58 protein-coding genes and 2 pseudogenes (1 of these 60 cut by a window edge) are annotated in these 57,104 nt (G+C 52.9%); 48 read left to right on the plus strand and 12 right to left on the minus strand.

The window, feature by feature from the left end; translation table 11 throughout:
• The 8 genes from dinG to KNP67_RS03045 all read left to right on the plus strand — a co-directional run.
• Nucleotides 1–2,533 carry the 3' portion of an ATP-dependent DNA helicase DinG gene (gene dinG / locus KNP67_RS03010; protein WP_214755839.1) on the plus strand. The gene continues 278 nt to the left of window position 1, outside the view, so the window shows 2,533 of its 2,811 coding nt (coding positions 279–2,811); the start codon falls outside the window, past its left edge; its stop codon occupies nt 2,531–2,533.
• A 66-nt stretch (nt 2,534–2,599) separates the two neighbouring features.
• Nucleotides 2,600–2,785 carry a YpmA family protein gene (locus KNP67_RS03015; protein ID WP_021067223.1) on the plus strand — a complete coding sequence of 62 codons (186 nt, stop codon included), beginning with the start codon at nt 2,600–2,602 and terminating at the stop codon, nt 2,783–2,785.
• A 29-nt stretch (nt 2,786–2,814) separates the two neighbouring features.
• Complete coding sequence (locus KNP67_RS03020) at nt 2,815–3,258, plus strand: hypothetical protein (RefSeq protein ID WP_236355676.1); 444 nt, start codon at nt 2,815–2,817, stop codon at nt 3,256–3,258.
• A gap of 21 nt (nt 3,259–3,279) precedes the next feature.
• Nucleotides 3,280–4,467, plus strand: a complete 1,188-nt coding sequence (locus tag KNP67_RS03025) for a pyridoxal phosphate-dependent aminotransferase (RefSeq protein ID WP_214755844.1) — start codon at nt 3,280–3,282, stop codon at nt 4,465–4,467.
• A gap of 20 nt (nt 4,468–4,487) precedes the next feature.
• The gene (gene asnS / locus KNP67_RS03030; protein ID WP_021067226.1) at nt 4,488–5,789 is read left to right on the plus strand and encodes an asparagine--tRNA ligase; all 1,302 of its coding nucleotides are present in this window, start codon (nt 4,488–4,490) and stop codon (nt 5,787–5,789) included.
• A 59-nt stretch (nt 5,790–5,848) separates the two neighbouring features.
• Nucleotides 5,849–6,436 carry a DnaD domain-containing protein gene (locus tag KNP67_RS03035; protein ID WP_021067227.1) on the plus strand — a complete coding sequence of 196 codons (588 nt, stop codon included), beginning with the start codon at nt 5,849–5,851 and terminating at the stop codon, nt 6,434–6,436.
• Complete coding sequence (nth, locus tag KNP67_RS03040; RefSeq protein WP_021067228.1) at nt 6,436–7,098, plus strand: endonuclease III; 663 nt, start codon at nt 6,436–6,438, stop codon at nt 7,096–7,098. Before KNP67_RS03035 ends, nth begins: the two co-directional genes overlap by 1 nt.
• Before the next feature lie 105 nt (nt 7,099–7,203).
• A complete protein-coding gene (locus KNP67_RS03045) occupies nt 7,204–8,430 on the plus strand; it encodes an MFS transporter (protein WP_214755845.1) in 1,227 nt (408 codons plus the stop codon).
• A gap of 37 nt (nt 8,431–8,467) precedes the next feature.
• Here the strand turns inward: KNP67_RS03045 and KNP67_RS03050 are convergent, their stop codons facing one another.
• On the minus strand, nt 8,468–9,319 hold the full coding sequence (locus tag KNP67_RS03050; RefSeq protein ID WP_021067230.1) for a DUF3800 domain-containing protein: 852 nt from the start codon (nt 9,317–9,319) through the stop codon (nt 8,468–8,470).
• Between the two features lie 353 nt (nt 9,320–9,672).
• On the opposite strand from KNP67_RS03050, the gene recU reads away from it, so the two are divergent.
• The 8 genes from recU (at nt 9,673) to KNP67_RS03090 (ending at nt 18,437) form a co-directional block, all read left to right on the plus strand.
• A complete protein-coding gene (recU, locus tag KNP67_RS03055) occupies nt 9,673–10,269 on the plus strand; it encodes a Holliday junction resolvase RecU (RefSeq protein ID WP_029595649.1) in 597 nt (198 codons plus the stop codon).
• A gap of 21 nt (nt 10,270–10,290) precedes the next feature.
• On the plus strand, nt 10,291–12,927 hold the full coding sequence (locus KNP67_RS03060; RefSeq protein WP_214755847.1) for a transglycosylase domain-containing protein: 2,637 nt from the start codon (nt 10,291–10,293) through the stop codon (nt 12,925–12,927).
• Nucleotides 12,928–13,017: 90 nt separating this feature from the next.
• On the plus strand, nt 13,018–13,578 hold the full coding sequence (locus KNP67_RS03065) for a hypothetical protein (protein WP_251128618.1): 561 nt from the start codon (nt 13,018–13,020) through the stop codon (nt 13,576–13,578).
• A 14-nt stretch (nt 13,579–13,592) separates the two neighbouring features.
• Nucleotides 13,593–15,842, plus strand: a complete 2,250-nt coding sequence (locus KNP67_RS03070; RefSeq protein ID WP_021067234.1) for a DEAD/DEAH box helicase — start codon at nt 13,593–13,595, stop codon at nt 15,840–15,842.
• Nucleotides 15,839–16,996: a ribonuclease H-like domain-containing protein gene (locus tag KNP67_RS03075; protein ID WP_214755849.1), complete on the plus strand. Its 1,158-nt coding sequence runs from the start codon at nt 15,839–15,841 to the stop codon at nt 16,994–16,996. The genes KNP67_RS03070 and KNP67_RS03075 overlap by 4 nt, the downstream gene beginning before the upstream one ends.
• Nucleotides 16,993–17,538: an SLOG family protein gene (locus KNP67_RS03080; RefSeq protein WP_021067236.1), complete on the plus strand. Its 546-nt coding sequence runs from the start codon at nt 16,993–16,995 to the stop codon at nt 17,536–17,538. The genes KNP67_RS03075 and KNP67_RS03080 overlap by 4 nt, the downstream gene beginning before the upstream one ends.
• A gap of 5 nt (nt 17,539–17,543) precedes the next feature.
• A complete protein-coding gene (gene gpsB / locus KNP67_RS03085) occupies nt 17,544–17,843 on the plus strand; it encodes a cell division regulator GpsB (RefSeq protein WP_021067237.1) in 300 nt (99 codons plus the stop codon).
• 18 nt (nt 17,844–17,861) lie between these two features.
• A complete protein-coding gene (locus KNP67_RS03090) occupies nt 17,862–18,437 on the plus strand; it encodes an NERD domain-containing protein (RefSeq protein WP_021067238.1) in 576 nt (191 codons plus the stop codon).
• A gap of 118 nt (nt 18,438–18,555) precedes the next feature.
• Here the strand turns inward: KNP67_RS03090 and KNP67_RS03095 are convergent, their stop codons facing one another.
• Nucleotides 18,556–18,849, minus strand: coding sequence for a hypothetical protein (locus tag KNP67_RS03095; protein WP_021067239.1), 294 nt, complete (start codon nt 18,847–18,849; stop codon nt 18,556–18,558).
• A 95-nt stretch (nt 18,850–18,944) separates the two neighbouring features.
• Here KNP67_RS03095 and KNP67_RS03100 point away from each other — a divergent pair, with 95 nt between their 5' ends.
• The gene (locus KNP67_RS03100) at nt 18,945–19,193 is read left to right on the plus strand and encodes a hypothetical protein (protein WP_021067240.1); all 249 of its coding nucleotides are present in this window, start codon (nt 18,945–18,947) and stop codon (nt 19,191–19,193) included.
• A 35-nt stretch (nt 19,194–19,228) separates the two neighbouring features.
• Here KNP67_RS03100 and KNP67_RS03105 read toward each other — a convergent pair whose 3' ends face one another.
• Nucleotides 19,229–20,761, minus strand: a complete 1,533-nt coding sequence (locus KNP67_RS03105) for an FAD-dependent monooxygenase (protein WP_353048235.1) — start codon at nt 20,759–20,761, stop codon at nt 19,229–19,231.
• 155 nt (nt 20,762–20,916) lie between these two features.
• Here KNP67_RS03105 and KNP67_RS03110 point away from each other — a divergent pair, with 155 nt between their 5' ends.
• From KNP67_RS03110 to KNP67_RS03170, 13 genes are all read left to right on the plus strand, one after another.
• Nucleotides 20,917–21,495, plus strand: coding sequence for an NUDIX hydrolase (locus tag KNP67_RS03110; protein WP_371819368.1), 579 nt, complete (start codon nt 20,917–20,919; stop codon nt 21,493–21,495).
• Between the two features lie 41 nt (nt 21,496–21,536).
• Nucleotides 21,537–21,737, plus strand: coding sequence for a DUF2187 family protein (locus tag KNP67_RS03115; RefSeq protein WP_021067243.1), 201 nt, complete (start codon nt 21,537–21,539; stop codon nt 21,735–21,737).
• Nucleotides 21,738–21,754: 17 nt separating this feature from the next.
• Nucleotides 21,755–22,948, plus strand: a complete 1,194-nt coding sequence (locus KNP67_RS03120) for a DUF2157 domain-containing protein (protein ID WP_214755855.1) — start codon at nt 21,755–21,757, stop codon at nt 22,946–22,948.
• On the plus strand, nt 22,945–23,409 hold the full coding sequence (locus KNP67_RS03125) for a GDYXXLXY domain-containing protein (protein ID WP_214755857.1): 465 nt from the start codon (nt 22,945–22,947) through the stop codon (nt 23,407–23,409). Before KNP67_RS03120 ends, KNP67_RS03125 begins: the two co-directional genes overlap by 4 nt.
• 262 nt (nt 23,410–23,671) lie before the next feature.
• Nucleotides 23,672–24,385, plus strand: coding sequence for a 3D domain-containing protein (locus tag KNP67_RS03130; RefSeq protein WP_236355680.1), 714 nt, complete (start codon nt 23,672–23,674; stop codon nt 24,383–24,385).
• A gap of 168 nt (nt 24,386–24,553) precedes the next feature.
• Complete coding sequence (locus KNP67_RS03135) at nt 24,554–25,288, plus strand: ABC transporter ATP-binding protein (protein ID WP_214755859.1); 735 nt, start codon at nt 24,554–24,556, stop codon at nt 25,286–25,288.
• On the plus strand, nt 25,281–26,786 hold the full coding sequence (locus tag KNP67_RS03140) for an ABC transporter permease/substrate-binding protein (protein ID WP_021067248.1): 1,506 nt from the start codon (nt 25,281–25,283) through the stop codon (nt 26,784–26,786). Before KNP67_RS03135 ends, KNP67_RS03140 begins: the two co-directional genes overlap by 8 nt.
• Complete coding sequence (locus tag KNP67_RS03145) at nt 26,783–27,661, plus strand: diacylglycerol/lipid kinase family protein (protein ID WP_214755861.1); 879 nt, start codon at nt 26,783–26,785, stop codon at nt 27,659–27,661. Before KNP67_RS03140 ends, KNP67_RS03145 begins: the two co-directional genes overlap by 4 nt.
• Nucleotides 27,662–27,794: 133 nt before the next feature.
• Nucleotides 27,795–29,147, plus strand: coding sequence for a sodium-dependent transporter (locus tag KNP67_RS03150; protein ID WP_214755863.1), 1,353 nt, complete (start codon nt 27,795–27,797; stop codon nt 29,145–29,147).
• A gap of 181 nt (nt 29,148–29,328) precedes the next feature.
• Nucleotides 29,329–30,045 carry a 5-bromo-4-chloroindolyl phosphate hydrolysis family protein gene (locus tag KNP67_RS03155; RefSeq protein WP_021067251.1) on the plus strand — a complete coding sequence of 239 codons (717 nt, stop codon included), beginning with the start codon at nt 29,329–29,331 and terminating at the stop codon, nt 30,043–30,045.
• The gene (locus KNP67_RS03160) at nt 30,029–31,258 is read left to right on the plus strand and encodes a toxic anion resistance protein (RefSeq protein WP_021067252.1); all 1,230 of its coding nucleotides are present in this window, start codon (nt 30,029–30,031) and stop codon (nt 31,256–31,258) included. Before KNP67_RS03155 ends, KNP67_RS03160 begins: the two co-directional genes overlap by 17 nt.
• A 52-nt stretch (nt 31,259–31,310) precedes the next feature.
• Nucleotides 31,311–31,886 (plus strand): deoxycytidylate deaminase, encoded by a 576-nt coding sequence (locus KNP67_RS03165; RefSeq protein ID WP_029595628.1) that lies wholly within the window; start codon nt 31,311–31,313, stop codon nt 31,884–31,886.
• 200 nt (nt 31,887–32,086) lie between these two features.
• Nucleotides 32,087–32,443 carry a hypothetical protein gene (locus KNP67_RS03170; protein WP_021067254.1) on the plus strand — a complete coding sequence of 119 codons (357 nt, stop codon included), beginning with the start codon at nt 32,087–32,089 and terminating at the stop codon, nt 32,441–32,443.
• A gap of 162 nt (nt 32,444–32,605) precedes the next feature.
• Here KNP67_RS03170 and hisJ read toward each other — a convergent pair whose 3' ends face one another.
• A complete protein-coding gene (gene hisJ, locus KNP67_RS03175) occupies nt 32,606–33,418 on the minus strand; it encodes a histidinol-phosphatase HisJ (protein WP_214755865.1) in 813 nt (270 codons plus the stop codon).
• Between the two features lie 109 nt (nt 33,419–33,527).
• Here hisJ and KNP67_RS03180 point away from each other — a divergent pair, with 109 nt between their 5' ends.
• The 10 genes and pseudogenes from KNP67_RS03180 (at nt 33,528) to KNP67_RS03230 (ending at nt 42,137) form a co-directional block, all read left to right on the plus strand.
• Nucleotides 33,528–34,451 (plus strand): ATP phosphoribosyltransferase regulatory subunit, encoded by a 924-nt coding sequence (locus KNP67_RS03180; RefSeq protein ID WP_214755869.1) that lies wholly within the window; start codon nt 33,528–33,530, stop codon nt 34,449–34,451.
• Nucleotides 34,448–35,056, plus strand: coding sequence for an ATP phosphoribosyltransferase (gene hisG, locus KNP67_RS03185; RefSeq protein ID WP_214755870.1), 609 nt, complete (start codon nt 34,448–34,450; stop codon nt 35,054–35,056). Before KNP67_RS03180 ends, hisG begins: the two co-directional genes overlap by 4 nt.
• Nucleotides 35,053–36,270, plus strand: coding sequence for a histidinol dehydrogenase (hisD, locus tag KNP67_RS03190; protein WP_214755871.1), 1,218 nt, complete (start codon nt 35,053–35,055; stop codon nt 36,268–36,270). The genes hisG and hisD overlap by 4 nt, the downstream gene beginning before the upstream one ends.
• Nucleotides 36,267–37,280: a pyridoxal phosphate-dependent aminotransferase gene (locus KNP67_RS03195; RefSeq protein ID WP_214755872.1), complete on the plus strand. Its 1,014-nt coding sequence runs from the start codon at nt 36,267–36,269 to the stop codon at nt 37,278–37,280. The genes hisD and KNP67_RS03195 overlap by 4 nt, the downstream gene beginning before the upstream one ends.
• Nucleotides 37,267–37,854, plus strand: coding sequence for an imidazoleglycerol-phosphate dehydratase HisB (gene hisB / locus KNP67_RS03200; RefSeq protein ID WP_214755873.1), 588 nt, complete (start codon nt 37,267–37,269; stop codon nt 37,852–37,854). The genes KNP67_RS03195 and hisB overlap by 14 nt, the downstream gene beginning before the upstream one ends.
• Complete coding sequence (gene hisH / locus KNP67_RS03205) at nt 37,851–38,438, plus strand: imidazole glycerol phosphate synthase subunit HisH (RefSeq protein ID WP_021067261.1); 588 nt, start codon at nt 37,851–37,853, stop codon at nt 38,436–38,438. Before hisB ends, hisH begins: the two co-directional genes overlap by 4 nt.
• Nucleotides 38,416–39,129 (plus strand): 1-(5-phosphoribosyl)-5-[(5-phosphoribosylamino)methylideneamino]imidazole-4-carboxamide isomerase, encoded by a 714-nt coding sequence (hisA, locus tag KNP67_RS03210; protein WP_021067262.1) that lies wholly within the window; start codon nt 38,416–38,418, stop codon nt 39,127–39,129. The genes hisH and hisA overlap by 23 nt, the downstream gene beginning before the upstream one ends.
• Nucleotides 39,122–39,889 (plus strand): imidazole glycerol phosphate synthase subunit HisF, encoded by a 768-nt coding sequence (gene hisF / locus KNP67_RS03215; protein ID WP_021067263.1) that lies wholly within the window; start codon nt 39,122–39,124, stop codon nt 39,887–39,889. Before hisA ends, hisF begins: the two co-directional genes overlap by 8 nt.
• Nucleotides 39,838–40,475, plus strand: a pseudogene (hisIE, locus tag KNP67_RS15640) (bifunctional phosphoribosyl-AMP cyclohydrolase/phosphoribosyl-ATP diphosphatase HisIE). Before hisF ends, hisIE begins: the two are co-directional and overlap by 52 nt.
• Before the next feature lie 91 nt (nt 40,476–40,566).
• A protein-coding gene (locus KNP67_RS03230) for an IS3 family transposase (RefSeq protein ID WP_131471677.1) occupies nt 40,567–42,137 on the plus strand; the annotation gives its coding sequence in 2 pieces (ribosomal slippage) (nt 40,567–41,206 and nt 41,206–42,137; 1,572 coding nt in all).
• Between the two features lie 68 nt (nt 42,138–42,205).
• On the opposite strand, the gene KNP67_RS03235 is transcribed toward KNP67_RS03230, so the two are convergent.
• A complete protein-coding gene (locus tag KNP67_RS03235) occupies nt 42,206–43,129 on the minus strand; it encodes a DUF7916 family protein (RefSeq protein WP_058763459.1) in 924 nt (307 codons plus the stop codon).
• Between the two features lie 90 nt (nt 43,130–43,219).
• Between KNP67_RS03235 and KNP67_RS03240 the strand changes: the two genes are divergently transcribed.
• A complete protein-coding gene (locus KNP67_RS03240; RefSeq protein ID WP_021067267.1) occupies nt 43,220–43,774 on the plus strand; it encodes a maltose acetyltransferase domain-containing protein in 555 nt (184 codons plus the stop codon).
• A gap of 39 nt (nt 43,775–43,813) precedes the next feature.
• Here the strand turns inward: KNP67_RS03240 and KNP67_RS03245 are convergent, their stop codons facing one another.
• From KNP67_RS03245 to KNP67_RS03275, 7 genes and pseudogenes are all read right to left on the minus strand, one after another.
• Complete coding sequence (locus KNP67_RS03245) at nt 43,814–44,818, minus strand: pyridoxal phosphate-dependent aminotransferase (protein WP_214755874.1); 1,005 nt, start codon at nt 44,816–44,818, stop codon at nt 43,814–43,816.
• Nucleotides 44,815–45,573, minus strand: coding sequence for a transporter substrate-binding domain-containing protein (locus KNP67_RS03250; protein ID WP_021067270.1), 759 nt, complete (start codon nt 45,571–45,573; stop codon nt 44,815–44,817). Before KNP67_RS03250 ends, KNP67_RS03245 begins: the two co-directional genes overlap by 4 nt.
• Nucleotides 45,574–45,799: 226 nt before the next feature.
• Nucleotides 45,800–45,925 (minus strand): annotated as a pseudogene (locus KNP67_RS15350) (P-loop nucleotide/nucleoside kinase family protein); the annotation flags it as partial.
• 9 nt (nt 45,926–45,934) lie between these two features.
• Nucleotides 45,935–46,657, minus strand: coding sequence for a nucleotidyltransferase domain-containing protein (locus KNP67_RS03260; RefSeq protein WP_029595617.1), 723 nt, complete (start codon nt 46,655–46,657; stop codon nt 45,935–45,937).
• On the minus strand, nt 46,654–47,175 hold the full coding sequence (locus tag KNP67_RS03265) for a DNA topology modulation protein (RefSeq protein ID WP_029595616.1): 522 nt from the start codon (nt 47,173–47,175) through the stop codon (nt 46,654–46,656). Before KNP67_RS03265 ends, KNP67_RS03260 begins: the two co-directional genes overlap by 4 nt.
• A 13-nt stretch (nt 47,176–47,188) precedes the next feature.
• Entirely contained in the window at nt 47,189–47,635 is a 447-nt protein-coding gene (locus tag KNP67_RS03270) for a GNAT family N-acetyltransferase (RefSeq protein WP_051627733.1), read from the minus strand.
• A gap of 16 nt (nt 47,636–47,651) precedes the next feature.
• Nucleotides 47,652–48,152, minus strand: coding sequence for a hypothetical protein (locus KNP67_RS03275; RefSeq protein ID WP_029595614.1), 501 nt, complete (start codon nt 48,150–48,152; stop codon nt 47,652–47,654).
• A 141-nt stretch (nt 48,153–48,293) separates the two neighbouring features.
• Here KNP67_RS03275 and KNP67_RS03280 point away from each other — a divergent pair, with 141 nt between their 5' ends.
• The 7 genes from KNP67_RS03280 (at nt 48,294) to KNP67_RS03310 (ending at nt 57,004) form a co-directional block, all read left to right on the plus strand.
• Nucleotides 48,294–49,757 carry a phytoene desaturase family protein gene (locus KNP67_RS03280; protein WP_214755875.1) on the plus strand — a complete coding sequence of 488 codons (1,464 nt, stop codon included), beginning with the start codon at nt 48,294–48,296 and terminating at the stop codon, nt 49,755–49,757.
• A 15-nt stretch (nt 49,758–49,772) separates the two neighbouring features.
• Nucleotides 49,773–50,201 carry a GNAT family N-acetyltransferase gene (locus tag KNP67_RS03285; protein ID WP_029595612.1) on the plus strand — a complete coding sequence of 143 codons (429 nt, stop codon included), beginning with the start codon at nt 49,773–49,775 and terminating at the stop codon, nt 50,199–50,201.
• A gap of 101 nt (nt 50,202–50,302) precedes the next feature.
• Complete coding sequence (locus tag KNP67_RS03290; protein WP_021067281.1) at nt 50,303–50,734, plus strand: YlbF/YmcA family competence regulator; 432 nt, start codon at nt 50,303–50,305, stop codon at nt 50,732–50,734.
• Between the two features lie 54 nt (nt 50,735–50,788).
• Nucleotides 50,789–53,314, plus strand: a complete 2,526-nt coding sequence (gene mutS, locus KNP67_RS03295; RefSeq protein WP_214755876.1) for a DNA mismatch repair protein MutS — start codon at nt 50,789–50,791, stop codon at nt 53,312–53,314.
• 4 nt (nt 53,315–53,318) lie between these two features.
• The gene (gene mutL / locus KNP67_RS03300; protein WP_214713713.1) at nt 53,319–55,121 is read left to right on the plus strand and encodes a DNA mismatch repair endonuclease MutL; all 1,803 of its coding nucleotides are present in this window, start codon (nt 53,319–53,321) and stop codon (nt 55,119–55,121) included.
• A gap of 163 nt (nt 55,122–55,284) precedes the next feature.
• Nucleotides 55,285–55,953 (plus strand): 50S ribosomal protein L25/general stress protein Ctc, encoded by a 669-nt coding sequence (locus KNP67_RS03305; RefSeq protein ID WP_214755877.1) that lies wholly within the window; start codon nt 55,285–55,287, stop codon nt 55,951–55,953.
• 208 nt (nt 55,954–56,161) lie between these two features.
• A complete protein-coding gene (locus tag KNP67_RS03310; protein ID WP_371819376.1) occupies nt 56,162–57,004 on the plus strand; it encodes a formate/nitrite transporter family protein in 843 nt (280 codons plus the stop codon).
• Nucleotides 57,005–57,104: the final 100 nt, after the last annotated feature.

Raw genomic sequence — 57,104 nt, forward strand, 5'->3', positions numbered from 1 at the left:
TGATTTGAATTTTTTGAATGAAAGCTTAGAGTTGGCCGGGTATATCCCGTTCCAGGGCCGGGCCATCGACACGGTCGAACTGGCGCGGATTCTATACCCGACGCTCGAGAGCCACGCGCTCGAGTCGCTCGCCGAGACGTTCAACCTCGTCCACACCGACGCGCACCGCGCGCTCAGCGACGCCGAGGCAACGGCTGAACTGTTCGTTCGCTTGGTCGAGCGGTTGCGCGCGTTACCGCTCGTCACGCTGAAACAATTGCGGCGGTTGTCCGAGTCGTGGACGAGCAACGTCGAGCCGCTGCTCGATGAGTTGATCATTCAAGTCGGAATCCGGGCCGACGACGAGACGACGTACGATATTCATCGGAAAATCGCACTGAGACGTCTCGTCGACACGTTCGAACCCGCCGTCGAACGCGAGCCGTTCGAGCCGTTCCTTCACCGGACGATTGAAGAGACGCTCCCGGCATTGTTCGGGCAATTCGAACCGCGTCAAAGTCAATTCGAGATGATGCGCCACGTCTATAAAGCGCTCGATGACGAAGCGACACTGTTAATCGAGGCGGGAACAGGGACCGGAAAAACGTTGGCGTATTTGATTCCGAGCGCCCATCACGCGCTCGAGACGAAACGACCGGTCGTCGTCAGCACACATACGATTCAATTGCAGGAACAGCTGTTGACTCGAGATTTGCCGATTTTAAAAGCGATTTTCCCTGAAGTCGAATTCACGTTGTTGAAAGGGAGACGCAATTACATCGACCTCCGCAAGTTCGAGATGAGTCTCGAGGAGGCGAACGAAGGCTTGCTCCCGGCGATGTGCAAGGCGATGGTACTCGTCTGGTTGACCGAGACCGTGACAGGCGACTTGGAAGAGTTGTCGCTACCGGGTGCGGCGTCACAAGGGCCGGCCTCGTTCAAACGGCTCATCCAAGCCGACGCGGCCTCGGACTTCGGCCGTTTCGACCCGTGGTATAGCCGGGACTTCTTCACCCGGGCCGTCTTGCGCTCGAAAGAGGCCGATATCATCGTGACGAACCACGCCTTATTGTTCTCTGATTTGCAGCATCAGGCCGGGATTCTTCCGACCGATACGCCGCTCATTTTAGATGAGGCCCATCAAGTCGAGGAAGTCGCGTCGCATCACTTCGGTGTGACGTTCGACGCGATTCAGTTCGACCGCTTGTTCAAGTGGTTCGGTTACGGCGCCGATGGCAAGTTCCATTCACGCGTGCTCGGACTCGCTGATTTGACGGCTGTCGCGGAAGAAGCCGAGGCGTTCAGCAAGGCGACCGATCAAGCGCTCGCCCGCGTCGACGATGAACTGAACGATTTGCTTACGGCGCTCCAGTCACTCGGTAAAAAGCGGGAGCAACGTCAAACCGTCCGCTTCGAGCGGGAAGGGGAGCCGTTCCGTCCGATTCGGGAAGTGGCGAAGCGACTCGAAGACCGTCTGCGGACACTCCGGACGACGCTCCGGCAACTGCATCGGCTTCTCGATGAGCATAAAGAACATATGACGTTCAAACAACGGGCCGTGCTCGGGGATTTGAAGGCGTTCATCGGGGACGTGCGCGATATCGAGAGCGTGCTCTACGAGACGATGCTCACGCGGGATGACGATGCTGTCAGTTGGGTCGAACTCAACCTGGCCAACCGTAAGTTGACTTCGGTGTATACGCAACCGGTCGAGATCGGTCCGCTCTTGCATGAACGACTGTTCGCCAAGCGTCCGACCGTCTTGACGTCGGCGACGATGACCGTTTCGGGCCGATTCGGATTCATCGAACGCCGTCTTGGACTCGACGGCGAAGATGTCCGTCGCGTCGTCCTGGCGTCACCGTTTGATTTCAAGAAACAAGCGAAACTGTTTGTGCCATCCGACATCCCGCTCATCAACGAGGTTCCGTTGCCGCGGTTCGTCGAACAGATTGCAGGCTCGATTGCCCAAATCGCCAATGTGACGAAAGGACGGATGCTCGTCTTGTTCACATCGAACGAATTGTTGCGTTTGACGCATGAGGCCGTCAAAGACCAGCTTGATGAGGGCTATACGCTCCTCGCCCAAGGCGTCAGCGGCGGATCACGTAGCCGTTTGACGAAACAATTCAAGCGCATCGACCAATCGATTTTGTTCGGGACGGCCAGCTTCTGGGAAGGCGTCGACATTCCGGGCGAGGCACTCACTTGCCTCATTATCGTCCGACTCCCGTTCGCCCCGCCCGACCAACCGGTCATGCAGGCGCGGTCCGAGAAAATCGAGGCGACAGGCAAATCGTCATTCTTCGAGCTGTCACTCCCGCAAGCGGTCATCCGCTTTAAACAAGGGGTCGGCCGTCTGATTCGCTCGAAAGAGGATTACGGCGCCATCTTCGTCTTCGACCGTCGTGTCGAGACGACCCGTTATGGGAAGCAGTTCATTAACAGTTTGCCGGCCGTCGACCGAATCGACGGTCCGCTCGAGACCGCACTCGCCGAACTGGAGCTGTTTTTAGACGAGAAAGAAAAGACCGGCCTAGGAAATCAGAGATAACGCTAGGCATCGTGATATTATCGTTTTATAATAATGGGTATAGTGTTTTTTGAAGGAGGAGTAATCATGAATTCGAATATCGAGACGTTGGCGACGGTTCGAATCGAGCCGACGGCAGATGTATACAAAATTGTCGACTTGTTGAACCGCACGTTGAAGGGCCAAGATTTAATGTTCGGTCTTGCTTTAGAGAAAAAAGTGAATGATCCGAAGAAAGAAGAGATGGTGTTCACCATCTATCGGACGGAATGACACGGAAGACCAAAGTAGTGGTTGCGTTCATGACGGCACTCATCGGTGTCGTCATCGTATTTAGTGGCATCTATTGGTTCACGGTCGGTCATACCGAGCGCACGAAAGACAAGATGATCGAGGCGGCACGCGAGCGTCTCGAGACCGAGCAACCGTCCGTCAACATCGAACGGGCCGAGCTGTATAACGGGACGGAACCGTACGTCGTCTTCGAGGAGACGGATCAAGTCCAGTTCGTGCCAGTCGATGACAAGTTGCCGATTGTGACGCGTGACATCGCGTCGGTCGACCTCGATCAAGTCTGTGCCGAATCGGTCACAGAAACGGGCGGGTCACTCGTCAGCTGTAAATACGGGTTTGACGAACGGGCCTTGATTGAGGTCGTGACGAAATCGGGCGCATCGTATACGTATTCGTATTATACGCTCCAAGCGGGCGAATTTATTCGACGGGTCCAATTGACGGACTCGTAACGAAACCAAGGGGGAGTTTTTGTGGAACATCTATTGGCACAACGTGTAAAGCAGTTGACACCTTCAACGACACTCGCCATCACAGCGAAAGCGAAAGCGTTAAAGGCTTCGGGACAAGACGTCATCGGCCTCGGCGCCGGGGAACCGGATTTCAATACGCCGGAACGTATCATCGAGGCAGCCTGTCAGGCCGCGCGCGATGGTGACACGAAGTATACGCCATCAGGCGGGACGGTCGAATTGAAAGACGCGATCATCGAGAAGACGAAGCGCGACAGCAACTTGACGTTCACGCGTGCGGAGGTCATGGTCGCCTCAGGTGCGAAGCATGCCCTCTATACATTGTTCCAAGCGATTTTAGATGAAGGCGACGAGGTCATCATCCCGGTACCGTACTGGGTCAGCTATCCGGAGCAAGTGAAGCTCGCGGACGGTGTCCCGGTCTACGTCGATACGAACGAGTCGACGATGTTCAAATTGACGCCAGAGTTGCTCGAGGCGGCCATCACGGATCGGACGAAAGCGGTCATCTTGAACAGTCCGTCGAACCCGACCGGTATGATTTATACCGAGGCCGAGCTGTCGGCACTCGCGGACGTCATCAAACGACACGACTTGCTCGTCGTCAGTGACGAGATTTATGAGAAACTCGTCTACGGCGATGCGGAGTTCGTCTCGATCGCGACGCTTCCAGGGATGTTGGAGCGGACGGTCATCATCAACGGCGTCTCGAAGTCACACGCGATGACCGGATGGCGCATCGGTTATGCGGTCGGCGATAAGACGATTATCGAGGCGATGACGAACCTCGCATCGCACTCGACATCGAACCCGACGTCAATCGCTCAAGCGGCGGCGGTCGAAGCGTATAACGGGCCACAAGACGACGTCGAGATGATGCGTGTCTCATTCGCGGAACGACTCGAGATCGTTTATGAGCGTTTGATTGCCATCCCAGGCATCACATGCTTGAAGCCGCAAGGCGCATTTTACTTATATGCCAACGCCAAAGAGGCGGCATCGATGAGCGGGTACGACTCGGTCGACGCATGGTGTGAGGCCGTGCTCGGCGAAGCGTTCGTCGCCCTCGTCCCAGGCTCAGGTTTCGGACAGGACGACTACGTCCGCTTGTCTTATGCAACAGAATTGAAACGGGTATTAGAAGCGCTCGATCGAGTAGAAGACTTCATTACACGTAACGCTCGATAAGCGAAAGGATGGATATGGATATGACAACAATTTCAATCAGCCAATTTAAAGATTACGAAGGCCAGACGGTCCGCGTCGGAGCCTGGATCGCCAACAAACGTTCGAGTGGAAAGATCGCTTTCCTTCAACTTCGTGACGGGAGCGGTTTCGCTCAAGCCGTCGTCGTCAAAGCCGATGTAGCCGAAGAGTTGTTCGCGCTCGCTAAAGGCGTGACGCAAGAAACTTCGGTCTGGGTCACGGGTACGGTCAAATCGGACGGCGGACGCACGCCGCTCGGCTTCGAGCTCGAAGTGACGGCGATGGAAGTGATCGCGGAATCGGTCGACTATCCGATCACACCGAAAGAGCACGGCACCGAGTTCTTGATGGACAACCGTCACCTTTGGCTCCGTTCGCGTCGCCAGCACGCGATCATGAAAGTTCGTAACGAATTGATTCGGGCGACGTATGAGTTCTACAACCAAGAAGGTTTCGTGAAAATCGATCCACCAATCATCACGTCGAGTGCACCGGAAGGCACGACTGAGTTGTTCGAGACAGATTACTTCGGACAACCGGCCTACTTGTCACAAACGGGCCAGCTATACATGGAAGCTGCCGCGATGGCACTTGGCAAAGTATTCTCGTTCGGACCGACGTTCCGGGCCGAGAAATCGAAGACGCGCCGCCACTTGATCGAGTTCTGGATGATCGAGCCGGAGATGGCATTCTTCGACCACGACATGAGCCTCGAGCTCCAAGAGCGCTATGTCTCGTATATCGCCAAATCGGCGCTCGAGAACTGCCGCAACGAATTGGAACTGCTCGGACGCGACTTGTCGAAACTTGAGAAAGTCCAAGCACCGTTCCCGCGTGTCCGTTACACCGATGCGATCAAGTTCTTGAAAGACGAAGGCTTCGACGACATCGAGTACGGCGACGATTTCGGTGCTCCGCACGAGACAGCCATCGCCAACGCGCATGACCTCCCGGTGTTCATCACACATTGGCCGAAAGACATCAAGCCGTTCTATATGAAAGTCGATCCGGAAAACCCGGAACTCGTCCTCTGTGCCGACTTGATCGCACCGGAAGGCTACGGCGAGATTATCGGCGGTTCGCAACGTGAAGACGATTACGACCGGTTGAAAGAAGAAATCATCAAAGAAGGTCTCGATGAGACGGACGCGTACGACTGGTACCTCGAACTCCGCAAATACGGATCGGTCCCGCACTCTGGCTTCGGTCTTGGCCTTGAGCGTACGGTCGCCTGGATTAGCGGGATCGAGCATATCCGCGAAGCGATTCCGTTCCCACGCCTCTTGAACCGCATTCACCCATAATCGCCAATCGGGGATGACTTCGTCTTCCCCGATTGATTTGTCTAGAAAGGATGTGCGACATGGATGCACATAATCTAATCAAGCTGTTCGAACAAAATCCAGTCGTCGTTCCGAGAAAATTGTTCACGGAGGCGCGTCGCCTCAACTTGAGTCCGGTCGAGTTCAATCTCGTCATCCACTTGCTTGAGATGACGGGGGAAGGCATTGAGATGCCGCTTCCGAGCGAACTCGGAGACCGGATGAATGTGGCCGAGAGCGAGGCTCGTTCCGTCTTGCTCGGCTTGCTCCAAAAAGAGTTGATCGCCATCGATGCGTCGACCGAGGTTGAACGATACAGTCTGCTTCCGTTGTTCCTTGCACTCGAAGAAGGGGCGACACCTGAAAAATCGGCTCATTCGTTAAATGAGAACATTATTCATACGTTTGAGCGCGAGTTCGGGACGATCACCCCGTTCGAGATCGAACAGATTGTCGGTTGGTTGACCGAGGACGGCTTCAGTGAAGAGCTGATTATGGCCGCGCTTCGGGAAGCAAAGCTTCGCAACGTACGCAACTTTAAATATATGGACAAGATTCTCAGAGTGTGGCAAGACCACAACGTCGAGTCACTCGAGGACCTCGTCGATTATCAACGGAGGAAAAAGTGATGTTGACGAGAGCCCAATTGACCGAAGTGTCTGACACGATGCGTCGCATGTTTCCGGACGCCCACTGTGAGTTGACGCACCGTAATCCGTTCGAGCTTGTCGTGGCCGTGGCGTTATCGGCGCAGGCGACCGATGCACTCGTCAACAAAGTGACGCCTGGTCTGTTCGAGACCTATCCGACCGTCGAATCGATGGCTGCGGCTGACGTCGCCGACATCGAGGCGTTAATCAAGCGCATCGGTCTCTATCGGAACAAGGCGAAAAACGTGAAGGCGCTCTCGATGCAAATCGTGGAACGTCACGACGGGATCGTCCCGTCGGATCGCGAATCTCTCGAGGCGTTGCCTGGCGTCGGACGGAAGACGGCGAACGTCGTCTTGTCCGTCGCGTTTCACGAACCGGCATTCGCCGTCGACACGCACGTCGAGCGCGTCTCGAAACGTCTCGGCATCTGTCGTTGGAAAGATAACGTCCGTCAAGTCGAGGACACGCTCATGAAGAAGTTCCCGCGCGAAGAATGGTCACAGCTCCATCACCAGTTCATCTTCTTCGGCCGCTATCACTGCAAAGCGCAACGTCCTGCTTGCGAGACATGTCCGCTGCTCGATATGTGCCGCGAAGGGAAGAAACGAATGAAGTCCAAGCAAGCGACCGGACAATGAACGGAAGCGTCTTCCTGATCACGAAATCGGGAAGACGCTTTTTATACGTACGGGGGTATTTTTTGATATACTCAATCCAGCAACCAGTTGGCAAGGAGGATGTATATGAATCAACCACGTATCGGCGTCCGAGAAAATCGATTCAATTTTATACTGCTCGTCGTGACAAACTTCTTTGTCGGATCGATGGTAGGGCTTGAGCGGACAATCTTGCCTATTATCGGAGAAGAGGATTTTGCTCTCATCTCGACCAGTGCGGCACTCTCGTTTATCATCAGTTTCGGATTCTCGAAGGCGGTCGTCAATTACTTCGCAGGAGCCATCGCCGACCGATACGGTCGCAAAAAAGTGCTCATCTTCGGTTGGGCAATCGGGCTCCTCGTTCCCGTGCTCGTCATATCAGCATCGGCATGGTGGGTGATTATCGTGGCGAACGTCTTGCTTGGGGTCAACCAAGGGCTGACGTGGTCGATGACGGTCAATATGAAAATTGATTTGGCCAAACCGACGGAGCGGGGACTGGCGGTCGGACTGAATGAGTTCGCGGGTTATATTGGCGTCGCCGTGATGGCGGCGGTGTCCGGGATGGTTGCCGTCACATACGGCAGTCGGCCGGAACCGTTCTACATCGGTGTAGTCGTCGCCTTGATCGGTCTCACGTTATCGTTGTTCGTCCGCGATACGACGAAACAATTACAGCTTCAGTCTATAGGTCAACCTGACAAGACACGTTCGCCGAAACAGGTATTCCTGGCGACGACATGGAGAGATCGTTCGCTCTCAAGCCTGACGGTAGCCGGTCTGTCGACCAATTTGAAGGACGGCATGGCATGGGGCTTGTTCCCGATTTATTTTGCCGCCCAAGGGCTGAGTCTCGCGGAGATCGGGCTGATCGTGGCGCTCTACCCCGCGGCATGGGGCTTCTTTCAACTGTTCACCGGTGTGTGGAGCGACCGCATCGGACGAAAAGGGTTGATTGTCGCAGGGATGTGGGTTCAGGCCGGCTCGCTATGGGCGATTCTCGTCATGACCGACTATTGGCAATGGGTGTTCGCAGCGGTCATGCTTGGCATCGGGACGGCGATGGTCTATCCGACGCTCCAAGCCTCAATCAGTGACGTCGCCGAACATTCGTGGCGCGCCTCGGCGATGGGCGTCTATCGTTTTTGGCGCGACAGTGGCTATGCGTTCGGGGCTATATTCGCCGGGCTGTTGACCGATGTCTTGTCCATCGGCTGGGCAATCGGATTGGTGGCCGTGATCCCGTTTTTGGCCGGCCTCAACGCGCTCATTCGTTTGCGGGAGACGCTCCCGGGCTTACGCCGAACATAAAAACTGCCTTGCCGAATGATGATCGGCAAGGCAGTTTTTAGTGATTCCACGGATGGTCGCTCCATTCGCGGCGCTTTTTCGTAATCGGTACTTTTTTGAATCCCCAGTTGCGGAAATCTTGGTCAGGACTTTCTTTACGAATGTAAATCTTGTCCTTGATGGCTTTGAAGATGCGGTTCTCATCCCCATAATGGACGAACCGTGGTTTTACTTCGATGACGCCGCGACGCACGCGCGAGAGCGGGAGGCAGACGAGGTCAGCGATTTCGAGACCTGACTGATACACCGTGTTCTGCTTCTCTGAAAAGATGAAGCCTTTGATTTTTTGACGGCTCTTCTCGACGTCGAGATGGACCGTCCCCGAATTGAAGATATCGAAGAACGCTTTTTGGATGAGCAAGTTCTGATAGTCATCCCGTGACTCCAAGACGACGCGGGCGCTGACGGCTTCCGTCTCTTCCAAAAACGCATAGAACGACTTCATCAAATGAGCGAATGCGACGACGTACGGGTCTTTCGGTGTCGAGTAGAAGTCATGGAGCTTTTGTTTATCGACCTCGACGCTGACGATCGTACAGTCGATATCGCGCAAGAAATCAGGCAACTTGTTCCAGAAATCACGAAGCATATCGATCGTGATGCCGTCTTCTTTCCCGTACGGATGCTCGGCTTTTAAAATCTCTTTTAAATGGAGCGGGATATTTTCTGTCTTGAACACGTCACGTTTGAAGGCGTGTAACCGACGTTTCAATTCGCAAGGCATGCCGGCCTCGTCGGCATCAATCGCATATTTATATTCCATCAATACGCCGGTCAGATTGAATTGCGTGTTCCCCTTTGGCGTTCCCGTCTCATCGACGAACATGACATACTTCTTTTGTGTTTCCATCTTACTCCTCCAACCATGGCTCTACTGCTTATAAAAGCGGGCCTGCTAATTGTTTATCAACCTTGGTTTACACTATTTATTGCACACTTTTTAGAAACTTCCGTCAATCTGCGTTTAATCCGCCCTGATTATGGCTAATAAGTAGAAGACTTATTTCAGAAAAATAAATAGCTTCTCCGTAACAAGGTCGTGTCAATTTGACTACACAATGCACTACATACTAGTTTAACATACGGGAGTTTGGTACGATATGGATTGCGGAAAATCCACACAGGAGTCGAGCGACAGAACTCGACAATCAGACTTCAGACGGAAGGAACGGCTGGGCGAACCTGTTAAACTAGATATTAGGGGTGACGACATTGTTCCATTATCCAAACGGAAAAAAGCCGCAACCTTCGGCTGGGCCGGCCCGATCGAATCCGCAGACGTATGCGAACCGAGGCATGAACCTCGAGACGCTACTGAACGACACGAACGAGTTTTATCGGCTCCACAGCCGGGCGGTCATCCATAAGAAACCGACGCCGCTGCAAATCGTGAAAGTCGATTATCCGAAACGGAGCGCGGCGAAAGTGACCGAGGCGTATTTCAAGCAAGCATCGACGACCGATTATAATGGGGTGTATCGCGGCAAGTATATCGATTTCGAGGCGAAAGAGACGAACAATAAAACGTCGTTTCCGCTCGGAAACTTCCACGACCACCAAATCCATCACATGCGCGAGTGTGAGCGGCATGGAGGGATTTGTTTTGTCATCATTCGGTTTAGCCGCTATAATACGCAATATGTGTTATCAACGGAGCAATTATTAGTCTGGTGGGAACAGCGCGAATCAGGACGCAAGTCGATTCCGCTCTCCTATATCGAGCAAGAAGCAATTGAAGTTCCAACCCGGGCGATGCCGGCCATCGATTATTTGACGGCGATTGAAGCATGGCTCGATTGAAATAGAAGGAGTGAAGCGTGAATGGAACGAAGTCGGATGGCACGTCGACAAGACACGACGAGCAATAAACGTAAACCAGCGGCCAAAAAGCCGAAACCAAAAGCGAAGAAGTCGAAGTTTCGGCGCATAATAACGATTTTAGGGATTTTATTCATCATCGGCGTCATCGCCGGCGGCGCATACACCGCGTATGCGATCGCGACAGCACCACCGCTCGATGAAGAGAAATTGGTCGATACGTACCCGATTCAGCTGTTATCGGCTGAAGGTGAACCGCTCGAAGAAAACGGACAGATTCGCGAGTACGTCTCAATTGACGATATCTCGGAAGTGATGCAACAAGCGGTCATCTCGATTGAGGACCGTCGTTTCTATGAACATAACGGGGTCGACTTGCGTCGCATCGGCGGCGCCGTGCTCGCGAACGTGACCGACGGCTTCGGGGCCGAAGGTGGTTCGACGATCACGCAACAGCTCGTCAAGCAGTCGTTCTTATCAACGGATAAAAAGTTGAAACGGAAACTGCAAGAGCAGTGGCTCGCCATCAAACTTGAGCGCGAGTACACGAAAGAACAGATTTTAGAGATGTACTTGAACAAAAACTATTACGGTTCAGGGGCATGGGGTGTCCAAGCGGCTTCGAAGACATACTTCAATAAGCCGGTCTCGGAAGTGAACTATCAAGAGGCGGCCATCTTGGCCGGTCTCCCGCAACGTCCGAGCGCCTATGATCCGATCAGTGGTGACCAAGAACTCACGCGTTACCGTCAAGAGCAAGTGCTCTCTTCGATGAAGCGTGACGGTCACATCACGGAAGAACAGTACAACGAGGCGCTCAACGTCGAGATTGCGGACATCATCTCACCAGGTGCCCAGTCAGAAGAAGAGTCGTATACACGTTCGATTTACGCCCGCGTCCAAGCCGAGCTCGAGGAAGACTACGGTCTCGAGCAGGCCGATATTTACGGGACGGGCTTGAAAGTATATACGTCAATCAATAAAGACTTGCACACGAAGTTCAATAGCGACATTAAGAACGATAACGTCAACCTTCCAACAAGTGAGTTCCCAGAAGATCTTCGTATGGGTGCGACCGTGCTGAATACGAAGACGGGTGAAATCGTCGCCGTCATTGACAGCGAACAAGCGAAACAAGGCGATAAGAACTATCGCGACTATTCGCGCGAGAAACGCCAAATCGGTTCCACGGCGAAGCCGTTCTTCGATTACGGTCCAGGGATTGAGAACGCACAGTGGTCGACTGGGAAAATTTTGATGGATAAACCGTTTCCTGAAGATGAGTTTAACCCGAAAAACTATTACTTGGATTACCGCGGTGCCAACACGATGCGCTACTACTTGACGATTTCCGGTAACACCCCGGCCGTCCGTGCCTTCTATGAAGTGCGTGATGAGTTCGGTCAAGAAGCGATTCAATCGTTCGTCGAGAACGTCGGCATCGAGCCGTCGATGTCAGGCGACGAGATGAACGCCTCGAACGCGCTCGGGACGGCGGAAGCAAGCACGACGCAAATGGCAGCCGCCTATGCCGCGCTCGGCACGAACGGAATGTATACGAAACCGCACTTGATTCAAAAAATCGAGTTCAATGACGGATCGACGATCAATTCGCCAATCAAGGCGAAGCAGGCGATGGAAGACTATACAGCGTATATGTTAACGGACATGCTCCGTGACGTCGTCAGCGGTTCGAACGGGACGTATGAGCCAGGCGCTTTCCCATATGACGTCGCTGGGAAAACAGGCACGACGAACGATAAAAACGGTGACGAAAAGGATAAATGGTTTACGGGCTATACGACCGACTACTCGATTTCGGTATGGTCGGGACGTTCAAATGATGTACCAGTCTCGGAGTTTAAACCGAACTACGCCCAGTACTACTTCGAGTACATGATGCAAGAAGTGACGAACGCGACGGGACAACCGGACCGCTTCCAGCAACCGGAATCGGTGCTCTCGCTCGGCAACGAACTGTACGTCAAAGGGACGAAACCGAAAGATTTACAGCCGGATAAACTGGCCGCTCCGACCGGCGCATCGATTGACTACGATGTGCCAGGTGAGACAGGCACACTCTCGTGGTCGTATGACACGCAAGGTGTACAAGCCGCTGGCTATCAAGGTCTTTCGTTCACCGTGACGGAGACACGTCCCGACGGTAGCGAACGTGTCGTCGGGACGACCGAAGACACGAGCATCGCTATCGCCGGTCTGGCGGAAGGGCAGACTACGTTCACGATTGTCGCCAACGCGACGAATGCGCTCGTCGGCGATCAACAATCGAGCCCGCTCCAAACGTCTTATACGGTCGAACGAGGCGAAGAGCCTCCGGCCGAAGAGGAAGAAGAACCAGCCACGGAAGAGACGCCGCCTGAAGAGGAAGGCGAACCGACCGATGGCGAAAATACTGAGAACAACGGCAATAACGAGAATAATGAAAACAGCGAAAACAATGAGAATAACGGCAACGACACGAACACCGAAGACGAGAATACGGAACCACCGACCGAAGAAGAACCACCAGCCGATGAGACTGATGGGGAAGCGGATACGAATGGAGACGTCAGCCGTCAATCGACAGACTCGAATAGCCAGGGTAACGGCAACGGGAATGGCAACGGTGGTCGTGACTAAAACCGACTCACAGCAAACAGGGCGACATCAGCGCCCTGTTTTTCTGTTTCGTTTGCTATAATGAAAAGAAAGCGAATAGGATGGTGACACATGGTACAACTCTCACTGAAACGCAAGATGAAAGTGTTGTTTGTGATCGACCGACTGCAAGACGATGATTTAGGTATTCCGTTACACGGTATCAACGGCTTGAAAATGAGCCGATTGCTCGTCGAGGAGTCGATTCCGTTCGGACGTTTGATTGATGATCAAGCTGTGGCCGAGGCCAGTGGCCATCCTTATTTGAAACGAATCGGCGTCGAGACGATGTTCCTCGGCGACGAAACATTCTATCCAGAACTTCTGCGGGGCAAGCGTCAAGCGCTCTCGACGCATGAAGATTATCATAAAGCGGTGCAGCGTTACACGAAACACTTGCAAGCCGTTCATTCGAAATGCACGAAGCTACATACCATCGTCTTGTTCGGACGGTCGACGCAACGGTTGTATGACGATGCGATCATTCGACTCGAAGAAGAGAATGGACATGTTGCCGACGCCTTCAAAGAAATGGATGTGCTGCGTTTACCTGCTGTCCATCGGCTCGTACGCGATGAACGGATCGGCGAAGTGAAAGCAATCGTGGAGCGACTCGCACCTTCGAAATCGTAAAGAAGGTGAACCTCATGCGGAAAAAACGTTCCGTGGAAGAAATGATCCATACGCTCAAGACCGACCCGGGCTTTTCTCAAAACGTGACACATTGGCATACAGTCGAGGCGAAACCGGCCCGCTACGCACCGATTCCGTCGAGTGTGCCGCCAGATCTCGTCCGGGTGCTGCATGGCCGGGGAATTGAACAACTGTACACCCATCAAGCCGAAGCAATCGAGCAGACGTCGCGTGGGAACTCGACGGTCATCGTCACACCGACCGCATCCGGGAAGACACTCTGTTACAATCTACCCGTCCTGTCGAAAATGATTGAACAACCGAACGCTCGGGCGCTCTATTTGTATCCGACGAAGGCGCTCGCGCAAGACCAAAACAGCGATTTGATGGAGATGGTCGAAGCGCTCGAGGGCGACTTGCGTTGCTTCACCTATGATGGCGACACGGCACCGGCAGCCCGAACGAAAGTACGGGACGCCGGCAATATCGTCATCACGAATCCAGATATGCTGCATTCCGGCATCTTGCCGCATCATACGAAATGGATTCGCTTGTTCGAGAATTTGGAGTATATCGTCGTCGATGAGCTTCATACGTATCGCGGCGTGTTCGGTAGCCATGTCGCCAACGTCTTCCGCCGCCTGAAACGGATTTGCGCCTATTACGGGAGTCATCCGAAATGGATTATGACGTCGGCGACGATTGCCAACCCGGTCGAGCTGGCTGAACTGTTGACGGAAGAAGACGTCGTCCTCGTCGACAATAACGGTGCGCCACAAGGCAAGAAGCATTTGATTTTCTATAACCCGCCCGTCGTCAATGAAGCGCTCGGCATTCGCCGAAGCGCGACGCTCGAGACGAAGCGCATTGCCTCAAAATTGGTCGAGGCGGACATCCAAACAATCGTCTTCGCCCGCTCACGCGTCAGGGTCGAGGTGTTGTTGACGTATTTACAAGAATTGACGCGGCGCGAGCTCGGTCCAAAGTCGATTGTCGGGTACCGAGGCGGTTACTTGCCGTCGGAGCGTCGCGAAATCGAGCGCCGGCTCCGTAACGGGGAGATTAAGGCCGTCGTCTCGACGAATGCGCTTGAACTCGGCGTCGATATCGGTCAATTGCAAGCGTGTGTGTTGAACGGCTATCCGGGAACGGTCGCCTCGATGTGGCAACAAGCCGGCCGGGCCGGACGCCGTCATTCCGAGGCGCTCGTCATCTTCGTCGCCTCATCGTCATCGCTCGACCAACTCGTCGTCGAACAGCCCGATTTGATTTTAGACCGGTCTCCGGAAGCGGCTCGTCTCGACCCGAACAATTTAATCATCCTCGTCGACCATATGAAATGTGCCGCCTTCGAACTGCCTTTCCAGAAAGGGGAGCGGTTCGGCACGGTCGAGACGGAAGAGATTCTCGATTTCTTGACGGACGCCCACATCTTGCACGAACGGGCCGATAAATATTATTGGATGACTGATGCGTTCCCGGCCCATGACATCTCGCTTCGGACGAGTGACCAAGAGAACGTCGTCATCGTCGATCAAACCGCGAAGAACCAAGTCATCGGTGAGATGGATACGTTCAGCGCGATGACGTTGCTCCACGACGAAGCCATCTATTTACATGGCGCCGAACAGTATCAAGTCGAACGTCTCGACTTCGAAGAGAAGAAAGCGTACGTCCGACGCGTCGACGTTGACTACTATACGGACGCCAATTTGGCAGTCGAACTGAAAGTGTTGGAAGAGAACAAGACGACCGGCGTGAAGACGTTCGGGGAAGTGTCGGTCATCGCGATGGCGACCCTGTTCAAGAAAATCAAGTTCGGGACGCATGAGAATATCGGTTCCGGACCGATTCACTTGCCGGAGCGGGAACTTCATACGACCGCGACATGGTTCACGCTCGACGAACGGTTCGCCTATTCGGAAGCCGACATGGAAGACCAGCTCGAGGCGGTCAGCGATCTGTTACGACGCCTAGCCCCGCTCTATTTGATGTGTGACACGCTCGATCTGTTCACGACGATTCAAATGAAAGCGACCCATACGAATAAACCGACCGTTTATTTATATGACCGCTATCCGGGCGGCATCGGGCTGAGCGAAGCACTTTATCGCGACGCCGATGAGGTCTTGGATGCGGCCATTCGAACGGTCGACGATTGTCCGTGCGAGAGCGGTTGTCCGCGCTGTGTCGGAATGATCGGCTACGGTGACTTTAAACAGCAGGTCGTCAGACAGTTGCAAGCATTGAAAGGAACGATATGAAAGCAAAACTATCACGACTCATTAAAACGAATGAACCGAAACAGGTGACCGTGACGCCGGACGACGTTGAACAGGCGAAGTGGCGCGAGCGCGGCGGAGAGATTTTGACGTTCGAACAAGAGTGGTGCGTCCGCTTGAAACAGATTTATCCACTCGATGAGACGTATCATGATTATACGTTCGGAGAGGCGAAAGCCTCGCTCGCGACATCGACCCATCCGTTCTTTCAAGTCGATGTGCCATCTGAACAGGTATTGTTCATGGACACCGAGACGACCGGGCTTCGCGGCTCCGGCACCTCAATCTTTTTAATCGGCTTCGCGCGCTTCCAAGACAATCATCTGGAGATGATTCAGTACGTGTTGCCGCACCCGGCATTCGAGACGGCGTTCTACTATCACTTCTTGAATGACATCGGCGACGAGGTTCGTTTCGTGACGTATAACGGCAAGTCGTTCGACTGGCCCCAAATCAAAACAAGGCATACGTTTGTCCGTTCGAAAGTGAAGGCGCTCCCGGCCGTCGGCCACGTCGATTTGTTGCATGCCTCACGTCGTCTGTTGAAACCGACACTTGAATCGGTCTCGCTTAAAGCGGTCGAGGCCCACTTCGGTCATGCCCGGATGGACGACATGCCTGGCTTTTTGGCGCCGATGCACTATTTTCAATACGTGAAAGAACGGGAACCGGATATCATCCAGCCCGTCATCGAACACCACCATGCTGACTGTTTGAGTCTTGTCTCACTTTATAAACGTCTCTGTCATCTCGTCGAAGCCGATGAAACGCCGTTTGGGGAAGAGCGGGCCCACTGGTTGAACGATCTCGGTAACGCCGAGGCGGCGCTTCAAGAATATGAGCGGCTTGAACAACCGACGAAACGTGCCTTGATGCGTCAAGCCCTGCTGTTGAAACGGACCGGCCAGATGGAGCAGGCGTTGCCGCTGTTCGAACAGGTCGGTACGGTCGAAGCATTCGTCGAGTTGGCGAAATATGCCGAACATCATCAAAAAGACATCAACCGAGCCATCACGTTCACCGAGCAGGCGCTCACGCTCTCGGAACGGAAAGAGACGGTACTTCGACAGACCGCCTTGACCGAGATGCGGGCACTCCGTCATCGGATGAATCGGTTAGAAAGGAAGCGGTCATGAAAGTTGTCGCCATCACAGGATATCGGCCACATGAGCTCGGCATCTTCAAAGCCGACCATCCTGGCATCGATATCATCAAGGAAGCTTACGAGCGAAAAATAATGGAAGCAATCGAGCTTGGGGCCGAATGGTTCATCTTTAGTGGCACGAACGGTTGTGAATTGTGGGCGGGAGAAGTATTGTTAGAGTTAAGAGAATCTTATCCAATCAAAATTGCCGTGTTTCCACCTTTTTTACAGATGGAAGAGAAGTACAAGCCGTTTGAACAAGAACTGTTCATCCGCTTGCAGCTCGAGGCTGACTTTTTTGAACCGCTGACCCAACGTCCGTACGAGGACCCGAGCCAATTGCGCGCAAAAACCGCCTTCTTTTTGGACAAAGCAGCAGGATTAATCACGCTGTATGACGAAGAGACGGGGGGAAGCCCTCGTTTTCTCGTCGAAGGGGCTAAACGAAAACACCAGATGGAGTTATTCTTGATTACGCCGGAAGAGTTACGTGTAATCGAAGAAGAAAAACAATGGGAACAACATTGGGAGTGAAAATCATGCAGACCGAACTAACAGCTGAAGCCATTTATAAACAAGAATTCAAAACCGCCCTCCGTGGCTACTCACAAGAAGAAGTCGACCAGTTTTTGGACGTCGTCATCCGCGATTACGAGAAGATGACGAAAGAAATCGAACGGTTGCGCCAAGAGAACGAGTCGCTTCGTCGCGGTTCGAACGAACAAGCAGCAGAACCGGTCAAACCGGCCCAGCCTGTCGCGTCGAACTATGACATGTTGCGACGCATCTCGAATTTAGAAAAGGCCGTCTTCGGAAAACAGGTTGGTCCAAGCGAATAAAGGGAGGAGGTGGAGAAGATGTTACAAGTATTGACGGCCGTCAAGAAAGAACCTGAGAAACGACAGACGAAAGGCTTGTTCCGCACGAAAGAAGAAGTCATCACACCACCGAAATCGTACACGGACGAGATCGTCGAGATCATTCGTCATACATGTCGCTTTGATTGGATGATGATTGAACACGTCCAGCTCGGCGATGACGTGCTCGATTATGTGTTGGTCGGACCGAAGGGCGTCTTTTTAGTCCGCATCAACCGGACGACGTCGGCCGTCCATATGACGAACCGGGATTGTCGTCTCGAGACGCCGCTCGGTTGGAAAAACATCTATCCGCATCCGATGGAAGAACTTGAGCGGATGACGAAGCACGTCCGGAGTGTCTTGAAGAGGCAATGCGGACAAGCTGTCCCCGTCACGTCATTTTTAATATTCCCGGAGACACCACGTCTCAAAGTGGAACGCATCAAAGCGAACTGTGCCGAGACGTTCGATGTGATTGACGATGTCATCACGAAGACGAAGCTCGAGCTGTTGTCTGAGGCGACGATTAAACACATCGCCTACTATTGCTCGGAGCGGCAAGTACATAAATGAAAATGGCGCTGAAGAGTCAGCGCCATTTTCATTGTGCCCGGTCGGACAAATACAAAGGCTGCAGACGATGTTAATGTCTACAGCCTGACACAACGGCGCTGTAGTCTCAGCGCCATTTTTATTTCAATAATTGTCGAGCCTTCTGTTCGTCTTTGCGATGGACGAACAAGGCGACCCGGTCGTCCAAGTTTTTGGCGAGCGGGCGGAACAGGCGACCGGTCGGCAAACCGTGCTCGACGCGACACGTGATGCCTTGTTCTGTTAAGTACGTATAGTCGTCAAGCAGCGCCTCGCCTTGTTTGCCGAACGCCTCACCGAAGCGGACCCACTGCAAGTTGCGGACGGCGCGGATCGAGACGAGCACGACGAATGTGATGCCTAAGACGATAATTAAAATAGTTTCCAAATTCAAAGCGTTCAACCCCTTCTTTACATAATTTTAAGGGCGCAACCGCTTGAAAGCAACAATGATGGACCGGTATACTCAAAAGAAAGTGGGGGATGACTATGAAAACAACGATTCAATCGCGTCGCGAAGCCGTGACGCTGCTAGAAGACAAGCACGTGCTCTATATCCGCATCCATAACGGACAGACCGGGATGATCAAACAGACCGATGATGGCATCATCGTCGCAATCCCGAATGAAGAGACGGACAAAGTCGATTTTCGCAAGTTGGAAGATATCGAAGCGTTTGAGGCGTTTTATGACTTGACGCTGTCGAAACCAGGGACGCTTTATTACAATCAAGCGTAAACAAAAGCTCCACTCAAATCCGAGTGGAGCTTTTGTTATGGGGACGGCAACCAAGCTGCCATTGTCGCTTGTAGCGCTTCTGGGCGAAGGTGCCGCTGCTTGTGGAGCAGATAACCGTCTGGACGGATGACGAGGACGCCGCGTTTCATGAACAGCGATTTCGCGAGCTCGTTGCCTTGATCGAAGAAGGGACGGCTCGTCTTCGACAGCGTGATGATTTGGAAGAACGATTGATGGTCGTTCAAATAGTCATACAACGCGCTCGCGTCCCGTTTATCGTCGTCGAGCACGAGCACTTGGAAGCGGCCGTCGGCGACTTCTGAAATCTTCGTGCGGAGCCCGTCGTCCGTCCGGATAATCTCGATCTCCGGGAAAATTTTGCCTTCGGTGACGCGTAAGAACGGGACGCGGGAATGTCCAGGATACGACAAGTGTAACTGGGCAATCCGTTCCGTGATTTTTTGGTTGATGAGATTGACGCGCGTAAAGACGTCGGCGCCTAGCGCTTGGAACGGCAGTAGGACTGGGAGCGTCGTCTGCAACACTTCGGTCGCCACGTTCGTCGTCTGCAGGACGTTACGGGCCACATGTTCGCGCTCATCGCGATATGAATCGACGACGCGGAACGGGGCACCCGCCTTCAAATGAAGCCACAGCTTCCAGCCGAGGTTGAACGAATCGGCGATGCCGGTATTCATCCCTTGTCCGCCGACAGGTGAATTGATATGGGCGGCGTCACCCATGAGAATGACGCGATTGTGAATGAATGAGTCAACCATGCGGTTATGGACCCGGAACAATGAGAACCATTCGACCTCGTCGATTTCGACATCCATATGGCTGCGCTGTTCGATCAACTCACGCAATTCCGCCTCGCTGAACGACTCATCGCTCGCGAGATTGCCGGTGATGCGAATCGTGTCGTCCGTGAGCGGGAAGACTTCCAATACACCGCGGTCCGAAAAGAAAATATGCACCTCTTCACGCGAGATGTTCCATTTGGCTTTCATGTCGGCGAGCACCCACGATTCCTTGAACGATTTTCCGCTGAACGGCAGAGCGAGCATGCGTCGAATCGAACTGTTCGCTCCGTCGGCCGCCACGACATATTTGGCCTCGATTGTCCGGTTTGAGTCTGACTCCAAATGTGCGAGCACACGAGACGGGTAATGAGTCAGTGACACGAGCGCTTCGCCACGCTGGACGTAATGCCCGTGCTCGTTTAACGCCGCCTCGAGAATTGCTTCGGTCTCGTTTTGACGGAGCAACGTCACGAACGGATAGGGCGTGACGAGACGGGAGAATTCGAGCTTGGCCGTCCATTGCCCTGAAAAATATAGATTTCCTTTCTCGATGGTCCGCGCCCGGTCGAGCACTTCTTTGGCGACATCGAGACGAGAGAAGACTTCAATCGTCCGCGGTTGAATCCCGATGGCGCGGGAGTTGTTCGACGGTGTCGTCTTGCGATCGATGATTTCAAATGAGATTCCATATCTGGCTAACGTCAGCGCGAGCGTGAGTCCGGTCGGGCCCGCCCCGACAATCAATACATCAACTTGTTTGTCCACCACATCTACCATCTCCTATCATTAATAATGATATTTCCGACATTTGATGCGTTTAAACGAGGAGACAACGGTGGAACTGTAGAAACATAGAGAATGAGGTGGAGAACATGAAACAATCGTGGATCACGGAACAACAATTGCGTGACAGTTTTTCGATGGAAGAGAATTATGAACAGACGGCTGCCGTATTGATTCCTTTGGTCGAGGTCGATGGAGCGTGGCATGTCATCTTTGAAGTGCGCGCCCATACGATGCGGCGCCAGCCTGGAGAAATCTCATTCCCGGGCGGCCGTCTCGATCCTGGCGAGACCCCGGTCGAGGCGGCTGTTCGTGAGACGAGTGAGGAGCTATTGCTCGCGGTGGAAGAGATTGAAGTGATCGGTCGCCTGCAACCCCTCGCAACGCCACATCGGCAACTGATCTATCCGTTCGTCGGAGTGATTCCGAAGCTCCCAGACGTCCGTCACACCGATGAAGTCGACCATCTGTTCTCAATCCCGGTCGAGACGTTGCTGTTGCTCGACCCGTTCCACGGCGAGATGGAATGGACGATGAATCCTGATCAAAATATTCCGTTTGACCGGATGGCGAATGCTAAAGCGTACGAAAAACGGGTAATTAAAATGAGAGAACCTTTTTATGAACATGAAGACTACATTATTTGGGGATTGACTGGAAAAATTTTGACACAATTTATTAAACGGCTTAAAGAAAACGTATTCAAACCGATATAATTTCGTTATAATGATAGAAACAAATTTAAGATTGGAAGTGAATGGGTGTGTCTGTAGAATTCGTTGTGGGTGATATCGTCAAGTCAACTCGTGAAGGTTGGGTCGCAGAAGTGACTGCCGTATTGACCAATACGGTCATCGGGGACGTTTCCATCATGGAAGAATTTCAACAGCTTGGTCTCGAATTCGAGAAGCAAGTTTTACTGAAAAAAGATTTGGAATTGATCGAACGCGCCAGCTGACCTTTTAATCGAAAGGGATGATTCAGGTGTCCATTGACAAAAAAGTTCGTGAATGGGAAGAGGCCGGTTTACTGGATGAAGTGACCGGTCAGCGCTTGGTCGAGTATGAACATAAGAAGTTGGCGGTCGGTGACAAACGTGAGCACAAACCGCCTATTCTTGTGATTATCGGATCGATTTTGCTCGCACTTAGTCTATTCAGTTTTGTCGCGGCCAATTGGCAAGCGATTCCTGATCTTGTGAAAGTCGCCATTTTCCTCGTGTTTATGGTCGGGATGTATGTGACCGCCGAACGCCTGCAAGTGAAAGCGTCACGCTATGTCACGCTATTCCGACTATTAGGCGTCGCCTTTTTCGTCGCCACGATGATCGTCATTTTCTCGACGTATAATCTTTCCTCGCAAATTCCGTTCTTATTCTGGTTATTCCTTGCCGTCGCCGTCATGCACAAATTGATTTTCAAACATCCGATTTTTACGTTTTTGGCCGCACTCGCCGCCTTTTTGGCGATCACGAATAGTTTTCAAGGCATCGGCATCACGTTGATTGCGTTCGGATTGATCGTGACGTGGGTCTGGTTCCATTATGGGGACAATGAACTCGATCGCATTTTCGCCTGGTTCGGCTTCTACGGCCTATTGATCACGATTGGTCAGTACGCCGACTATGAAGGCCGCTTTTGGCCGCTATGGGCACTCGCTGCGCTACACGTCTTGTTTCTCGTTTATCGGGAGCGGGCCCAATGGAACTATCTGTACCTCTTCGTCGCTGCCGTCCTATCGATCGGCTATTTGATTAATGCGACGGAAGGCTGGTTGTCGCAACGAACACCGTCGGTCATCGAGGCGACAATCCTTTCGATCGTCCTCGTCGCCGTCTATTTGTTGCACCGACGTCCAGATTTGATGTGGGTCAGCCTGCTCGCCGTCATCCCCTTCTCATTGTTCGAGGATACGGGCATCTTGCTGGCCATCCTGCTTGAAGCGGTCGCCCTCGCTTATCTCGTCTATCAAGACCATAATCGCAAACCGATCGTGCTCGCCTTCATCTATTTCTTACTCGTTCAAATGACGATCTACTTCATCTATGTGTGGGATAAACTTGATATTTCACTCTTCTTCCTCATCGGAGCATTGATCGTCTTCGCATTGTCGCTCGCCTTGTGGTGGCGCAGCCGTAGTCGTACGACGAGAGGGGATGCTCAGACATGAAACGATTGACGCCTTTGCTAGTACCGATTGTGCAAGTGTTGATTGCCGTCGGGTTTATACTGCTCGTCTATGCGGTCTCCTGGTTCGGTGAGACGTATACGTTCAAAGCGACCTCCTACGAACCGTACGACCCGTTTTTCGGAGACTTCGTCTATTTGGAGTATGACTCGTTCGAAGGAAGACAAGATGTCGAGTCAGGGACAGTATACGTCTCATTCAAAACGGGGGACGATGGATATGCGACCATTGACCGGGTCAGTTCACGGCCGTTCTTTGGGGGCACTCGGGCCAACTATTACGACCGCCAAGTATATATTGATGATATGAGTTCGTATCGTGTCGCTGAGGAAGAGACATCAGCAATCGAAGGGGCGAAGACGTTCGAAGTGGACGTCGACGTGGCACCTTGGGGCATGGTAAGACCTCACGATTTGCGCTCGACCGAAGCTGAAACAGAATGACAATCAGATTACAGATTTGTTACACGAAATGTTGTAACGAATCTGTAATTTTTTATTAAAACGCTTGGTAGCGCTATGTTTCATGTAAATGTTACAGATTGTAACCGACAGAGAGTCGATGTGTCAGAAATATTTCACTTCATCAAAATCCCTTCTCGGGGTCGGACGGGCATGGTAAATTAACTCCTGTTCGTTAGATGACGAGAAAGGTGCTGACCTATTGATTATGCATTCCTTAAAATATATGATGACTGTCCTACTTATGGCTGTGGGAACGTTCGCGTTTGCCGCGACGGCCGATGCCGCCCAAATCGGGATTGGGACGGAACAAAAAATTGTCCAAAACCCACTTGAATTGGAACGAAAAGCGATCGAGCAAGAACGCCAGCAAAAGATTGCACGAGAAAAACGACTAGCCGAACAGAAACGGATCGCGGAAGAAAAACGTGTCGCTGAAGCGAAACGGATTGCGGAAGAAAAACGTGTCGCCGAAGAGAAAGCCGAGCGAGAGCAGGCAGAGCGTGAAGCAAAAGCAGAACGTTTGGCCGAAGAGAAACGTGTCGCTGCCGAGCAGGCACGACAAGAAGAAGCGAAACGTCAAGCCGCAACTTCGAAAAAGCAATCGACGGTGTCGACAACGACTGCAACTCCAGTCTCGACGACAGGACGCTCCATTCAAGCCGAGTCGACGGCGTACACGAACGATGCAGCCGATAACGGCTCATACGGGGGCCGCGTCTTGACGGCAACCGGTCATGATGTCACGGATTCGATTTTCTATAACGGCATGCGTATCATCGCAGTTGATCCAGCCGTCATCCCACTTGGAACGATTGTTCAAATCGAAGGTGTCGGTCAAGCGATTGCCTTGGATACGGGTGGACGCATCAAAGGAAATATCGTCGACTTGCTCGTCGACACGAAAGACGAGGCCATCAACTGGGGTCGTCGCCACATCACGATTACACTTCCATAACAGCAGGTTCTCCTTTAGGAGGACCTTTTTTGTGCCTTGCTTCATGATTTTGCTTACCGGCAGTGTCCATACGCACCAGATAGCACGTCCGATTGTTTAACAAACGTTGGAAACGGGCAAACTAATATTTGACTTTCATGAAAAAGTTACGAGCGAGGAGGGGTAGAGTTGATAGAATTTCAAAATGTGTCCAAGCGCTACGAAGACGGTACGCTAGCCGTCAAAGACTTGGATTTGACAGTCCGTAAAGGAGAGATTTTTGTCTTAATCGGGCCATCGGGGTGCGGGAAGACGACGACGATGAAGATGGTGAATCGACTGATTGACCATACAGATGGAAAAATCCTCATCGACGGGAAAGAGATTTATCAATTCGATATATACGAGTTGCGACGCAACATTGGTTATGTGCTTCAACAAATTGCCTTATTCCCTCATTTAACGGTCGAGGAAAATATTTCTGTCGTTCCCGAATTATTGAAATGGCCTAAACAGAAGACGAAGGACCGCGTGACCGAACTCATGAACATTGCAGGGCTGAATCCGGTCTTGCGAGTGAAAAAGCCGACGGAACTATCCGGTGGACAGCAACAACGCGTCGGCGTACTGCGGGCGCTTGCAGCCGATCCGGAAGTCATCTTGATGGATGAACCGTTCTCGGCGCTCGATCCGATTAGCCGAGGTCAACTTCAAGATGATATTAAACGCTTGAACGATGAGCTCGGGAAGACGATTCTGTTCGTGACCCATGACATGCAAGAAGCGATGAAACTTGGGGATCGCATCGCCTTGATGCGTGATGGCGAATTGGTCGTTATCGGTACTCCAGATGAAATTAGAGCGAGTACGGATCCGTTCGTCCTCGACTTTACACAACGTGGAAGAGGTGAGGTAGATGCTTGAGACATTTCAAAACCGGCGTGGCGAACTCGTCGAGGCGCTGATTGAGCACTTGCAGCTCTCCGTCGTATCACTTTTGATAGCCGTCTTAATCGCCGTTCCGCTCGGGATTTGGTTGACGCGTCGCAAGAAAGTGGCCGAGACCGCCATCGGCGTTACCGCCATCATTCAAACGATTCCTTCTTTGGCGCTCCTCGGTCTTATGATTCCGCTCGTCGGGATTGGTGCTTTACCGGCGACGATTGCCCTCGTGCTATATGCCTTGCTCCCGATTTTACGAAATACTTTCACCGGGCTGAACGAGGTCGATAAATCGCTCATCGAAGCGGCCAGGGCTTGTGGGATGAAACCGAACCAAAGTTTGATGAAAGTCGAACTCCCGCTCGCGCTACCGGTCATCATGGCCGGGATTCGAACGGCGATGGTGCTGATTGTCGGAACGGCGACCCTCGCCGCCCTCGTCGGCGCAGGTGGGCTCGGGACGTTAATCCTTCTCGGCATCAACCGAAACGACAATTACTTAATTCTCCTCGGGGCAATCCCGGCCGCCATCCTTGCCTTGTTGTTCGATTTCTTGCTACGCCAAATGGAAGGGGCGACGGCAACCCGGAACAAGACGAAATTGATTGCCGTCTCGACCGTGTTGGCGCTCATCGTCGCGGCCCCGCTAGCCTTCGGTCGCACGCAACAGACCGACCTCGTCATCGCGGGGAAACTCGGGCCAGAGCCTGAGATTTTAATGAATATGTATAAGCTGTTGATTGAAGATCAGACTGATTTGTCTGTATCCGTCCGTCCAAACTTCGGAGAGACGACGTTCGTCTGGGGCGCGTTACAATCAGGCGATGTCGACATCTATCCAGAATTCACAGGAACGGTGCTCGCGAGTCTCGTGAAAGAGACACCGAACTCGAACGATGCCCGTGAAGTGTATGAACAGGCTCGGGACGCGCTCGCCGATGACGGCTATGCGTTGCTTGAACCGATGCAGTTCAACAACACATACGCCATCGCGATCCCACGCGACTATGCCGAGCAAGAAGACATCACCGCCATCTCGGATTTACGAAACGTTCAATCGGATATTAAGGCCGGATTCACGCTCGAGTTCACAGACCGTGAAGACGGATACCCGGGACTGCAACAAGCGTATGGTCTCGATTTCCCGTCGGTCGTCTCGATGGAACAAAAGTTGCGCTATCGTGCCATCGCACGTGGAGACGTCAACCTCGTCGATGCGTATGCGACCGACCCGGATATCGCCGAGAACGAATTGCTTGTCCTCGAGGACGACCAACAGTTCTTCCCACCTTACCAAGGAGCTCCGTTGGTGAAACAAGAGACGCTCGATGAACATCCGGAAATCGAGGATGCCCTCAACCAATTGGGTGGTAAAATTACTGACGAAGAGATGTCTGAATTGAACCGTCGCGTCGCGTACGGGAATGAACGGGCGTACGACGTCGCGAAGGACTTCTTGGAGCAGGCTGGTCTGTTATGAGAGCATTGATTATCTCCAATCCCACGTCTGGCGGGAACGAGACGATGCTCGGTGAGGTCGTCGGGACGATTGAATCGTTATACGATGAGATTTTGATTCGGAAGACGCTCGCGCAAGGAGACGCCGGTCGCTTCGCCGAAGAGAGCGGGGCTTACGAGCACTTGATTGTCATCGGCGGGGACGGGACGCTTCATGAGGTCGTCAATGGCTTGATGAAGCTTCCGCGAGATGAACGGCCGACAATCGGTCTGATTCCGGCCGGCACGTGTAATGATTTCGCCCGTGCCCTCGCGCTACCGGTCGAACCAATCGAGGCGGCCCGTTTGTTCAAGATGAGTTACGCACAATCGGTCGATGTGATGCGAGTCAACGAACGGTACGGGCTCAACTTCATCGGGGTCGGCCTGATCGCGGACGCGTCGAGACAAATCGATCCGCTCCAAAAAGAATCACTCGGGTCGATTGGTTACTTTTTAGCGACGATCCGGCAGTTTCGTGAACTCGATCCGTTCGATGTTCGCATCGAACACGGTGGGGAAGTCGTCCACGATGGACCAGTCAGCTTCCTATATGTAGGGAACGGGGCTTATCTCGGGACGGTACCGACGAAACTCCCGACCCAGTCGTTCACGGACGGACTCGTCGAGGTCGTCCATAGTTCCGCCATCGGCTTCCCGATGATTCGTCAATTGTTGACCCAACAGTTCGGACTCGAACAGTCGTCTCCGGAATGGGTGCATCTACAGATGTCTCAACTGACCGTCCATTTGAGTGAATCTCAACTCATCGACGTCGATGGAGAGCACTTCGAGGCGGAACGGCTGGACGTCGATGTCCTGCCGGGCGAGTTGTCATTTCTTGTCCCGTCACACTAAAAATCGATAAAAATTGCTGACAGAGAAAAGAATTCAGACTTTTCTCTGTTTTTAGTTGTTCTCATTTCTGAACCGTGTTAGTATTTCACTATTATTATGAAAAAAGATATGAAAACAGGAAGTAGGGATGGTAATGGCGCAAAATTCGTTCGCCTCAAAAATTGGATTCATCTTAGCGGCCGCAGGGTCTGCGATTGGTCTCGGTGCAATCTGGAAATTTCCGTATGTCACCGGCACAAGTGGAGGCGGCGCCTTTTTGCTCATGTTTTTAGCGTTCACGCTCTTACTCGGGTTACCGTTATTGATTGGTGAATTCATCGTCGGACGCTCGACACAAAAGACGGCACTGCTCGCTTTCAAAAAATTAGGACACCGTCGTTGGACACTCGTCGGCTACCTTGGCGTCATCGCATGTTTCTTATTGCTCTCATTCTACAGTGTCATCGGTGGTTGGGTTTTAATCTATGTCGGTCTCGGATTGAGCGGGACATTGAACGGACGTTCGCCTGACGAGTTCGGTGCCGTGTTCGGAGATGTCGTTTCGTCACCAGGCATCGCCGTGTTCGGTCAGTTCTTGTTCTTATTGATTACGCTCTTGATTGTCTTAAAAGGTGTCGAGGCTGGCATCGAGCGCATGAGCAAGATTTTAATGCCGCTCTTGTTCGTCAGTTTCATCGTGCTCGTCATCCGTTCGTTGACGCTTGACGGAGCGATGGAAGGGGTTCGCTTCTTCTTGCAACCTGACTTCTCTGCCTTGACCGGTGAATCGGTCTTGTTCGCCCTCGGTCAAGCGTTCTTCTCGCTATCGCTCGGTGTCGCAGCCATGTTGACGTACGCGTCGTACATTCAGACGAAAGGCACGCTCAATCGTTCAGCGAACATGATTGTTCTCTTGAATATTGCCGTCTCGCTACTCGCAGGCCTCGCGATATTCCCGGCCGTCTTCGCTTCGGGTCTTGACCCGGCAGAGGGACCGGCGCTTCTCTTCGTTGTCTTGCCGGCCGTATTCAACCAAGTACCGCTTGGTGGATTCTTCATGGTGTTGTTCTTCCTCTTGTTCACGTTCGCTTCAATCACATCATCGATTGCGATGCTTGAAGTCGTCGTAGCAGGTGTGACGGACAAGTTGAACGAGAAGAAACAAACGATATCGAAGCGAAACGTCACCCTGTTGTCAGCGGCCATCGTCTTCGCAGTCGGGATTCCATCGGCACTCTCGTTCGGTGTCATGAGCGAGATGCAGTTCTTAGACGGTCGCACGTTCTTCGATTCGATGGATTACATCGTCAGCTACGTATTAATGCCGGTCGGTGCGCTCTTGACGTCGATTTTCGTCGGATATATCGTCGATCAACGCATTTTGAAAGAAGAGATTCAAACGTCAGACATCGGTGTGAAGTTGTACCCGATCTGGCACTTCTTGATCCGGTACGTCATTCCGGTGACGGTCGCCGTCGTCATGGTGACGACGTGGGTCAGATTATAACGGAAGCAACCTCCTGATTCGTCGAATCAGGAGGTTTTTTGTCCAGTCATCGGCCATACTTTTCGTTCTTGCGACCGAGAGAGCGCGCGGGAACGTTATGCTAAGCTTATAAAGATGACGAAACTTTTTTTGAAGGGTCACGTAAGGTACAATAGAAGTATCATGAGACGAGGTGAAACGGATGAAAACATGGATGAAATGGGCCCTGACCGGGGCAATCCTATATTTTGCCATAAGCGTTTTTGATTTCTCTTGGTTGTTTATCATCGTCGGGGCGCTCGTGTTGAACGAGGTGTGGTCGAACAGCAAACGCAGGAAGCGGGCACCGGCGCCTGTCGCCAAGCGGGCCAAAAAGAAACTGTTGCTCGACGAGGACGAACCGTTCGTCGGTTCACGCATCTTGAAACCGCTCGAAGAAGCGGCGCCGGTGCGCCAATTTGAAGCGACAGATGATTTAGAGCTTCAATTTTTACAGCGGACGATTGAACAAGGCTATGAGAAGTTACAACAGATTGACCGCGTCTTGCCTGAGATTAAAGACATCGAGGTGCGGCGTGAGATGAAGGCGGTCTCGAAAGAAGCACACGAACTGTTCGCTGAGCTGTTCGAGAACCCTCAAGATGCCAAACATGTCCGTGACTTGTTCACGTTCTATTTGGACTCGCTCGTGTCGGTCGTATTGAAATTCAAAGAACTAGAAGGAAAACGAGTCGTCATTCAAGAAGAGACACGTGAACAGTTGATGACCAATATGCGGCTCATCGTCGACAAGTTCAAACAACAGCGCAGTCGTCTCCTCGAAGATGACGCGGTCGATTTTGAACGAGAGTTGATTATGATGGAGAGAGTATTGGCCGATCAACCAGAAGGGAGAAAAAAGCATGACTTCATCGAATGAAACGAACTGGCAGTCATGGCCAGAAGAAGAACTTACTTCCCAAACGAAAACGAAGACAGAAACCGATGCGATTTCGGACCCGTCCGTGGACTGGTCAGCGATGACCGAGAAACATGAGGTGCCGGCCATTCAAGTAAATGCCGACGTCCCACAAGCGCACCGGGAACGCATCACGCGCATCGCAGAGTCGATTGATATTAAAAAGACGGATTCCGTCATGCTGTTCGGTTCGAACGTACAACGTGAACTGTCGCAATTCTCGGACCAAATCTTGACTGAGGTCCGGATGAAAGATGGCGGTGACGCCGGCAAGCTATTGTCCGATTTGATGCAGAATGTGCGCAAGATGGACCCGGACATGCTGCAGCCGGAGAAGAAGAGCTTCATGGACAATCTGCCGCTCATCGGCCGGGCCAAAAAGAAAGCCGAGAACTATAAGTTACAGTTTGAAAAGATGAGTGTCTATTTAGAAGAGGTCATCCATAATCTAGACCGGGCCAAGTTCGGTTTGATGAAGGATATCACGATGCTCGATCAAATGTACGACAAAAACAAACGCTACTTCGAAGAACTAAACGTCTATATCGCCGCTGGGGAGACGAAGCTTGATCACGTACGGAGCTATGAGATTGCCCCGCTTCGTCAAGAAGTCGAGATGTCGAAAGACCAGGTCAAACTGCAACAGTTGAACGACATGATTCAACTCGCAGACCGGTTCGAGAAGAAGTTGCACGACTTGAAACTGAGCCGGACGATCAGCCTGCAGATGGCCCCGCAAATCCGGGTGATCCAGCAGAACAACCAGATTCTAGCCGAGAAAATCGAGTCGGCGGTTGTCAATACGATTCCACTTTGGAAAAACCAAGTCGTGCTCGCGCTCAGCTTGACGCGGCAAAAGACGGCGCTCCGGATGCAGCAAGACGTCACAAAGACGACGAATACGTTGCTCGAGCAGAACTCGAAGATGTTGAAAGACTCTTCAATCGAGATTGCCACGGAGAACGAGAAAGGCATCGTCTCGGTCGAGTCGCTTAAAGTGGCGCACGAGAACTTGCTCTCGACGCTCGATGAGACGCTCCGGATTCAACAAGAGGGACGTCAGAAGCGTCGTGAGGCGGAACGTGAACTCGATCGGATGGAGCACGAGTTGAAAGAAAAAGTCATCGAGATTGCTTCGAAAAACAAAGAGTTGCCAAAAGAGACTGGATATTGAACGGGGAAAGTCTGAGCATTCAGACTTTCCTTTTCTTCGAGGAGGATCAACAATGGATAAACAACACCTATGGGACGAGACGTGGTTACAGTTTGCCGATATGATGGCGGTACGTCATTCGAAGTGTGCTTCTAAAAGTGTCGCTTGCGTCATCGTCAAAGATGAGAAGCCGATTTCGATTGGCCTGAACGGCACGCCGCCGGGGCATACGAACTGCAATGAAATCTTCTTAAAGCGGGATGATGGATTTTATAAGCGCGCTGAATACGTATCCGCGAATGCGGTCGACTTGCTCGAGACGCCGGTCTCGTTCATTCATGACGGTGTGACTTATATCAAATGCTCTGACCCGTACGATCATCACAATTGGTCGAAACAACATGAGATTCATGCTGAAATCAACGCGATCGGAAAGCTCGCCGCCGATTCGACGAACGCTTTCGGGGCGACGGCTTATGTGACCCATTCGCCGTGCCACGCCTGCTCGCTCGCCTTGATTGCCTCCCGCGTCGCTCGTGTCGTCTATGCGGTCGGTTATGAACATGGCGACGGTCTCGATTTAATGCGCGAGAGCGGAATTGACGTGGTACATATGCCACTTGAAAAAAGTTTTAAAAACACATTGTAAACGTTTACATTCGGTGTTATATTATTAATGTACTGCCAATGGTGTTTTACTCTTCCATTATTTGTCTCTCCTCGGAGGGACCTTTTTTTATGTTCACAACTAGGTGAGACAAAAATTCCACAAAATGTTCAACATTTCACAAACTTTTAGTGTGTTCCTCTCTTATAATGAAAGTAGATTAACGAGAGGGGAAATGTTACATGGAAAAACAAGTTCGTTTCACTGATGGTGCCTATGATGTGGAAGCGTTGATCACACTCGAAGAGGTGTGGGAAGATAAGTTCGCGATTGGAACGCATAAAGAGTTGGCGGTCAAAGCACTTAAAATCAATGGAAACGATATCTCAGAAATGAAGCACGTCCGCGCGCTGCTCCGTTACTACCCGACGCTCGGTGTATCAGGTATCTTGCTCGCGCTCGATGATGCGGCAGCCGAAATCGTTCGTATGTCGGGTGACAAGGATCCAGCACTTCAATTCGTCGAACTCGTGGCGTTACAGATGGATGAGGCGGCTACGAATGAATTAAAAGATTTATACGCTGAAATGGCGGTCTAAATAGCAAAGGATGACAATTCCGTCATCCTTTTTTCATTTTTAGGTTGCATTGCCGATTCAGTATGGTATTATTGTCAATAGATGAAGAAATGGAACGCCATATCGTTATCGACAACCGAAAATGGGGATCTAGATAGCTAGATCGCTGTGAAAAAGCCACGTTCATAGGAACGTGGCTTTTTTTTGTATTGTTTCGAACCCAGCGCCCACGTCTTTGGCGATATGGGCGTCCGAACCGAGTACGAACGGGATTCCAAGTCTGGCCGCCTCAGATGCGACGTCGATGGCATACGGCTGTCCGCATTCAGGCTTGCGCAGTCCGGCCGTATTGAGGTCGAGACCGAAACCGCGAGCGGCCATCGTCTGGAGCAGGCGCGACTGTTCGGCCAGGACGTTTGAGCGGTCCCATACATACTTGGTCTGATATTTGATTGGTAAATCGATATGTCCGATGCGGTCCACTTTCAGGCGTTCCCAAGGGAATACGAGGCCGGCAGCGAGCGCCGAATAGTATTGTTTCATCACAGCCTCGAACGAACCGACACGTTCGACGAGGATATGAAACGTCTCGAGCGAGAAGTCGACAGGCAGGAGCTCACCGTCGACGAGTAGAAAGTGTTGAGACAAAATCGTTTCATCTAATACGTCGGCAAAGGGTTCGAGCAACGCCAACGTCTCAGCCTCATAGCCGGGCAAGTAGTCGATCTCTAAGCCGAGGCGAAGATCGAGTTCGGGATACTTCCGTTTTAACGACTGCACGGCCTCGATATAATCCGGAAGCAACTCAAACGCCATCGCCGAGTCTTTGTCTGGCGTCGGATCTTGAAACCGGGCCGGGAGCGGAGCGTGTTCGGTGAACGTGAGCGTCTTGATACCACGAGCTAATGCCTGCTCGACGTACGCCTGGAGCGGGTCTGTCGAGCCATGTGGGCAAAATGGGGTGTGAAGGTGACCATCACGGGTAAAGTCAATCATCAAGCGACATTCCTTTCGAGTTCGCCGGTTGACAGCACCGGCTTGGTTTGATAAATTTAACACACTACTTTAGTTTGGTAAAGTGATAATAAGATAAAGGGTGATATCGATGATTTGGTTCAATACAAAAGGATCCATCCCGGAAGGATGGCACGAATTGCAAGGGGATGACGTTCTGCGTCCGAAGCAGTGGATGTTATCATTTCTCGAACGAGCCGAATCGAACGGCTACAGCGTGATCGAACCGCCACTCGTAGAATATTATTCGCACTATCAAGACTTGGCCTTGTTCGATGAGTCGGCCTATTATCGTCTGTTCGGAAATGACGGAGAGTTGCTCGTCATGCGTCCAGACTATACGTTACAAATCGCACGGAAACTCGCGGACGGTCATGAGCCGATGCGTGTTGCATATGCCGGTGCCGTCTACCGGCGTACCCCGAAGCATTCGGGACAGCCGCATGAACGTCAACAGCTCGGTCTCGAATGGATTGACGGGGACGCTCCTGATATGGAGTTGATTGCCTCGTTCCTCAGTATGACCGAGCGTGTCCTGCCACAAGACGGACTCCGGATTCAAGTCGGATCAGCAGCCTTGGTCGCCGCCGTGGCCGACGAAGCCGGTATCCCTGAGCGGACGCTCCGCCAATATTTGGCGCTTCGCAATTTGGAGTCACTCCGGGAACTCGCCGATACGTATCAATACCCGTTAATCGCGAAATTACCGTTCTTGATTGGCGACTCGGCACTTGGTGAGTTACGTGAAGTCGCCGAGCCGGGCTTGACGGCAGCAATCGATGAAGTCGAGCGGGCGGTCGAACATTTACGGTCCATCGGTTTGAACGTATCGTACGACTTCGGACAGACCGGTGATTTTGATTATTATTCAGGATTGACGGTGACAGGCAGCATCGACGGACGACGCGTCCTATCGGGTGGTCGATATGATTCATTATACGGACATTTCGGCCAATCTCGTCGGGCGTTCGGACTGTCCCTTGATTTAGAACAGTTAGGTGAGGTGATTTTATGAAAGTAGCCATCGCAAAAGGACGCATTGAAAAAGCGGCCCGAGACTATTTCGAACAAGTCGGACTTACCGTTTGGCCTGAAAAGCGTGGCCGCGAACTGACGGTCGAAGTCGACGGGCATGAGTTCATCTTCGTCAAAGGGGATGACGTCTACAAATACGTCATGCACGGCGCGGCTGATGTCGGCGTCGTCGGCGGAGACATCTTGCGAGAGAAGACGCCTGGCGTGCTGGAAGTCGTCGACTTGCCGTTCGGCCGTTGCCGCATGGCGGTCTGCGGACCGAAAGAACGGAAGAATGGAACAAAAAAATTGAAAGTCGCGAGCAAATATCCGAATATCGCCATCTCTCACTTCGCCTCGAAACGACAGAACGTCGAAGTGATTGCGTTGAACGGATCGGTCGAACTTGCACCGCTTACAGGACTCGCCGATTGCATCGTCGATATCGTAGAGACGGGGGCGACGCTTCGCGCGAATGACCTTGAAGAATACGAGACGATTTTCACAGTGAACGCCAAGTTCATCACGAGTGAGGCGGCTCTCGCCAACGATCCTGATGAATTGAAGGCGTGGATTCGTCGCTTGAGCAAGGAGGATGCCCGATGAGTACAGAAACGAACCGGGCCCGGCGGGAAAGCTGGGCAGAAGCGGTCAAACCGATCCTCGAGGCCGTAGAGTCGAACGGGGACGAGGCGCTCCTCGCGTTCACGAAAAAATTTGACGGCGTCGACAAAATCGAAACGGTCGATTTGACGACGTTTACGCCACCTGACGCATACGCCGAACTGACCGAGGCGTTGACGCTCGCGGCTGAACGTATTCGCACGTTCCATGAACGCCAGCTACGTCAAGACGACGTGTATGAAGACGGGATGTTCCGGCTTGGACGTCGTTTCATGCCGCTCGACTCGGTCGGCGTGTACGTGCCGGGCGGGACGGCCGTCTATCCGTCGAGTGTGTTGATGAACATCATTCCGGCAAAAGTGGCCGGTGTGAAACGTGTCGTCATGGTGACGCCACCGAAACAAGACGGCATCGATTTGTCGTTATTGATTGCGGCAAAAATCGCCGGGGCGGATGAATGTTATCTCGTCGGTGGGGCGCAGGCCGTGGCCGCCTTGGCATTCGGTACCGAGACGATTCAACCGGTCGATAAAATCGTTGGGCCTGGGAATGCCTATGTCGCGACAGCAAAATCGCTCGTCTCCCACATCGTCGGCATCGATTCGGTCGCTGGACCGTCCGAGGTGCTCATCATCGCCGATGAGACGGCCAACCCAAAATGGGTCGCCGCCGATTTGCTCGCCCAAGCCGAACACGATGTCGAAGCGACGGCACTTGCGCTCGTCACGACTGGCGAATTGGCCGAAGCGATTCGACAAGAATTAGAACGACAATTGGCTGAATTACCGCGGCGTGACATTGCGATAGAGGCGATGAAGCGCGGAGGTGTCCTCGTGAAGACGAAGGCTGAGGCGATTCGTTATGCGAACGAGATGGCGGCTGAACACGTCCAACTCGCCGTCGCCGACCCGGAAGATTACATGCAAGCCATCCGTCACGGCGGATCGTTCTTCCTCGGTCATGAAGCGGCGGAGGCGTTTGGGGATTACATCGCTGGACCGAACCACGTCCTGCCGACAAGCGGGACGGCCCGTTTCTCGAGCGGCCTCTCGGTCGATGATTTTTACCGACGCCAGACGTTCCTGCAAATGACAGAACTCGATGAGCGCATCACGCGTGCCGCGATTCGAATCGCGCAACAAGAACAACTTGACGGCCACGCCCGGGCGATGGCGGTCCGATTGGAGGACGTATGAGACTGAACTATGAGACGATTCCACGCTACGTCCCGCATGCGGTCAAAGGGCACGCGTTGAATCAAAACGAAAGCCAATATGTCTTCCCAGAGCGCTTGAAGACGGCTATCCGAGAGCTTCCGCTCGACTTGAGCCACTATCCGGTCAACGAGTTGACGGCGCTTAAACAAAGCTATGCGGCGTATGCCGGTGTGAGCCCGCAGCAACTCATGGTCGGCAGTGGCAGTGACGAATTGCTCGCGATTCTCTGTCAGGCCATTCTCGATGCCGACGACGTCGTCGCCGCACCGATTCCAGACTTTTCGATGTATGGCATTTACACGCATATCGCCCGTGGGAATTTCGTGCAGCCGGATGCGGACGGATTGTCGTTCGAGGCGATCATGCAAACGATTGAGGCGGAACGGCCGAAACTTGTCCTCATATCGAACCCGAACAATCCGACCGGGAAGATGTGGTCGCTCGATGATCTCGAGACGATTGCCAGCGAAGTCCCGTATTTGGTCGTCGACGAAGCGTATATCGATTTCACGATGGAAGATTCATTCAAAGACCGCCTAGCGGACCACGCGAACGTCATCATTCTCCGGACGTTATCGAAAGCGTTCGGACTCGCGAATCTGCGCATCGGCTTCATGATCGCCGATGAGCGCTTAATCGAGAAGATTGATCGGTTCCGCTCTCCGTTCAATGTGAGTGGGCTGAGTGCGGCCGTGGCGACGGTCGTGTTGAACGACTCCGCTTATATCGATGAGTCAATCAGTTTCCATCAAACGCAGCGACAAAAGCTTGAGACGTTGCTCGCACCGATTGGGAACGTCTTACCGAGCCGTGCAAATTTCCTATACGTCGAGACACCGGACAGCGAAGCTTGGGCAGCCCGCTTCCTTGAAAAAGATGTACATGTTCGCGCGTTCGCAGACGGGATTCGTGTCAGTGCCGGAACGGACGAGGCGTACCACTTGCTTCAACAAACGATAGAAGAGGTGACTTCACTTGAGAACAGCTGAGACGAAACGAGATACAAAAGAGACGAACATCGAGCTCAAGCTTGATTTGAACGGGACGGGACAAAGTGACGTGAAGACAGGCGTCGGCTTCTTTGATCATATGCTGACACTGTTCGCGTTCCACAGCCAAATCGATTTGACGGTCCATGTCGAAGGGGATACGTGGGTCGACGCTCACCATACGGTCGAAGACGTCGGGATCGCCCTCGGGCAGATGATCAATCAAGCGCTCGGCGACAAAATCGGTATTCGCCGCTACGGCACGAGTTATTTGCCGATGGATGAGACGCTCGCGCGTGCCGTCGTCGACGTGTCCGGCCGTCCGTTCCTCGTCTACCGGGCCGAAGTCAAAAATCCGAAACTCGGGGACTTTGATACCGAGCTCGCCGAAGAGTTTTTCCGGGCCGTGGCAATGAACGCCCGCTTGACACTTCATCTTGAGGTGCTCTACGGGTCGAACTCGCACCATATGATTGAAGGACTGTTCAAAGCGTTCGGTCGCGCCCTCGCTGAAGCGATCGGGCAAGATGGATCGAATCGACTGCCTTCGACGAAAGGACTGATTGAAGGATGAAGGTCGCGGTCATCGATTATGGAATGGGCAACGTATTCAATGTCGAACGGGCGCTCCAAGCCATCGGCTGTTACGTCACCATCACGAACGATCCTGTCGACATCGAGGCAGCTGACGCCATCTTGCTTCCGGGCGTCGGCGCATTCCCGCAGGCGATGCAATCGCTGAACGAGACGGGACTGATTCCGCTGTTGAAACGGTCGGCACAAGAAAAACCGTTCCTTGGCATTTGTCTTGGTATGCAGCTCTTATTCGAGTCGAGCACGGAAGGGGTGCCGACGGAAGGGCTCGGTTTGATTGAAGGGCGCGTCGAGCGGATGCGGGCGAAACGTCTGCCACACGTCGGATGGAACTCGATTTTGCGAGACGAGGACGTCTATTTCGTTCACTCGTATCACGTCGTGACCGACCCGACCCATGTGATCGCTTCTGCCGATTATATGGGGGAAGACGTGCCAGCCATCGTGCAAAAAGGGCTCGTCACGGGGATGCAGTTCCACCCGGAGAAGAGCGGCGCGTTTGGACTCAGTTTATTGAAAGAATGGAAGGAGGCGGTCGAACGTGAGATTACTACCGGCCATTGATTTGATTGACGGAAAAATCGTCCGCTTGACAGAAGGCGATTTCAATACAGAAGAACAGTACGGAGACCCGTATGAGAAATTGAAGGAGTGGCAAGGGCGCGTCCCGATGCTTCACTTGATTGATCTCGAAGGGGCGAAAGCCGGTGAACCGAGACATCTCGATGTCGTCCGCTTTGCCAAAACGTGCGGTTTCTTCGTTCAGACCGGCGGGGGCATCCGTTCCGAGGAAGCGCTCGACGCGGTCATGGCGACCGGTGCGGACCGTGTCTTGCTCGGGACAAAAGCGTTCACAGACCCGGATTTCTTGGACCGGGCGCTCGCGAAGTACGGGGATCGTGTCGCCGTCGCCCTCGATGCCTATGATGGTATCGTCGCCGTCAACGGCTGGCAAGAAGCGACCGACTTAAAAGATATCGATGCCGCTAAAGGGCTCGTTGACCGTGGTGTCAAAACGATTCTCTATACGGACATCGGGTCGGACGGGAAGTTGAACGGACCGAATCTCGAGCGGATGAAGGCGCTGCGTGAGGCTGTTTCAGTCACGCTCATCGCTTCGGGTGGTGTGACGACCGAGGCTGATGTCGAAGCACTTCAAGCGGCCGGTATCGACGAAGCGGTCGTCGGGAAGGCACTACTCTCCGGACAAGTCAGCCTCGATGACTTGATCGAGTGGGAGGCGCGCCATGCTTAAACGTCGCATTATTCCGTGTCTTGATGTGAAAGACGGTCGTGTCGTCAAAGGAATCGAGTTCGTGGCACTCCGGGATATCGGCGACCCGGTCGAGATTGCTAAGTATTATGACGCATCCGGTGCGGATGAGCTCGTGTTTCTAGATATCACTGCGAGTACGGAACGCCGCCAGACGATGCTTGACGTCGTCAGTGCCGTCGCCCGGAAAGTGTTCATTCCGCTCACGGTTGGTGGCGGTATTCGGTCGCTTGAGGATATTTCCTCGCTCTTAAAAGCCGGGGCCGATAAAGTGTCGCTCAACACGCTCGCCGTCGAATCACCCGATTTGATTAAACGAGCGGCCGAGCGGTTCGGGTCACAATGTATCGTCATCGCCATCGACGTCAAGTTCGAAGACGACGATTACTTCGTCTATACGTATGGCGGGAAGAACCGGACCGAGTTGCGGGCCGTCGATTGGGCAAAGCAAGTGGCTGCACTTGGGGCGGGTGAACTGCTCGTCACGTCGATGAATCAGGACGGAAAGCAGAGTGGCTACGATTTGCGAATCCTTGATTTGCTCCGGGACGCCGTCGATATCCCGATTATCGCCTCTGGCGGTGCCGGGAACGCGAATCATGTCGTCGACGCGCTCGAGAAGGTCGATGCGGCGCTACTCGCCTCGATTTTGCATGACCGGAAAACGACAGTGGAAGAGGTGAAACACGTATGCAGCGAGCACAACTTGCCGATGCGGTTCGTTACGACGCAAACGGATTGATTCCAGCCATCATCGTGTCGACAGAGGACGACGCCGTCCTCATGTTAGGCTACATGAACGAGGAGGCGATTCAGAAGACGCTCGAGACGAACACGGTCACGTTCTGGTCACGTTCGAAAGGGCGACTCTGGATGAAAGGGGAGTCGAGCGGAAATACGCTCGAGCTCGAAAGCATCCACGTCGATTGTGATCAAGACGCACTCTTGGTCCGGGTCCGTGCCAATGGGCCGACGTGTCATACGGGAAATCGAAGCTGCTTTTTCACGGAGGTGGAAGGATGATTCACGAATTAGAGAAGTTGATTCAAGAACGACAGGCGTCACCGAAAGAAGGGTCGTATACGTCTTATCTATTCGACCAAGGTGTCGACAAGATTGCCAAGAAGTTTGGGGAAGAGTCGTTCGAGGTCGTCATCGCGGCGCTGAACGATGAAGATTTGGTCGAAGAGTCGGCTGATCTCTTGTACCACTTGCTCGTCTTGCTCGCCGCCAAAGGCGTGTCATTACAAGACGTCGAGGCGCTCCTCGCCAAACGGCACGGGACGACGACTCCGGCGAAACCGCGCCGAGACGTCACCGACTGGTAACACAAAAAGGAACGAAGCCATTATGATATGCTCCCCAATAGGTAGACAGATGAAATAACAAATCTGTTTATCTGATTGGGGAGTGTTTTTTATGGCGAGAAGTCGGCATTCAATCGAACAAAAACTGAGTGCACTACGGATGATGGAAGAAGAAACATATACGTGGAAGGAAATCGAGGAGGCCCATGACGTCTCTGAGCATACCCTCCGGGTGTGGAAAGTGAAATTCGAGACCGGCGGAATCGACGCCTTGAAGGAGTCGAGGACATGGAAACTGTACACAAAGGAACAGAAAATAGCGGCCGTACGTGACTATCTCGATGGGGTCACCATGGTGGAAGTCCTCTCCAGACATCAAATCAGTAGTCGTTCGGTTCTATATCGGTGGATCAAGAAGTATACTAGTCATAGCGAGTTAACAGATTCGAGAAAAGGGAGGGATCGAGCTATGACAAAAGGGAGAAAGACCACATTCGAGGAACGCATGGAGATCGTCAGGTATTGCCTGGACAATGGACGGAACTATCAACGGACGGCCGAGATATTCGCCGCGTCGTACCACCAGGTCTACGGCTGGACGAAAAAATATGACGCCGACGGCGTGCACGGGCTCGAGGACCGCCGCGGACGGACGAAGCAAGAAGAGGAACTGACCAACGAAGAGAAGCTCGAACGTCGCATCCAACAGATCGAGCGGGAGAACGAGCGCCTGCGGGCCGAGAACCTGTTCCTAAAAAAGTTAGAGGAGATCGAGAGGAGAGGTTGATCAGCCAAATCCGGCTACAATTGCGTTACATGGCGATCGAGGAAATGTCGACGACCGACACGTTCCCGGTCGTGCTCCTGTGCGAGATCGCGCAGGTCTCACGGGCCGCCTACTATAAATGGTTGAAGCGTACCGTCTCGGTACGCGAGGAGGAGAACCTAAGCCTACTAGAGGACATCCGCCTCCTCTACGACCAGGTGAACGGGACCTACGGCTATCGACGGATCACCATGACGGTCAACCGGAGACGACGCCAGCATGGCCTGCCGGCATACAACGAGAAGCGTATCTATCGTCTCATGCGCATCCATGAGATCCGTTCGGTCATCCGCCAGAAGCGAAAACGGCACAAGAAGTCGTCACCGCAGCATGTGGCCGAGAACCTGATGAACCGAGAATTCAGCGCGTCCCGACCGGACGAGAAGTGGTGCACCGACGTCACCGAGTTCAAATATGGCGCCGGAAGGAAGGCATATCTGAGCGCGATCATCGACCTTTATGACGGCTCGATCATCGCCTATCGCATCGGGAAATCCAACAACAACGCGCTCGTCTTCCAGACGATGATCCCAGCCATCGCGGGGCTCCGTTCAGGAGCGAGTCCGATGATCCATAGCGACCGGGGGTTCCAATATACCTCGAGAGGGTTCAAACGCATGGTGGAAGACGCGGGGCTGACCCACAGCATGTCCCGGGTCGGACGTTGTCTCGACAACGCCCCGATCGAGGGTTTTTGGGGTACCTTGAAAGTCGAGATGTACTACCTGCGTGAGTTCCAGGCCTACAGCGAACTTACATCAGCCATCGAGACCTACATCTCGTTCTACAACCATGATCGTTTCCAGAAACGACTAAACGGCTTGAGCCCTGTAGAATACAGGTCTCAAGCCGCATAGTCCGGTTTTCATTATTTGCCCTGTCTACTTGACGGGGAGCAGTTCATTATCGGCTTCGTTCCTTTTGATTAGCGGTTGACCGAGGCAGCCATGCGGATATACGTATGGCGCCGTCCTCGAATGGCAATCGATAACGCCTGGATATTCTCCGGTGTGGCGATTCCGGACAAGCCGGCGTCGCCGATATGGAAGATGTCCGTCCCACCCCGCTTCGAGGACAAGGCGATGTCACGGATTGTCGCTTCATCGGACCCTTCCTGTGACGTACCGATGGCGGCGACGACGAGTTTATCCAACGCCTGAATCTCGCGCGTGACTTCATAGAATTCGTCTTCGCGGACGCCTGGGACCGTCCCAGGCGCAGGAATCAAGATGATGTCGGCCCCGGCCTCAGCGAAGCGGACATAGGCCTCTTGGTCGAGTACTCGGCCGACGCCGGCTTGATGCATCTTCCCGGCGATGATGACGCCAGCGAACTCTTGGCGGGCGTTGATGATGGCTTGCTCGATCGCCTCGTTCGTCACCCCGGTGTTCGGGTTGCCGGTCAAACAGATAAAATCGATACCGAGCTCGGACGCTCTCGCGAACGCCTCCCGTGTCGCGAGACGTCCTTGTTTCACGTCATACATGTCCTCTGACTTTTCGGAGAAGTCGACCGGTTCGAGGTTGACCCCGATCGGCAAACCGACGAGCCGCTTCAATTCCATAATCGGATTGTCAGACATCGTCTCACCCGGTACGTTCCCGAACAAGGCGTGGCTTTCGAGACCTTTTATGTACGGATGGAATACGTCGAGCATATTCAATAGAATCATATCGGCTCCGAACGCTCGAGCGAGTTCGGCGTTCGTCACTTCTGGATAGAGCGGCTGCACGGTCGGGATGACCTCGGCGAGTACGGTCCGCCCCTCGGCTTTCCGAATCGATCCAATCAAATCCGAGCGGTTGAACGTCAAGAAATCACTGGCTCTGCAATCAAGAATTCGTTTCATCTGTCTATTCCTCCTCTAGTTCGTCATGTTCCTATTCCCCGTTTGGTCAGAAATTCCTCTATACTAAAAAAAGAAAAGGGGGAGAAGCAGATGACAGAAAAAGAAAAGATGATTCGGGGCGACCTTTACATGGCAGGGGATGAGGAGCTCGTCGCCGACCGGCGTCAGGCCCGGCGTTTGACGGAACGATTCAATCGTTCCGGCATCGACGAAATCGACGACCGAAAAGCTGTGTTAGCGGAGCTATTCGGCTCGACCGGGAGTTCGTTTTATCTGGAGCCGACATTCAAATGCGACTACGGCTATAACATTCATCTCGGAGAACGGTTCTTCGCTAACTTTGACTGTGTGTTCCTCGACATCTGTCCGATCACATTCGGTGACGATTGCATGCTCGGTCCGGGTGTGCACGTCTATACGGCGACGCATCCGCTCGACCCGACTGAACGGATTTCAGGTCTTGAATACGGGAAGCCGGTCACGGTCGGACATCGGGTATGGATTGGCGGCGGTGCCATCTTGAATCCAGGGGTGACGGTCGGTGACGATGCTGTCATCGCCTCTGGCGCCATTGTGACGAAAGATGTGCCAGCTCGTGCCGTCGTCGGGGGTAATCCGGCAAAAGTCATCAAACTCATCCCATGACAACAACGCTCCGACTGGAAACAGTCGGAGCGTTGTTGATTAATTCGTCGTTTGGGTTGCGTAAATGCTGAGCGCCTCGTGTGCCAGGGCAAGGGCTTGTTGATTGCCGAGCGTGATGCGAATCCCGTTCGGTTGTTTCGATGTGTGAACCCCATGCGCGGCGAGGTGGGCCCAAACGGCCTCCGGCTCATCGAGCGTGACGTAAATGAAGTTTGCCTCGGCGGGATGGACGTGGCCGATGGTGGCGAACAAGTCGGTCCACTGTCCGCGCATGTCGGCGTGCCAAGAGATGGCCTCGTCGAGATACGTAGCATCTTGTAAAAACACATTGGCGATTTTCGCGCTGACCCCGCTAATGTTGAACGGTGGGACGAACTGACGGAAATAAGCGGTGAGTTCAGGCGTCGTGACCATGAAACCGAGGCGGACGTTGGCTAAGCCAAACGCCTTCGATAACGTCCGCAGTACAATCACGTTCGTGAATGAATCAAGGTGGGCCACCATGCTCGAGTTCGGCGAAAAGTCGATATACGCCTCGTCGACGATTAAATATGGGACGAGTCCTGCGAGTTCGGCCAATTCGGCGACGCTCCACAATTTACCGGTCGGATTGTTTGGATTCGACAACAGCAACAGCTTCGGTTCGTGTTGCGTAATCGCCTGGACGAGTGCGTCATAAGAAAGGTCATCGGCTTGCACGTGCCGGCCATGGGCGATTGTCGTGAAAATTGGATAGAGTGCGAAATCCGGACTCGGTGACAAGACGACGTCTTCCGGTGCCAACAGCGCCTGGGTGACGACATGAATCATCTCGTCACTCCCGCAACCGACGAGCAACTGATTCGGGTCAACACCGGCGTAGGCCGCATAACGGGTGAACAACTCGTCAATCGGTTGGACCGGATACTCATGCAAGTCTTGGAACGAGATTGTCGCAAGTTGGTCATACAACCGGGACGGCACCGGGAACTGGCTCTCGTTTTGATTCAAACGGTACCCTTCTGGATAGGTGATTGGATAAATCGGTAGGGAGACTGGTCTCATTCCGTCGGCTCCATCGAGAACCATTTCTTGGCGAGTTTGTCGATTTCACCTGAGTCGATCATCTTGTTCAACTCCTCGTTGAACTGATCGCGAAGGTCATCCTCCAATTTAAAGGCGGCTGCAGAACCTTTCTCGCCATCTTCTTTCAAGGCGAACGTGTACAGTCCGGCATCTTGATCCAAGTATTTTTGGGCGACCGTGTCCTCGATGACCATCGCGTCAATCCGACCCGTATTCAACTCTTGAACGATTTCTGGAATCTTGTTCAATGAGACGAGCTCTGCATCCGGAGCTTGGTCTTTGGCGATGTTCTCTTGAATCGATGCCGTTTGGACGCCGATTTTCTTGCCGGCGAGCGCTTCAATCGACTCGAGTGACTCATCTTTCGTCATGACTAAGTTCGTCGCCGACAAATAGATGTCCGAGAAGGCGGCATTTTCTTTCCGCTCTTCGGTCGGCGTCATACCGGCCATGACGAAGTCGACACGTCCGGCGTTCAACGCGCCGAGCAGGCTGCCGAAGTCCATGTCTTCAATTTTGAGCTCGTAGCCGAGGCGTTCCGTGACCGTCTCTGCGATTTCGATGTCGAATCCGACGATTTCATCACCATTTGCCGTATCGACAAACTCATACGGGAAGTAATCGGCGCTCGTCCCCATGACGAGTGTCTTTTTTTCTTCGCCCGTCGTCTCTTGGCTACATCCTGCTAATAATGCACTTGCCACTAATCCCCCTGTAATGACCCACTTTTTCATGTATGAATTCCTCCTTCAAGATATGAGACTAAGTGTATATGTATGATTATTAATTGTAAAGCATAAAAATACAAATACGATTAAAAAAATACATCCAGGAAAAAGTCACAGGATGCATCAGGTGGTCAATCAATCGCTTGGAGATAGCGATGACTTCGGATAAATACGCTTCGAACGGGCGATTCATATCGATTGTAAGCGTATGCATAAGTGGGTGTTGTGAAGTCGATTCGAGCAGTGCCGTCTTCGGGACATCGTAATCGACGATGACCGCATCCAGTCGTCGAGCGATTTCCCGAGACAGCGTCGATTTGCCGGACCCAGGGAAACCGGACATTTGAAGAAAGAACATGGGATACCCTCACGTTTCGTTTGATTTCCCGCGGCTGAATCCGGCGAACAACCGGCCGCCGAACGGGGTGAGCGTCTCATCGACGTAACGGATGAGCGCGTCGGGTTCGTTCGTTTGATAATACGCCTCAAGGGCAGTGACGAGTTCTCGGGCTGCTTGCGCATCGTAGCGGTCGAGAGCGCGGTACGTCCATTTGGAAGATCCCGTCCATTGTCGATTCGTGCGCAGGATGAACTCGCAGACCAACGTGGCGAGAGTGCCCGCGATGAATAACCCTTCTGCCCGAGTGGTGCATCCAATCAAATCCTCGAGTGCATCGGTCAGGAAGTATCGCTTCATCTCAATCGTCTCGTCCGACCAAGCCTCGGGCCCGCTGTCGAGCAAGGCTCTCGCTTCACGCTTGATGTCTTCGACGATATTTGTGTCCTTCAAGATGATGCCTTCGGTGACCATTCTCGGTAACGATGGAATGGCGCGCCGGCAATCCTGTTCGAAGAACGTCCGATACGACGTCAAGTTATGGGCGAACAGCTCGATGGGCCATCCGGACTCGATGAACGACTCCCGAAAAGACGAGACGAGGGTGTCGTCGAAGATGATGATGTCTAAATCCGACGTTGCGGTCGCCTCACCACGGACGACGCTCCCGGCGAGCAGTGCGGCCCGACAGTGGGGGAAACGCGTTGTGACGAACGTCTTCGCTGCTACAATTGGTTCAAGTTTAGGAATCATAGGTGTTGCTCCGTACCGACGCGCGTTATAAAGTCACGAACCTCTGTCCGTGAATGCAATATGATGACTTGTTTGTTATCAGGAAGGGCTTGCAATCGGTTGATCACAGTCGGGCGTTGCGATTTCGGATAATCCCACACCCATTTCAAGAACTTCGGGTCAAACCGTTCCTCACAACCTGGTCCCATGTCCGGACGTGTCTTGCCACGATAGGAAAGCATGCGCTTCAAGACGCGATACGTACAAATGATCCTCGGCAAGTCGAGAAATACAATCGTGTCGGCAGCATGAAGGCGCAAGTCGAGCGTGCCCCCATAATTGCCGTCGATGATCCATGAATCGCGTCCAATCAATGCGGACTGCGTTCTAATTTGTTCTTGCCGTGTGGCGGGTGACCAATTTGGTTTCCATAGTAAGGCGTCTAAGTGATGGACGTCGATGCCGAGTTGAGTTCCCAACACGCGGGCGAGCGTCGATTTGCCCGAACCTCCTGAGCCGATGAGAAGTATTTTTTGCATCGAATACCACCTTTCAAATGTCAATCTTCATAAATTTACTGACGTCTGTGAAACCGAGTTGTTCATATAGTTGCATCGCCGTTTGATTGTGAGCATACACATTCAGGCGCACATCGGTATAGCCCATCTGTTTGAACGTGGCAAGCGCCTCTCGCATCAATAGTTTGGCATAGCCGTGACCGCGAAACGCGGGCTTGATATACAGGTCGTTCACCCAACCGACCTCTGCACCCGTCAAATAGTCGAACGCTTTATCGATTTGCGTCCAGCCGATGAGCGTCTCACCATCGACGAGACAGAGGAAATAGGCACCAAATTTCGCAGAGTGTTCGTACGCTTCAACCATCTTTTCCCGGTTATCAGCCGAGACGTGATTGGTTGCTTCTTCGCGGTTGACGCCTGCAAGACTATAAATTTCGGTCAGTTGTGATTCGGTTGCTCGTTGAAACGTGAGATTCATATCGATTCCGCCTTTGTTAGGAGTCTGTGGATTCAAGGATACGCCATTTTTCAATGACACCGTCCTCTTCGTATAGGACGCGTACTTCCATCTGGTTCAGTACGAGCCGTTGCTCGCTGGCGAAGAGCACAATCGGATAACCGATTGACAGCGGTTCGTCCGCTTCAAAGACGGGGCTGTGCGCTTGCATGGCATAATAGCCGTCCGAGCGCGTGTTGGCCGCCCCAGCATCGACTTGAATCACCGTATCGAACCCTTGGAGTCGTAACACGTAACTATAAGTCGTGCGCGCCCCGCGTTCGAGCCGCCACTCCTCGATAATTGCCTCGCGGCCATCGTTCACTTCCTCGAGTAACACTTTTTGTGCCGTGTACTCGCGTTCATACGGAATCATCTCCTGAATGTTGACAGCCGTCATGGTGGCGACTTTTTGTGATTCTTCGGATGGAGGTGTGATCAAAATACCGATAAAAATCAAGATTGGAATGAGCAGATAAATGATGACCCGACTTCGCATATGGTTTCACCTGTCCTTTATCGATTTTTTCGCCATCTACCGGCAGAACCCTGCCTGACCGGTGAAATATGTCTAAGGAACACGTTGAAATGTCTCGGATTTCAGGAAGCCATGTATGATGAAGGCGGGAGGGGATTCAATATGCGAATCGGGATTATCGGTGGAGGAGTTGCCGGATTGACGACGGGTGCGCTGGCGAGCCGAATCGGCCATGACGTGACCGTATACGAGTCGTCACGAGAATGGGGTGGTTGTGCCGGAAAATTCGAACGTGGGGACTATCGGTTCCCGGCCGGGGCGACGCTCGGGATGGGATTTGAACCGGGCGGCCTGCATGAGCGAGTCTTGTCCTACTTAGGTGAAACGATTGACGTTCGCCCGTTAACCGAGGTGATGCAGATTCATCTCGACGGACAGACTGTCCATTATCATCAAGACCGGGATCTGTTTTTAGCAGAACTTGAGTCGATATTTCCAGAGCTCGCTCCGCGAATTCGTGCTTTCTTGAATGAAGTGTGGACCGATTTCGAGACGATCCGTCCTTTGTTTGAGACGCTACCGGCGTTGCCGTTTCGGTCGATTCGTGACGCATCGGTTGCGATACGAGCGTTTCGACCGGCACAGCTCCGGTCGTTCCGGAAGCTGTATCGACCACTCGGTACAACGTTAAAACGGCATCGATTGAACGGGACCGCGTTCGAGCGGGTCATCGACGGGATTTTGCTCGATAGCTTGCAGACCGGTGCCCGCGAGGCGAGCCATTTGCTCGCGGCCGTCGCGCTATCCATTTACCATGAGGGAGCATATTACGTCGATGGGGGATTGTACACACTCGCCCACGCATTGGAGCGGTCGATTCGAAGAGACGATGGAAAAACGATCCTCGGACGACAAATCGTTAAAATCGAGCGGGTTGCTGAAGGCTGGTTGTTGACCGATCGCCGTGGTCGGTTCGACCTCGTCGATGTGGTCGTGTCGGCCATCCCGCTCGAGGCGACCGCTCAGTTGGTCACGGGACAAACGGCTCGACAGTTCCAGAGACAGTACGGCCGTCAACTAGAACGGTCGCAATGGGGAACGTTCAGTCTGTATATCACGTTACCGGAAGCGGCGTGCACGGGACGTCCGCTCTTCCAACAAGTATATAGTGATGATTTGCCGTCAGGTCACGCCTTCATTTCGATGTCGGATGCGGACGATACGCGCCGAACCGAACGGCCGGAACGAACATTGACCGTCTCGACCCATATCGATTTGTCGGAGTGGCAGGCTTGGAAAGACAAGGAGACGTATGAGAAACTAGAGACAGAATGGACCGAGCGCCTCGTCAAGGCAGTGCGACGGGCGTTCCCGAGTTGGACAGGCACATCGTCGTTGTTGCTTCCGGGCGGACCGGGGGCATGGGTGAAATATACGAAACGTCCGCACGGTGCGGTCGGTGGATATGCCCAAACACCGCAACAAGCGTTATTCCATGCGGCGAGCTATCGGACGAACCTTCCGAATTTTTACGTTTGCGGCGACACGGTGTTTCCAGGTGCCGGGACGATTGGGGCGATGACGAGCGGGCTCCACGTCGCCCGAGCGCTCGGTTCGAAGTTATGAGGGGGACAAGTTGAGATGCAGAAAAAACGGTTTGACGAATTGACGACGAGAGAGCTCTATGAGTTATTGGCGCTCCGCACCGAAATCTTTGTCGTGGAACAAGATTGCCCGTACCAAGAAGTCGATGGGAAAGATGTGACGGCGGTCCATTACTGGATTGAGGCAGACGGTCGCCCGATTGCGGCGTTACGTGTCCTCGAGGATGAATCGCCAATCGCCATCGGTCGTGTCGTCACAAAATCGACGCATCGGGGACAAGGCCATTCGCGGCGCTTGATGCAAGAAGCCGTGGCCGACTTTGGGGATCGCGATTTGTATTTGCAAGCGCAAACGTACGTGGAGCCGTTCTATGCAAGCTTTGGGTTCACACGAACGAGCGAGGAGTACTTAGAGGATGGGATTCCCCACGTCGATATGGTTCGGACGGCGACCGTCTCGAAGTGAATCGATGCGGTACCGTTTGCCATAAGTTCGTGGTAGAATGATGAGGAATACTTGCGTGCGTAAAGACGTGCGTTCAATCATAGAGAGCAAAGGGGTTTACGATGGTGACTGATCAAACTGTGATTCAAAAAGCGAGAGAATTAGCCGACTTATTGGCGAGCACGCCGGAAGTGGCCCGCTTCAAAGAAGCGGAAACGAAAGTGAACGAAAGTGAGCGCGTTCAAACGTTGATTAAGCGTATCAAATACTTACAAAAAGAAGCCGTCAACTGCAAGCACTACGGGAAGACGGAAGCACTCGCCAAAGTCGAGCTAAAAATCGACAAGGCGATGGACGAACTCGATTCGATTCCGGTCGTTCAGGCGTTCCAAGAGACGCAAGTCGAAGTGAACGATTTGCTTCAATACGTGACGGTCACACTCGCCAACTCGGTGACAGATCGCATTATCGAATCGACGGACGGTGACGTTCTCGCCGGTAAAACAGGAAGCGGCATGGCAGCGGAGAAATCACGCGGCGGCTGCGGATACTAACAAACAGACAGCTGGCCTTTGGTCAGCTGTTCTAATTTCTAGAGGTGAACACGAATGGAAACGATACATCAAACCCCGATGATGAAACAATACTTTTCAATCAAGGCCGATTATCCAGACGCCTTTCTCTTCTACCGGCTCGGTGACTTTTACGAGCTGTTTTTTGAAGATGCTCAAATCGTCGCCAAAGAACTCGAATTGACATTGACTGCGAAAAACGGAAAAAACGCCGAGCACCCGATTCCGATGTGCGGGGTCCCGCATCATTCCGCTGCGATCTATATCGAGCAACTCATTGAAAAAGGGTTCAACGTGGCGATTTGTGAGCAGATGGAAGATCCAAAAGCGACGAAAGGACTTGTCAAACGTGAAGTCATTCAAGTCATCACGCCGGGTACATATATGGCCGCGCTCGGTGAGAAAGAGAACCGGTATTTACTATCGGTCGTGAACGTCGCAGGCCGTTTTGGAATCGCCCGCGGCGATGTGACGACAGGTGAATCTTGGTTGACGACTTTACCGTCGCGTGAGGCCGTCCTACGCGAAGTCGAAGGATTGGTCCCGAGCGAAATCATCGTTGATGACTCCGAATTGGCAGACCATCTCTCATCACTTGGCATTCCGCTGTCGGTGCAAACAGAGCGATTGGCGAGCTCATTGTCGAGCGGCGCCCGCGACGAGGCGCAAGTAAGTGCGTTCGAACTCCTTTTCGCCTACTTGACGCGGACGCAAAAACGCGCCCTCGATCACCTGCAGCCGGCTGTCGCCTATGAGGTTGAGGCCCATATGCAACTCGATGCGAACACGGCCCGCAACTTGGAGCTGTTCCGTTCGGCCCGGTCCGGGGAACGGAAAGGATCACTTCTCGCCCTGCTCGATGAGACGACGACAGCGATGGGGGGACGACTATTGAAACGTTGGCTCGAACAGCCACTCTATACGGAACAGGCGATTCGTGAACGCCAAGATGCCGTCGAAAATTTAGTCGATGATTTCATGCTCCGCGATCAATTACGGGAGCAATTACGTCACGTCTACGATATCGAACGGCTCGTCGCGAAAGTCGGTTACGGGACGGCCAACGCACGTGACCTTGTCCAGTTGCGGAACACGCTTGAACGCATTCCAGCGGTACGAGAGTTGCTCGCGAATGTCACGGCAACGCGATTGCATCACATCGATGCGACGCTCGACACCTTCGACGCGCTATCGGAACGACTTCAGGCAGCGCTCGTAGAGACACCACCCATCTCAATTAAAGAAGGTGGCATGATTCGTTCAGGCTATTCGGCCGAACTCGATGAACTGCTCGAGGCGAAAGCGAACGGGAAGACGTGGATTGCCAATCTCGAGCAACAAGAGCGGCTCGCGACCGGCATCAAGTCGCTGAAAATCGGCTATAACCGTGTCTTTGGCTATTATTTGGAAGTGACGAAAGCGAATGCGCGCTTGCTCGAAGAGGGGCGGTATGAACGGAAACAGACGCTTACGAACGCCGAACGCTATGTCACGCCTGAGTTAAAAGAAAAAGAAGCGCTCATCCTCGGTGCCGAGGAGAAGAGCTGTACGCTTGAATATGACTTGTTCGTCACGTTACGTGAAGAAGTCAAACAAGAGACGAAACCACTTCAACAACTGGCCCGCTCGTTAAGTGAACTCGACGTCCTGCTCGCGCTCGCCATTGTCGCCGAAAAACGGGACTATGTCCGGCCGACGACGTCGAAGCACGTCCAAATCGATCGTGGACGCCATCCGGTCATCGAAACGGTATTGCCTCGTGGTGAATACGTCGCTAACGACTTGACGCTCGATGACACGCGGCGCATGCTCTTGATCACCGGACCGAACATGTCCGGTAAATCGACGTATATGCGTCAGTTCGCACTGATTGCCATCCTGCATCAAATCGGTTCATTCGTGCCGGCCGAAGCGGCCGAACTTCCTTTGTTCGATCGCATCTTTACCCGCATCGGGGCAGCCGACGATTTGGTGAGCGGACAGTCGACGTTCATGGTCGAAATGACGGAGACACGTCAGGCGGTGACGGAAGCAACAGCAGATAGTCTCATCCTTCTCGATGAGATTGGACGAGGAACCTCGACGTATGACGGTATGGCGCTCGCACAGGCCATCGTCGAATATATCGCGGCCACCATCGGCGCGAAAACATTGTTTTCGACCCATTACCACGAGTTGACCGTGCTCGAAGACACAATTCCAGCCCTTGAGAACGTGCACGTCCGTGCCATTGAACGGGACGGACGTGTCGTCTTCCTGCATGAAGTTCATCCGGGACGGGCCGACAAATCGTACGGGATTCACGTCGCCGAACTCGCTGATTTGCCGCCTGATTTGATTGAACGGGCGCGAACGATTTTGTCTGAGCTCGAGACAGAACCGAAACCGGCACGGGCAGCTGTAGAACAGCCGGCTCCGGCTGAACCTGTGGCCCAACTGTCACTATTTGAGGCGGAAGACGACATCAAACGACAACTGCTCGACCTGGATTTGCTGGCGATGAACCCGATTGAGGCGATGCAGGCGCTCTATGCGCTCCAACAATCCGCGAAGAAGGGGTGAGTCAATGGGAATCATTCAAGAGTTACCGGAACAACTGGCCAACCGAATCGCTGCCGGGGAAGTCGTCGAACGCCCAGCCTCGGTCGTGAAAGAGCTCGTCGAGAATGCGATTGACGCCGGTGCCACAAAAATCGAAGTCGATTTGGAGGAAGCCGGGATACGTCTCATTAAAGTCCGGGATAACGGGCATGGTTTTTATGAAGAGGACGCCCCGCGTGCTTTTTTACGTCATGCGACGAGCAAAATCCGGGACGAGCACGACTTGTTCCGGATTCGCACACTCGGCTTCCGTGGGGAGGCCTTAGCGTCTATCGCCTCAGTGAGTCATGTGACATTGAAGTCACGCCGAACTGAAGAGGACGGATTTGAGATGACGCTCCAAGGGGGTGTCGTTACGGCGCAAACACCGGCCGCCGCAAACGTCGGAACAGAGATAGCGGTCAGTCAATTGTTCTACAATACACCGGCCCGCCTCAAATACTTGAAGACGTCGGCGACCGAACTCGCGAGCATCACCGATACGTTGAACCGGATCGCCTTGTCCCACCCGGAAGTTCGCCTCACGGCGTTCCATGAAGACAAGGAACTCCTGCGGACGAGTGGGAATGGCGACATCAAGCAAGTCATGCTCGCCATTTATGGGCGTCAAGTTGCAGCGCAAATCGTCACCGCGTCGAGCAAGACGAACGACTATAGTTTGAGCGCCCATCTCGTCCGGCCTGAAGTGACGCGTTCGAACAAGCAGTACGTGACGCTCATCTTGAACGGTCGGAGCATCAAGAACTTTGCGTTGACCCAAAGTGTACTCGAGGGCTACCATACGTTACTCCCGATTGGTCGTTATCCGATTGCCGTCCTCGAAGTGAACATGGACCCGATGTTGATTGACGTCAACGTCCATCCGACAAAACGGGAGGTCCGACTCTCGAAAGAGAAAGAGCTGTGCCAGTTGATTCGCGAGACGGTCCAACTGACACTCCGGGAACAGCGTTTAATCCCGTCGGTCAAACCGAAAGAGCGACCGGTCAATCGGACCGAACAAGAGCGACTTGATTTCACGGTCGAACGGACACCTGTCACGGATGAACCGCCGACGTGGAACTATCCGATTCCACGTGAGCCTGTCACGTCACCGAGTCGATGGTCACCGACCCCGCTCGTCAATGAAGCGCCTGCACCGACCGACCCGATTGTCGAATCAGACGCAATTGAGACGAAAGGAGAGCGGTTGCCGCCGCTCGACGTCATCGGCCAATTGCATGCGAGCTATATCGTCTGCGGCGCCGAGGACGGCATGTATGTCATCGACCAACACGCGGCTCAGGAACGGATCAAATACGAATTGTTTTATGAGCAACTCGGGAATCCAGACAAAGAGTATCAATTGTTGCTGCTCCCGCTCACACTCGAGTTCACGCAAGAAGAGACGCTCGCGATTGAAGAAGTCGCTCCGCTCTTGAAAGAAGCGGGGCTCGATTTGGAGCCGTTCGGTGGCAACACGTTCCTCATCCGAGAGATTCCGACGTGGTACCCGCAGCATGATTTGGAAGGGACGGTCCGCGATTTGATTGAGATGGCGATTCGGGACCGCTCTGTCAATCTCGCCAAATATCGGGAAGACGCGTCAATCTTGATGGCGTGCAAGCGGTCGATTAAAGCGAACCATCCATTGAACCATGAGATGATGCGGCAATTGCTGCATGACCTCAATCAGACGACGTCCCCGTATACGTGTCCGCACGGGCGACCGATTTTGGTGAAATGGAGTACGTACGAACTTGAGAAGTTGTTCAAACGGGTTATGTGACACGCTTGTAATCTTTTTTTAATCGGCTGTAACGTTTATGTCCGGGTGCCTATGGGAACAATATACACATGTCACTCAACGCATCGAGGTTGAGAGGTGGCTTTTTCACTGCCTCACCCTCAAGATGTAGACATGATCGATAAACCAGTAGGGGGAAAAGATTATGGCAGACACGCTTAAAGTAACGAAACGAGAATTACGACCACGTTCGGTCCGCGCAAACTTGCGTAAAGAAGGTAAAGTACTAGGTGTCGTCTACGGCTATAAAGTCGAGAGCACACCAGTAGCATTCGAGGAGATGGCACTTCGCAAAATTCTCCGCGACCACGGTGACAACGCGCTAATCGAGTTGAACATTGACGGCAAGAAAGTAAACACGCTCGTTCACGGGACTGAAGTTGACCCGTTCACGAACGAATACAAGCACGTCGAGTTCATGGCCGTGAAGATGGACGAAGCGACGGAAGTCGAAGCGGACGTCACACTCGTCGGTGACGCGAAAGGTGTCAAAGAAGGCGGCTTCTTGGCGCAAACGCTCTATAAAGTTACAGTATCGGCGACACCGGCTAACATTCCGGAACGCATTGAACTCGATGTTTCTGGACTCGGTATCGGTGACTCGGTCACGGTATCTGACATTCCAGAGAACAAAGACTATGACATCGTCTCGGATGGCGAGCTTCAAATCGCATCTGTGAACGAGCCGGTCTCTCTTGAAGAGCTCGAGGCAGACACAGACACAACGACAGAAAGTGAAGCCGAAGCAACTGAAGAAGAGTCGGCTGAGGCATCATCTGAAGAGTCTGAAGAGAAGTCTGCAGACAAAGAATAAGCTGTATCGAACGACCCTTTGCGAAGGGTCGTTTTTTTCGTCACAAATCCGACAAATGTAAACGATTACGATGTGAAAAATATGTCAACACGGTCCAAGGTCGATTGCAATTTATTGGATTCGGGCTTATATTGTTAATGATTTCACATGTTCGTTCTTATTATATGGGTTCATTCAAACAGAAAGAAGGGTTTGTGACATGGCATCAATGGAAATCCATGCACTCGAATCATTACGAAAAAAAGCTCAGGCATCTTCGCAAATGATTCATTATCGGCCAATGGAATACTTTTTACGGGCAATGCTCGCGGGGATCTTTATCGGATTCGCTTCAATCTTCACACTTAAAGTTGTCAACGGGATGTACTTGATCGATTCGCCGTTCACGACACTCATCGGTGGGTTCTCATTCGGGATCGCGCTTGTCATGATCATCTACGGCGGAGCCGAACTGTTCACGGGGAACACAATGTATTTCACGACCTCGACGTTACGCGGCTATACGACGCTCAGCGACACGATGCTCGTCTGGTTACTTTGTTTCGTCGGGAACGCGCTCGGTGGCGTCTTGTTCGCCTTGTTGCTCGCCCCGACCGGCGTCATCCAAGAACTCGGGATGGACAACTGGCTGTTCTCGGTCGTCGAGAGCAAGATGCATCATACGACGGTCGAGATTTTCTTCCGTGCCATCTTCTGTAACTGGATGGTCTGTCTCGCGATTTTCTTACCAAAACAGATGAAAAATGAGTTCGCTCAAATCTTCTCGATGATTTTCCTCGTCGCCGTCTTCTTCGCGTCAGGATTTGATCACGTCATCGCCAACTTCGTCTTGTTTGCGCTCACGCTGGTCGTCCCACACCCTGAGGCGATTAGCTTTGCCGGCGCCATCCACAACTTGATTCCGGCCACGTTCGGTAACATCATCGGCGGTGCCTTGTTCATGGGTGCGATTTATACGTGGTTGAACGCGAAAGGCTTGCGCGAAGCCCAAGAGTCAGAGGAAAAAGAAGAAGTTGAATTAAAAATCGTGAAACCGGCTAAAGAATTATAAGTTGGATCACTTGAAAGAACGGTCGAGTCCATATGCGGGCTCGGCTGTTTTTGCGTTTATATCACAACCAACGCTCACAATTTAGACTCCACATCTCCAT

The organism is Exiguobacterium sp. s157 (genome assembly GCF_018618205.1).
Taxonomy (GTDB): Bacteria; Bacillota; Bacilli; order Exiguobacteriales; family Exiguobacteriaceae; genus Exiguobacterium; species Exiguobacterium chiriqhucha.

Excerpts from the sequence above, each read along its gene's own strand:
- KNP67_RS03015 (WP_021067223.1), top strand. The coding sequence starts at position 2,600 with ATGAATTCGAATATCGAGACGTTGGCGACGGTTCGAATCGAGCCGACG.
- KNP67_RS03020 (WP_236355676.1), top strand. The coding sequence starts at position 2,815 with ATGACGGCACTCATCGGTGTCGTCATCGTATTTAGTGGCATCTATTGG.
- asnS (WP_021067226.1), top strand. The coding sequence starts at position 4,488 with ATGACAACAATTTCAATCAGCCAATTTAAAGATTACGAAGGCCAGACG.
- KNP67_RS03035 (WP_021067227.1), top strand. The coding sequence starts at position 5,849 with ATGGATGCACATAATCTAATCAAGCTGTTCGAACAAAATCCAGTCGTC.
- nth (WP_021067228.1), top strand. The coding sequence starts at position 6,436 with ATGTTGACGAGAGCCCAATTGACCGAAGTGTCTGACACGATGCGTCGC.
- KNP67_RS03045 (WP_214755845.1), top strand. The coding sequence starts at position 7,204 with ATGAATCAACCACGTATCGGCGTCCGAGAAAATCGATTCAATTTTATA.
- KNP67_RS03050 (WP_021067230.1), bottom strand. The coding sequence starts at position 9,319 with ATGGAAACACAAAAGAAGTATGTCATGTTCGTCGATGAGACGGGAACG.
- KNP67_RS03060 (WP_214755847.1), top strand. The coding sequence starts at position 10,291 with ATGGAACGAAGTCGGATGGCACGTCGACAAGACACGACGAGCAATAAA.
- KNP67_RS03065 (WP_251128618.1), top strand. The coding sequence starts at position 13,018 with ATGGTACAACTCTCACTGAAACGCAAGATGAAAGTGTTGTTTGTGATC.
- KNP67_RS03070 (WP_021067234.1), top strand. The coding sequence starts at position 13,593 with ATGCGGAAAAAACGTTCCGTGGAAGAAATGATCCATACGCTCAAGACC.
- KNP67_RS03075 (WP_214755849.1), top strand. The coding sequence starts at position 15,839 with ATGAAAGCAAAACTATCACGACTCATTAAAACGAATGAACCGAAACAG.
- KNP67_RS03080 (WP_021067236.1), top strand. The coding sequence starts at position 16,993 with ATGAAAGTTGTCGCCATCACAGGATATCGGCCACATGAGCTCGGCATC.
- gpsB (WP_021067237.1), top strand. The coding sequence starts at position 17,544 with ATGCAGACCGAACTAACAGCTGAAGCCATTTATAAACAAGAATTCAAA.
- KNP67_RS03090 (WP_021067238.1), top strand. The coding sequence starts at position 17,862 with ATGTTACAAGTATTGACGGCCGTCAAGAAAGAACCTGAGAAACGACAG.
- KNP67_RS03100 (WP_021067240.1), top strand. The coding sequence starts at position 18,945 with ATGAAAACAACGATTCAATCGCGTCGCGAAGCCGTGACGCTGCTAGAA.
- KNP67_RS03110 (WP_371819368.1), top strand. The coding sequence starts at position 20,917 with ATGGAAGAGAATTATGAACAGACGGCTGCCGTATTGATTCCTTTGGTC.
- KNP67_RS03115 (WP_021067243.1), top strand. The coding sequence starts at position 21,537 with ATGGGTGTGTCTGTAGAATTCGTTGTGGGTGATATCGTCAAGTCAACT.
- KNP67_RS03120 (WP_214755855.1), top strand. The coding sequence starts at position 21,755 with ATGATTCAGGTGTCCATTGACAAAAAAGTTCGTGAATGGGAAGAGGCC.
- KNP67_RS03125 (WP_214755857.1), top strand. The coding sequence starts at position 22,945 with ATGAAACGATTGACGCCTTTGCTAGTACCGATTGTGCAAGTGTTGATT.
- KNP67_RS03130 (WP_236355680.1), top strand. The coding sequence starts at position 23,672 with ATGGCTGTGGGAACGTTCGCGTTTGCCGCGACGGCCGATGCCGCCCAA.
- KNP67_RS03140 (WP_021067248.1), top strand. The coding sequence starts at position 25,281 with ATGCTTGAGACATTTCAAAACCGGCGTGGCGAACTCGTCGAGGCGCTG.
- KNP67_RS03145 (WP_214755861.1), top strand. The coding sequence starts at position 26,783 with ATGAGAGCATTGATTATCTCCAATCCCACGTCTGGCGGGAACGAGACG.
- KNP67_RS03150 (WP_214755863.1), top strand. The coding sequence starts at position 27,795 with ATGGCGCAAAATTCGTTCGCCTCAAAAATTGGATTCATCTTAGCGGCC.
- KNP67_RS03155 (WP_021067251.1), top strand. The coding sequence starts at position 29,329 with ATGAAAACATGGATGAAATGGGCCCTGACCGGGGCAATCCTATATTTT.
- KNP67_RS03160 (WP_021067252.1), top strand. The coding sequence starts at position 30,029 with ATGACTTCATCGAATGAAACGAACTGGCAGTCATGGCCAGAAGAAGAA.
- KNP67_RS03165 (WP_029595628.1), top strand. The coding sequence starts at position 31,311 with ATGGATAAACAACACCTATGGGACGAGACGTGGTTACAGTTTGCCGAT.
- KNP67_RS03170 (WP_021067254.1), top strand. The coding sequence starts at position 32,087 with ATGGAAAAACAAGTTCGTTTCACTGATGGTGCCTATGATGTGGAAGCG.
- hisJ (WP_214755865.1), bottom strand. The coding sequence starts at position 33,418 with ATGATTGACTTTACCCGTGATGGTCACCTTCACACCCCATTTTGCCCA.
- KNP67_RS03180 (WP_214755869.1), top strand. The coding sequence starts at position 33,528 with ATGATTTGGTTCAATACAAAAGGATCCATCCCGGAAGGATGGCACGAA.
- hisG (WP_214755870.1), top strand. The coding sequence starts at position 34,448 with ATGAAAGTAGCCATCGCAAAAGGACGCATTGAAAAAGCGGCCCGAGAC.
- hisD (WP_214755871.1), top strand. The coding sequence starts at position 35,053 with ATGAGTACAGAAACGAACCGGGCCCGGCGGGAAAGCTGGGCAGAAGCG.
- KNP67_RS03195 (WP_214755872.1), top strand. The coding sequence starts at position 36,267 with ATGAGACTGAACTATGAGACGATTCCACGCTACGTCCCGCATGCGGTC.
- hisH (WP_021067261.1), top strand. The coding sequence starts at position 37,851 with ATGAAGGTCGCGGTCATCGATTATGGAATGGGCAACGTATTCAATGTC.
- hisF (WP_021067263.1), top strand. The coding sequence starts at position 39,122 with ATGCTTAAACGTCGCATTATTCCGTGTCTTGATGTGAAAGACGGTCGT.
- KNP67_RS03235 (WP_058763459.1), bottom strand. The coding sequence starts at position 43,129 with ATGAAACGAATTCTTGATTGCAGAGCCAGTGATTTCTTGACGTTCAAC.
- KNP67_RS03240 (WP_021067267.1), top strand. The coding sequence starts at position 43,220 with ATGACAGAAAAAGAAAAGATGATTCGGGGCGACCTTTACATGGCAGGG.
- KNP67_RS03245 (WP_214755874.1), bottom strand. The coding sequence starts at position 44,818 with ATGAGACCAGTCTCCCTACCGATTTATCCAATCACCTATCCAGAAGGG.
- KNP67_RS03250 (WP_021067270.1), bottom strand. The coding sequence starts at position 45,573 with ATGAAAAAGTGGGTCATTACAGGGGGATTAGTGGCAAGTGCATTATTA.
- KNP67_RS03260 (WP_029595617.1), bottom strand. The coding sequence starts at position 46,657 with ATGATTCCTAAACTTGAACCAATTGTAGCAGCGAAGACGTTCGTCACA.
- KNP67_RS03265 (WP_029595616.1), bottom strand. The coding sequence starts at position 47,175 with ATGCAAAAAATACTTCTCATCGGCTCAGGAGGTTCGGGCAAATCGACG.
- KNP67_RS03270 (WP_051627733.1), bottom strand. The coding sequence starts at position 47,635 with ATGAATCTCACGTTTCAACGAGCAACCGAATCACAACTGACCGAAATT.
- KNP67_RS03275 (WP_029595614.1), bottom strand. The coding sequence starts at position 48,152 with ATGCGAAGTCGGGTCATCATTTATCTGCTCATTCCAATCTTGATTTTT.
- KNP67_RS03280 (WP_214755875.1), top strand. The coding sequence starts at position 48,294 with ATGCGAATCGGGATTATCGGTGGAGGAGTTGCCGGATTGACGACGGGT.
- KNP67_RS03285 (WP_029595612.1), top strand. The coding sequence starts at position 49,773 with ATGCAGAAAAAACGGTTTGACGAATTGACGACGAGAGAGCTCTATGAG.
- KNP67_RS03290 (WP_021067281.1), top strand. The coding sequence starts at position 50,303 with ATGGTGACTGATCAAACTGTGATTCAAAAAGCGAGAGAATTAGCCGAC.
- mutS (WP_214755876.1), top strand. The coding sequence starts at position 50,789 with ATGGAAACGATACATCAAACCCCGATGATGAAACAATACTTTTCAATC.
- mutL (WP_214713713.1), top strand. The coding sequence starts at position 53,319 with ATGGGAATCATTCAAGAGTTACCGGAACAACTGGCCAACCGAATCGCT.
- KNP67_RS03305 (WP_214755877.1), top strand. The coding sequence starts at position 55,285 with ATGGCAGACACGCTTAAAGTAACGAAACGAGAATTACGACCACGTTCG.
- KNP67_RS03310 (WP_371819376.1), top strand. The coding sequence starts at position 56,162 with ATGGAAATCCATGCACTCGAATCATTACGAAAAAAAGCTCAGGCATCT.